The 57125-nt window shown below is 63.9% G+C and carries 50 protein-coding genes, 1 tRNA gene and 1 pseudogene (1 of these 52 running past the window's edge); 23 read left to right on the top strand and 29 right to left on the bottom strand.

From position 1 onward, the window contains the following. The 3 genes from VOM14_RS24925 to VOM14_RS24915 all read left to right on the top strand — a co-directional run. A protein-coding gene (locus tag VOM14_RS24925; protein WP_327631430.1) for a HugZ family pyridoxamine 5'-phosphate oxidase crosses the window boundary here: on the top strand, nt 1-5 show its 3' portion. The gene continues 658 nt to the left of window position 1, outside the view; the window shows 5 of its 663 coding nt (coding positions 659-663); its start codon lies off the left edge, out of view; its stop codon occupies nt 3-5. A gap of 392 nt (nt 6-397) precedes the next feature. Next, entirely contained in the window at nt 398-700 is a 303-nt protein-coding gene (locus VOM14_RS24920) for an H-NS histone family protein (protein WP_327631429.1), read from the top strand. Nucleotides 701-1018: 318 nt separating this feature from the next. Further along, a complete protein-coding gene (locus VOM14_RS24915; RefSeq protein ID WP_327631428.1) occupies nt 1019-2236 on the top strand; it encodes a cation diffusion facilitator family transporter in 1218 nt (405 codons plus the stop codon). 45 nt (nt 2237-2281) lie between these two features. Here the strand turns inward: VOM14_RS24915 and VOM14_RS24910 are convergent, their stop codons facing one another. The 3 genes from VOM14_RS24910 to VOM14_RS24900 form a co-directional block, all read right to left on the bottom strand. Next, on the bottom strand, nt 2282-2740 hold the full coding sequence (locus VOM14_RS24910) for an Lrp/AsnC family transcriptional regulator (RefSeq protein ID WP_006050474.1): 459 nt from the start codon (nt 2738-2740) through the stop codon (nt 2282-2284). A 90-nt stretch (nt 2741-2830) separates the two neighbouring features. Further along, nucleotides 2831-3460: an exonuclease gene (locus VOM14_RS24905; RefSeq protein ID WP_327631427.1), complete on the bottom strand. Its 630-nt coding sequence runs from the start codon at nt 3458-3460 to the stop codon at nt 2831-2833. Beyond that, a complete protein-coding gene (locus tag VOM14_RS24900; protein WP_327631426.1) occupies nt 3457-4101 on the bottom strand; it encodes an MBL fold metallo-hydrolase in 645 nt (214 codons plus the stop codon). The genes VOM14_RS24905 and VOM14_RS24900 overlap by 4 nt, the downstream gene beginning before the upstream one ends. Before the next feature lie 44 nt (nt 4102-4145). Here VOM14_RS24900 and VOM14_RS24895 point away from each other — a divergent pair, with 44 nt between their 5' ends. Beyond that, complete coding sequence (locus tag VOM14_RS24895) at nt 4146-4505, top strand: hypothetical protein (protein ID WP_327631425.1); 360 nt, start codon at nt 4146-4148, stop codon at nt 4503-4505. Between the two features lie 243 nt (nt 4506-4748). Continuing rightward, a complete protein-coding gene (locus VOM14_RS24890) occupies nt 4749-5351 on the top strand; it encodes a septal ring lytic transglycosylase RlpA family protein (protein ID WP_442955582.1) in 603 nt (200 codons plus the stop codon). A gap of 132 nt (nt 5352-5483) precedes the next feature. On the opposite strand, the gene rsmI is transcribed toward VOM14_RS24890, so the two are convergent. Further along, nucleotides 5484-6362 carry a 16S rRNA (cytidine(1402)-2'-O)-methyltransferase gene (rsmI, locus tag VOM14_RS24885; RefSeq protein ID WP_327631423.1) on the bottom strand — a complete coding sequence of 293 codons (879 nt, stop codon included), beginning with the start codon at nt 6360-6362 and terminating at the stop codon, nt 5484-5486. 37 nt (nt 6363-6399) lie between these two features. On the opposite strand from rsmI, the gene VOM14_RS24880 reads away from it, so the two are divergent. The 5 genes from VOM14_RS24880 (at nt 6400) to VOM14_RS24860 (ending at nt 9085) form a co-directional block, all read left to right on the top strand. Then, nucleotides 6400-6870: a YraN family protein gene (locus VOM14_RS24880; protein WP_442955584.1), complete on the top strand. Its 471-nt coding sequence runs from the start codon at nt 6400-6402 to the stop codon at nt 6868-6870. A 326-nt stretch (nt 6871-7196) separates the two neighbouring features. Further along, the gene (locus VOM14_RS24875) at nt 7197-7784 is read left to right on the top strand and encodes a phosphoheptose isomerase (RefSeq protein ID WP_327631421.1); all 588 of its coding nucleotides are present in this window, start codon (nt 7197-7199) and stop codon (nt 7782-7784) included. A gap of 25 nt (nt 7785-7809) precedes the next feature. After that, entirely contained in the window at nt 7810-8598 is a 789-nt protein-coding gene (locus VOM14_RS24870) for a BON domain-containing protein (protein WP_327631420.1), read from the top strand. After that, the gene (locus VOM14_RS24865; RefSeq protein ID WP_327631419.1) at nt 8595-8945 is read left to right on the top strand and encodes a c-type cytochrome; all 351 of its coding nucleotides are present in this window, start codon (nt 8595-8597) and stop codon (nt 8943-8945) included. The genes VOM14_RS24870 and VOM14_RS24865 overlap by 4 nt, the downstream gene beginning before the upstream one ends. A gap of 64 nt (nt 8946-9009) precedes the next feature. Next, nucleotides 9010-9085, top strand: a tRNA-Ala gene (locus VOM14_RS24860). Nucleotides 9086-9352: 267 nt separating this feature from the next. Here the strand turns inward: VOM14_RS24860 and VOM14_RS24855 are convergent. Beyond that, the gene (locus VOM14_RS24855; RefSeq protein WP_327631418.1) at nt 9353-11143 is read right to left on the bottom strand and encodes a methyl-accepting chemotaxis protein; all 1791 of its coding nucleotides are present in this window, start codon (nt 11141-11143) and stop codon (nt 9353-9355) included. Nucleotides 11144-11584: 441 nt separating this feature from the next. Here VOM14_RS24855 and VOM14_RS24850 point away from each other — a divergent pair, with 441 nt between their 5' ends. The 6 genes from VOM14_RS24850 (at nt 11585) to VOM14_RS24825 (ending at nt 19600) form a co-directional block, all read left to right on the top strand. Continuing rightward, nucleotides 11585-13114 (top strand): sensor domain-containing diguanylate cyclase, encoded by a 1530-nt coding sequence (locus VOM14_RS24850; RefSeq protein WP_327631417.1) that lies wholly within the window; start codon nt 11585-11587, stop codon nt 13112-13114. Between the two features lie 87 nt (nt 13115-13201). Further along, nucleotides 13202-13840, top strand: coding sequence for a DUF2239 family protein (locus VOM14_RS24845; RefSeq protein ID WP_327631416.1), 639 nt, complete (start codon nt 13202-13204; stop codon nt 13838-13840). A gap of 361 nt (nt 13841-14201) precedes the next feature. After that, complete coding sequence (locus VOM14_RS24840) at nt 14202-15767, top strand: methyl-accepting chemotaxis protein (protein ID WP_327631415.1); 1566 nt, start codon at nt 14202-14204, stop codon at nt 15765-15767. A 124-nt stretch (nt 15768-15891) separates the two neighbouring features. Beyond that, a complete protein-coding gene (locus VOM14_RS24835; RefSeq protein WP_327631414.1) occupies nt 15892-17199 on the top strand; it encodes a solute carrier family 23 protein in 1308 nt (435 codons plus the stop codon). A 381-nt stretch (nt 17200-17580) separates the two neighbouring features. Continuing rightward, the gene (locus VOM14_RS24830) at nt 17581-18858 is read left to right on the top strand and encodes a sensor domain-containing phosphodiesterase (RefSeq protein ID WP_327631413.1); all 1278 of its coding nucleotides are present in this window, start codon (nt 17581-17583) and stop codon (nt 18856-18858) included. 34 nt (nt 18859-18892) lie between these two features. Then, on the top strand, nt 18893-19600 hold the full coding sequence (locus VOM14_RS24825) for a copper homeostasis protein CutC (RefSeq protein ID WP_327631524.1): 708 nt from the start codon (nt 18893-18895) through the stop codon (nt 19598-19600). 118 nt (nt 19601-19718) lie between these two features. On the opposite strand, the gene VOM14_RS24820 is transcribed toward VOM14_RS24825, so the two are convergent. The 10 genes from VOM14_RS24820 to VOM14_RS24775 all read right to left on the bottom strand — a co-directional run bounded on the left by VOM14_RS24820 (nt 19719) and on the right by VOM14_RS24775 (nt 35266). After that, nucleotides 19719-23306: an indolepyruvate ferredoxin oxidoreductase family protein gene (locus VOM14_RS24820; RefSeq protein WP_327631412.1), complete on the bottom strand. Its 3588-nt coding sequence runs from the start codon at nt 23304-23306 to the stop codon at nt 19719-19721. A gap of 334 nt (nt 23307-23640) precedes the next feature. Beyond that, on the bottom strand, nt 23641-26073 hold the full coding sequence (locus tag VOM14_RS24815; RefSeq protein WP_327631411.1) for a two-partner secretion domain-containing protein: 2433 nt from the start codon (nt 26071-26073) through the stop codon (nt 23641-23643). Between the two features lie 49 nt (nt 26074-26122). Continuing rightward, complete coding sequence (locus VOM14_RS24810) at nt 26123-27838, bottom strand: ShlB/FhaC/HecB family hemolysin secretion/activation protein (RefSeq protein ID WP_327631410.1); 1716 nt, start codon at nt 27836-27838, stop codon at nt 26123-26125. Between the two features lie 234 nt (nt 27839-28072). Continuing rightward, nucleotides 28073-28318, bottom strand: a complete 246-nt coding sequence (locus VOM14_RS24805) for a hypothetical protein (RefSeq protein ID WP_327631409.1) — start codon at nt 28316-28318, stop codon at nt 28073-28075. 57 nt (nt 28319-28375) lie between these two features. Further along, the gene (locus VOM14_RS24800; protein ID WP_327631408.1) at nt 28376-28606 is read right to left on the bottom strand and encodes a hypothetical protein; all 231 of its coding nucleotides are present in this window, start codon (nt 28604-28606) and stop codon (nt 28376-28378) included. Nucleotides 28607-28738: 132 nt separating this feature from the next. Beyond that, nucleotides 28739-29656, bottom strand: coding sequence for a carbohydrate kinase family protein (locus tag VOM14_RS24795; protein WP_327631407.1), 918 nt, complete (start codon nt 29654-29656; stop codon nt 28739-28741). Continuing rightward, nucleotides 29653-30936 carry an AGE family epimerase/isomerase gene (locus VOM14_RS24790; RefSeq protein WP_327631406.1) on the bottom strand — a complete coding sequence of 428 codons (1284 nt, stop codon included), beginning with the start codon at nt 30934-30936 and terminating at the stop codon, nt 29653-29655. Before VOM14_RS24790 ends, VOM14_RS24795 begins: the two co-directional genes overlap by 4 nt. Next, nucleotides 30933-31919, bottom strand: coding sequence for a LacI family DNA-binding transcriptional regulator (locus VOM14_RS24785; protein ID WP_327631405.1), 987 nt, complete (start codon nt 31917-31919; stop codon nt 30933-30935). Before VOM14_RS24785 ends, VOM14_RS24790 begins: the two co-directional genes overlap by 4 nt. Before the next feature lie 196 nt (nt 31920-32115). Further along, nucleotides 32116-33972, bottom strand: a complete 1857-nt coding sequence (locus VOM14_RS24780) for a phosphodiesterase (RefSeq protein ID WP_327631404.1) — start codon at nt 33970-33972, stop codon at nt 32116-32118. A 271-nt stretch (nt 33973-34243) separates the two neighbouring features. After that, entirely contained in the window at nt 34244-35266 is a 1023-nt protein-coding gene (locus VOM14_RS24775) for a bile acid:sodium symporter family protein (protein WP_327631403.1), read from the bottom strand. Nucleotides 35267-35799: 533 nt separating this feature from the next. Here VOM14_RS24775 and VOM14_RS24770 point away from each other — a divergent pair. The 4 genes from VOM14_RS24770 (at nt 35800) to icmF (ending at nt 42750) form a co-directional block, all read left to right on the top strand. Beyond that, entirely contained in the window at nt 35800-36267 is a 468-nt protein-coding gene (locus tag VOM14_RS24770; protein ID WP_442955581.1) for a hypothetical protein, read from the top strand. Nucleotides 36268-36955: 688 nt separating this feature from the next. After that, the gene (locus tag VOM14_RS24765) at nt 36956-38041 is read left to right on the top strand and encodes a porin (RefSeq protein WP_327631402.1); all 1086 of its coding nucleotides are present in this window, start codon (nt 36956-36958) and stop codon (nt 38039-38041) included. Nucleotides 38042-38263: 222 nt separating this feature from the next. Further along, a complete protein-coding gene (locus VOM14_RS24760; RefSeq protein WP_327631401.1) occupies nt 38264-39205 on the top strand; it encodes a LysR family transcriptional regulator in 942 nt (313 codons plus the stop codon). Nucleotides 39206-39324: 119 nt separating this feature from the next. After that, complete coding sequence (icmF, locus tag VOM14_RS24755) at nt 39325-42750, top strand: fused isobutyryl-CoA mutase/GTPase IcmF (protein WP_327631400.1); 3426 nt, start codon at nt 39325-39327, stop codon at nt 42748-42750. Nucleotides 42751-42794: 44 nt separating this feature from the next. Here the strand turns inward: icmF and VOM14_RS24750 are convergent, their stop codons facing one another. Further along, nucleotides 42795-43754 (bottom strand): NAD(P)H-dependent flavin oxidoreductase, encoded by a 960-nt coding sequence (locus VOM14_RS24750; RefSeq protein ID WP_327631399.1) that lies wholly within the window; start codon nt 43752-43754, stop codon nt 42795-42797. 287 nt (nt 43755-44041) lie between these two features. On the opposite strand from VOM14_RS24750, the gene VOM14_RS24745 reads away from it, so the two are divergent. After that, nucleotides 44042-44929, top strand: coding sequence for an alpha/beta fold hydrolase (locus VOM14_RS24745; protein ID WP_327631398.1), 888 nt, complete (start codon nt 44042-44044; stop codon nt 44927-44929). 13 nt (nt 44930-44942) lie between these two features. On the opposite strand, the gene VOM14_RS24740 is transcribed toward VOM14_RS24745, so the two are convergent. Next, entirely contained in the window at nt 44943-45413 is a 471-nt protein-coding gene (locus VOM14_RS24740; protein ID WP_327631397.1) for an Lrp/AsnC family transcriptional regulator, read from the bottom strand. 114 nt (nt 45414-45527) lie between these two features. Between VOM14_RS24740 and VOM14_RS24735 the strand changes: the two genes are divergently transcribed. Continuing rightward, nucleotides 45528-46427, top strand: a complete 900-nt coding sequence (locus VOM14_RS24735) for a DMT family transporter (protein WP_327631396.1) — start codon at nt 45528-45530, stop codon at nt 46425-46427. 321 nt (nt 46428-46748) lie between these two features. Here the strand turns inward: VOM14_RS24735 and VOM14_RS24730 are convergent, their stop codons facing one another. The 6 genes from VOM14_RS24730 to VOM14_RS24705 form a co-directional block, all read right to left on the bottom strand. Continuing rightward, nucleotides 46749-47690: an MBL fold metallo-hydrolase gene (locus VOM14_RS24730; RefSeq protein WP_327631395.1), complete on the bottom strand. Its 942-nt coding sequence runs from the start codon at nt 47688-47690 to the stop codon at nt 46749-46751. Next, nucleotides 47687-48160 (bottom strand): MaoC family dehydratase, encoded by a 474-nt coding sequence (locus VOM14_RS24725; RefSeq protein WP_327631394.1) that lies wholly within the window; start codon nt 48158-48160, stop codon nt 47687-47689. Before VOM14_RS24725 ends, VOM14_RS24730 begins: the two co-directional genes overlap by 4 nt. Then, entirely contained in the window at nt 48157-48384 is a 228-nt protein-coding gene (locus VOM14_RS24720) for a DUF1289 domain-containing protein (RefSeq protein ID WP_442955580.1), read from the bottom strand. The genes VOM14_RS24725 and VOM14_RS24720 overlap by 4 nt, the downstream gene beginning before the upstream one ends. A 4-nt stretch (nt 48385-48388) precedes the next feature. Next, nucleotides 48389-48910 (bottom strand): YbaK/EbsC family protein, encoded by a 522-nt coding sequence (locus tag VOM14_RS24715; protein WP_327631392.1) that lies wholly within the window; start codon nt 48908-48910, stop codon nt 48389-48391. A 61-nt stretch (nt 48911-48971) separates the two neighbouring features. Further along, a complete protein-coding gene (locus tag VOM14_RS24710) occupies nt 48972-49898 on the bottom strand; it encodes a hydroxymethylglutaryl-CoA lyase (RefSeq protein ID WP_327631522.1) in 927 nt (308 codons plus the stop codon). Between the two features lie 30 nt (nt 49899-49928). Continuing rightward, nucleotides 49929-50870: a 2-hydroxyacid dehydrogenase gene (locus VOM14_RS24705; RefSeq protein WP_327631391.1), complete on the bottom strand. Its 942-nt coding sequence runs from the start codon at nt 50868-50870 to the stop codon at nt 49929-49931. Nucleotides 50871-51140: 270 nt separating this feature from the next. Here VOM14_RS24705 and VOM14_RS24700 point away from each other — a divergent pair, with 270 nt between their 5' ends. Continuing rightward, entirely contained in the window at nt 51141-51743 is a 603-nt protein-coding gene (locus tag VOM14_RS24700; RefSeq protein ID WP_327631390.1) for an RBBP9/YdeN family alpha/beta hydrolase, read from the top strand. A 14-nt stretch (nt 51744-51757) separates the two neighbouring features. Here the strand turns inward: VOM14_RS24700 and VOM14_RS24695 are convergent, their stop codons facing one another. The 6 genes and pseudogenes from VOM14_RS24695 to VOM14_RS24670 all read right to left on the bottom strand — a co-directional run. Then, nucleotides 51758-51916: a hypothetical protein gene (locus tag VOM14_RS24695; protein ID WP_327631389.1), complete on the bottom strand. Its 159-nt coding sequence runs from the start codon at nt 51914-51916 to the stop codon at nt 51758-51760. Beyond that, nucleotides 51888-53000, bottom strand: a complete 1113-nt coding sequence (bioB, locus tag VOM14_RS24690) for a biotin synthase BioB (RefSeq protein WP_327631388.1) — start codon at nt 52998-53000, stop codon at nt 51888-51890. The genes VOM14_RS24695 and bioB overlap by 29 nt, the downstream gene beginning before the upstream one ends. A 35-nt stretch (nt 53001-53035) precedes the next feature. After that, nucleotides 53036-53764 (bottom strand): dethiobiotin synthase, encoded by a 729-nt coding sequence (bioD, locus tag VOM14_RS24685; RefSeq protein WP_327631387.1) that lies wholly within the window; start codon nt 53762-53764, stop codon nt 53036-53038. Beyond that, on the bottom strand, nt 53761-54945 hold the full coding sequence (gene bioF / locus VOM14_RS24680; RefSeq protein WP_327631386.1) for an 8-amino-7-oxononanoate synthase: 1185 nt from the start codon (nt 54943-54945) through the stop codon (nt 53761-53763). Before bioF ends, bioD begins: the two co-directional genes overlap by 4 nt. After that, the gene (gene bioA, locus VOM14_RS24675; RefSeq protein ID WP_327631385.1) at nt 54945-56306 is read right to left on the bottom strand and encodes an adenosylmethionine--8-amino-7-oxononanoate transaminase; all 1362 of its coding nucleotides are present in this window, start codon (nt 56304-56306) and stop codon (nt 54945-54947) included. The genes bioF and bioA overlap by 1 nt, the downstream gene beginning before the upstream one ends. A gap of 382 nt (nt 56307-56688) precedes the next feature. Next, nucleotides 56689-57125: pseudogene (locus tag VOM14_RS24670) on the bottom strand (hypothetical protein); the annotation flags it as partial.

Here is a 57125-nt window from a genome sequence, read left to right as displayed (position 1 = left end):
AATAGGCATTTATTGCGGATCGGAAAACCACATCCGTGGGGAAAACCCATCGAAGCGGATGTGAATATCTTACGACGTTTGGATATGGAAGCTTTCATGGAATGAAATGTTTGCTTCTATTGCGCATCTTAATTTTCATCGGCTGATAATTAATCCCATATTTACCGATTGGATGCGCATGTTTTCAGCCAATGCCCAAGCAGGTAATTGAAAGGAAGGGGGCGACATGGCCTCGAAGGGAAAGTTTTTGAAACGGACGCGCATTAGTTTTATGCGGACACATTTTCAGCATTTCTAATTTGTGTTAATCTCGCGTTCAAATTCCGAGGCATGAACACCTTCAAAGGGCAAGCCGGCTTGAGACTGGCAGTCGTTAATCCAAACCACAAGGGAACCTATGTCTTCCTACAAGGAACTACTCGCTCAGCGAGAGAAGCTGGAAAAGCAGATCGAAGAAGCCAAGTCACGCGAATACGCTGAAGTGCTGAACGAAATCAAACAGAAAATGGCCGACTACGGCATTTCTCTGAACGAACTCGGCGGGGGCCGCGCGCCTAAAGGCGCCAAAGCGGCTCGTCCGCGCGCAGGTGTCGCACCTAAATATCGCGATCCGGATAGTGGCAGCACGTGGTCGGGCCGTGGCAAACCGCCGCGCTGGATTGCTGGTTTGGACCGTGAGAAGTTTCTGATTCAAAGATAATTTCTTAAGTTTTTCTTAAGTCCGGTAAATACGACGGGCATTAAAATGTAATACGAATGCCGACTCGGTCGCCTGAATGCGCTGACATCGTCGAGAAAAGCCGCGGACCGTTTGGGGCGCGGCTTTTTTTTTTGCCGACTTCATTTTCCGCATCAAACTCGCTTTGTTTCTCTGCGTCCGGGCACTTCACAGAAGTGGGATGCGAATGCTTTTCGTTTGCATAACCAACTGATTTTAAAAGAAGTTTTGCGGGTGTGCCCGCTCGCTTTCGAGCCGCGGCAGGTAGAATAGAGGGATTCAATTCCTCATTCTTCCGAGATGCCTTCCGCTGCGCTTGAGTCCACCGAGAAACACCGTGTCGCGCGCAAAAGTACGTTTGTCAGTATTGCGCTGAATACGGTATTGATGACGCTGCAAATCGTCATCGGCGTGTTTGCGCACTCGCAGGCACTGGTGGCCGACGGCGTCCATTCTCTTGCCGATCTGATTTCCGATTTTGTCGTGCTGCTGGCCAACCGGCATAGCGGCGTGAAGCCGGACGCCGACCATAATTACGGACATAGCCGTTACGAAACGGTTGCTTCGCTATTTCTGGGCGCGCTGCTGATCGCCGTTGGTGTCGGCATGTTGTGGCGCGCGGGCACGCGTCTCGCCGATCTGGGAAGCATTCCCGCGGTCCATTTGAGCGCGCTCGTCGTGGCCGTGATCGTGTTGATCTCCAAAGAGAGCCTGTTTCGCTACATGCTGCGCGAGGCGCAACGTGTGCGCTCAGCCATGCTGATTGCCAACGCGTGGCATGCGCGCTCGGACGCGGCGTCGTCGCTGGTGGTGGCGCTCGGCATTCTCGGCAGTCTCGCAGGTGTGCGGCTGCTCGATCCGATCGCGGCGGCGATCGTCGGCTTCATGGTGGCGCGCATGGGCTGGACGTTCGGCTGGGACGCGCTGCAGGATCTGTCCGACCGCGCGCTCGACGAAACCGCCACCGCCGACATGCGCGCGCTGCTGCTCTCCACGCCAGGCGTGCGCGACGTGCATGAATTGCGCACACGCAAGATGGGCGATTTCGCGCTCGTCGACGCGCATATTCTGGTCGATCCGCTGATTTCGGTGTCGGAGGGGCATTACATTGCCGAGTCGGCGCGCTTGCGCGTGCTGGGCGACAACCGCGTGCTCGACGCGCTGATTCACGTCGATCCGGAAAACGATGCGATCGCGCGTCCGCCCGTCGGGCTGCCGGCTCGCGAACGGGTTGTCGCGGAAGTCAACGCTGCGTTGGCGGCGGCCGGGCTGAAGGCCGCCGCGGTGAACATCCATTATCTGAGTACGGGGCTCGACGTCGAAGTGGTGCTGCCCGCGCTGCCTTCGCGAAGCCCCGACAGCGACGCGCGCGAACTCGCGCGCGTCAATCTCGGCGCGCTCAAGCGCCGCCTCGGCGCTCGCAAGCTCGACCTGCTGCGCGAGCTGAGCGAGCCGTCGTCGCAACCTGATGCGGGCGATGACCGTCGCCGGACCACGGCCCCGCACAGCGCCAACTGAGCATGCAGCCGCGCGCGGCCCCGAGCTTGACCAGCGTTCAGCCCGTCACAGTGGCAATTGCGTATCGAATTTGATTTCGCGCAGCACGACGCTCGTGCGCACTTGAGCGACAGCCGGAATCTTGAAAATGCGTTCGTGCAGAAAAGTGTCGTACGCCTTGATGTCGGGCGCGACGATTTTGAGGATGTAATCCGACTCCCCAGTCGTGCTGTAGCACTCGGTGACTTCCGGGCACGTAGCGATTTCCCGCTCGAACTGTTCGACACCGCCTTCCGTGTGGCGCGTGAGATGGATGTGCGCGAGCGCGCACACGTGCAGCCCCAACTTCTCGCGGTCCAGCAGCGCCGTGTAGCGCTGGATCACGCCCGATTGCTCCATGTCCTTGATGCGCCGCCAGCAAGGCGTGCTCGACAGGCCCACCTGGTCGGAAATCTCTTGCACCGAGCGGCGCGCGTCCAGCTGCAGAAGGCGCAGGATCTTTTGAGAGAACGTATCGAGTGTCAACTGCTCCTCCGTTTGCGTCGCCATATCACCGCATGGTAGAGGGCGCGAAAACGAAACGCAATGCAAAACGGCCCCGGCGAGGGATATTGCCTAATTTGCCGGTTCCGCAGCGGGATTTTGTCCTAAGTTGCCCCCATCTTGTCCGGCCGCGAGACCCGCCGCCTGAAGAATGCGCAAATCCTTCAACATGTTGCAAAAAAGTGCACCTTGTTCGATCGCGTCGTCCAGCGCGACGTGCGTGTGCGGATGATCGTCGAACCAGTGCTTCGGAAAGCGCGGCTTGATGTTCTTCCGATACGGCAGGCCGGTCATCGCGAAGGCGAGTGTCTTGATATCGAGCGCCGACCACGAGAACGGGCAGCGGCCGACAAAGCGCATCATGTACCAGAACATATAGGTGAAGTCGAAGCCGGCGGGCATCGCGACGAACACGGGCTTGCCCGGCAGCGCCTCGACCCAGTCGACATAAGCCGCCAGCGCCGCCTCGGGGCGCTGCAAGTCCGTGCGGCAGGCCGCCCAGGCTTCGGGCTGCGTCTTCCACCACGCTTCCTGCACGGGATGTGGCGCGGCGCCCTCCAGCAACTCAAGATTCGCGGAGAAGGTGGCGATGAGCCGCTTGTCCTCCGTGTACGCGGCCGAGGCGAAGCTCAGCATGGAATGTGGACCGGGAATCGGGCCGTCGGCTTCGACGTCGGTGCTCACATAGATTTCACCGCTCATGCCTCGACTCCGTCCGCAACATAGGGGTTGCTGCGACGCTCGGCGCCGAACGTCGATGTGGGACCGTGACCTGGCACGAAGGTGACGTCGTCGCCGAGCGGCCAGAGCTTCTCGCGGATCGAGCGCACGAGGTCAGCGTGATTGCCGCGCGGAAAGTCCGTGCGGCCGATCGAGCCGGCAAACAGCACGTCGCCCACCAGCGCGAGGCGATGTGCGCGGCTGAAGAACACCACGTGGCCGGGCGTGTGGCCGGGGCAGTGATAGATCTCCAGCGTTTCATCGCCGAATTGCACGGCGTCGCCGTTGTGCAGCCAGCGGTCGGGCTCGAACGCGTCGGCTGCGGGAAAGCCAAAGCGCGTGCTTTGATCCGGCAGCTTGTCGAGCCAGAAGCGTTCGTCGGGATGCGGGCCCTCGATCGGCACGCCGTAATGCGCGGCGAGCGTCTTTGCGCCGGCGCAATGGTCGATGTGGCCGTGCGTCAGGAAAACTTTCTCGACGCTCACGTTCTGACGTGCAATTTCGCCCTGAATGATGTCGAGGTCGCCGCCCGGATCGACGACGGCGGCGCGTCCGGTCGCCTCGCAAACGAGCAGCGAGCTGTTCTGCTGGAACGGCGTGACAGGAATCAAGGTGACTTTCATGGTGACGGCGCCGCGGGAAAAAGATTGATTGTACCGGCGTCTTCATGGCCTGCGCCGAGGCTAGCAGCGGGCATTCCAGCGCCTTTGCAGCGGGGTTTCGTCTGCTGATTTTTGCAGCAATGGAGAAGATTCATCAAGGTTTTCAGTCGCTTAGCGACGCAGAATTCTGTTTTGGGTATAATGCACTCCATGCACAAGGAATCGTGCTGTCACAAGGCGATGCGTCCCCATCAAAAATGGGAGCGCGGATCGCCACTCAAGTTTGGGCTGTCGCGGTTATGGACGGCCATCAGGTATCGATGCATTCGATGCACACGTCTTGCCCAGCCAGGCGCCGCGCGCCTGCTACGACTGAAACTGTCGTGACGCTGGGTGGGGCCTACGCCGCCGTTCCTGCGCGCTGAGTTTCGCGCGCGCAAGAACGTGTTTGCCACGTTCGATGGCGGCATGTGGGGTCTGGTCAGGCTGCCGGGGACAGGTTGCGCCAGACGTGAAAATTAACCGTGCGGTAGCGGCTGAATGAGCCGCATCCGGGCTTCTACGTACTGCGCACACTGGCGCGGCGCGTTGTCGTCCTTTGCCGCCGGAGTCGCAGCAACACGCAAAAGTTACGCGTGATGCGGCTCGACACTGTGATTGCACGTCTTATGAAAACTCGGTTATCCCGTAGTCTGGGGACTCTTTTTGCCTTTTTTGTGCTGGCCGGTTGCGCCACGCCGCCGGGCGCCGACAGCAGTTCCGCAAGCGCCATGCCGCTGCGCACAAACAATGCGCAGGCAGGTTCCTTCGGACCGCAAGCCTACGGTAATGCGCCGGCCTCGGACGTCGCCACCAAGGGCGGCCCGCTGGCCAATGCGAAGCCGCTCACCGATGACGGCGCGGATGTTTCGGACTTCCATCAGTCCGGCCGCGCCTCGTGGTACGGTCGGGGCTTCCACGGCCGCCGCACCGCGAATGGCGAACGTTACGACATGCACGCGTTGACCGCCGCGCATCGGACGCTGCCGCTCGGCTCGTATGTGCGCGTGACGAATCCCACCACGTCGCGCTCGGTCGTCGTGCGGATCAACGACCGCGGCCCCTATGCGCGAGGTCGCGTGATCGACCTCTCGATGGCCGCCGCCAATGTGCTCGATATGCGCCACGCCGGTACGGCGCGCGTGAAAATTGAAGGATTGACGCAGGAAGAAGCACGCGCCGCGCGTGATGAAACGCTGGCATCCAACTCGACTTCGACTGCTCAGAAGTAATTCAGGCGCGGCGCGCATAGCGCCGCTCGGCGTGAGGAGACCACACGCTGTCACCAAGGGGAAAAAGGGCCGCTCATCGGCATGAGCGGCCCTTTTGTTTTGTGCGGCTTCGCGCATGACGTGCCGCTTTCGTCAGTCCTCTTCTTTCTTGAGCGCCAGCGCCCGCGTGTACAGCGCGTTGCGCGACGCGCCGGTAATCGCCGCCGCGACCTTGGCGGCGCTGCTCACCGTCAACTCGTCCAGCAGGATCTGAAGCAGCGCGTCGTGATCTTCCTCGCCGGCGGTTTCCTGCTGCGCGCCCTCGACCACCAGCACGAATTCGCCGCGTTGCCGGTTGGGATCGGCGGCGAGCCACGTTGGCCCTTCGGCCAGGGTGCCGTGATGCAATGCTTCGTGTAACTTTGTCAGCTCGCGGGCGATCAGCAGCTTGCGTTCGCCGCCCAGCGTGTCGGCCAGCGCTTGCACGGTCTCGACGATCCGGTGCGGCGCTTCGTAGAAAACCATTGCGTGTGGATGCTTCGCCAGTGCTTGCAACGCGGCGGCGCGGGCTTTCGCTTTCGGCGGAAGAAAGCCGAGAAACGAGAAGGTCGCGACCCAGTCGCCGGCCGCGCTCAGCGCTGTGGCGAGCGCGCTCGCGCCTGGCAGCGGAATGACGGCAAGGCCCGCTTCGCGAACCGCATCGACGAGCTTCGCGCCCGGATCTGAGATGCCGGGCGTGCCCGCGTCCGACACGTAGGCCACGCGTTCGCCCGCTTGCAGATGTTCGACGATGCGTTGCGCGGCGGCCCGCTCGTTGTGTTGATGAACCGCGACCAACGGTTTCGAGATGCCATAGCGCGCCAGCAACTGACCGGTATTGCGCGTGTCTTCTGCGGCGATGCGATCCACGAGTCCGAGCACGTGCAGCGCGCGCAGCGTGATGTCGGCGACGTTGCCGATCGGCGTGGCCACCACATACAGCGCGGCGGCGGGGTACTGCTGCCCTTGCGCGAGTTCGGAAAGAGGAGTCATGAGGCAGAAAACGCAAACAGACGAAATGAGGCCGTCATTGTGCCACGCAGCGCCATGCGCTCCGGCCCGCGCGCCGAGTGGGAACACGCTTCGCGCGAGATCGAAGCCGGATGCTGCCACGTCCGACAACTTTTCCGGGCAAGCCGGGTCCAAACTCGTCGGCGCGGCGTTCGAGTTGCGTGCGCAAGAGTTTTTGCAGCGCCAGCGCTTGCGGTTCGTCGCGCGCAACTTCGCGTGTCGCGGCGGCGAGATCGACCTCGTCATGCGCGAGCGCGACGGCGCGCTGGTGTTCGTCGAGGTTCGCGCGCGCGGGCAGCGCAAATACGGCGGCGCTGCGGCGAGCATCGGGTGGCGAAAGCGTCAGCGAATCGTGCGCGCCGCGCAGCACTACCTCGCAAGCCAGAGTTCATCTGCACGCGCGCAGCCCGCGTGCCGTTTCGACGTTATTGCGTTCGAGGCAGGGCGCCTCGTTTGGTTGCGCGATGCTTTCCGGGCCGACGAACTCTGAGGCAACGCGCGGCGAACGCGTGTTAGTGCGATAAACTTGCGCTCGCGTGAAAGCTAGGGCGCGAAACACCAGGCGAAACGTTAGGCGAAACGTTAGGCAAAACAGCAGGCGAAACGTTAGGCAAAACAGCAGGCGAATCGTCGGGCGAGCGGCGCCGAAAAGCGCGCATGGTCATCGCGCGGATTTCGCGAGGTTCATGCGCTCGCGCTTTGCGTTGCTCTCAAAGCCGGATGAATGCAACGGCACGGCTCGCAGCAAATTCATTAACACGACTTCACAACACGGCCGCGCAGTGCGGCCCACTCGCGGTAGAAGATAGAGACTCGATGTCAGTCGAACGTATTCAACAACACTTCCGCGACAGCGCGGCAGTCAAACTCGAAGCCCTCGAAACCTTGTCGATGCCGATCGCCGCAGCGATCGACACGATGTTCGCCGCGCTCGCCAACGGCAATCGCATTCTCGCGTGCGGCAATGGCGGCTCGGCGGCGGACGCACAACATTTCGCCGCCGAACTGATCGGCCGCTTCGAGCGCGAGCGGCCGGGCTTGCCGGCCATTGCGCTTTCCACGGACACGTCCGTGCTTACCGCGATCGCCAATGACTATTCGTTCGACCAGATTTTTTCGAAGCAGGTGTGGGCCTTGGGCCAGCCCGGCGACGTGCTGCTTGCGATCAGCACGTCGGGCAATTCCGCTAACGTGCTCGCCGCGGTCGAAGCCGCGCACGAGCGCGAAATGATCGTCGTCGCGCTGAGCGGAAAGGGCGGCGGCCGCGTGCAGGACGTATTGAGCGATACGGACATCCACATCTGCGTGCCGTCCGATCGCACCGCGCGTATCCAGGAAGTGCATTTGCTGACCATCCATTGTCTATGCGACGGCATCGATGCCATGTTGCTGGGCGAAGACTGAGAACAATCCGAAGGAGAGCTAGTTGATGAGCGCATTCCGCGTCAAGAAGACACTGGTGAGAACCGTGCTGGTGGTTGGATTCGCGGCGGGGTTGTCCGCGACGTTGCAGGGTTGCTTCCTCGCCGTTGCGGGTGCGGCGGGCGGCGGCGCGCTGATGGCGACCGACCGGCGCACGCTCGGCGCGCAGACGGAAGACCGCGAGATTCAGGTCAAGGCGCTCTCGCAGATCAGCCAGAATCTGCCGGACTCGGCGCACGTCAACGTGACGGTGTTCAACCGCCGCGCACTGCTGACCGGCGAAGTGGCGGGAGACGCGTCGAAGCAGCGCGCGGAGACCATCGTGCGCGGCCTGAACAACGTGAACACGATCGTCAACGAACTGGCGATCATGCCGGCAAGCTCGTTCTCGTCGCGCACGAACGACACGTATCTGGAGACCCGCGTGAAGACCGCGCTGATCGCGGAGAAGGACATTTCGGCGAACGATTTCAAGGTCGTGGCCGAGCGCGGTTCGGTGTATCTGATGGGCCTCGTCACGATGGACGAAGGCAATCGCGGCGCGGACGTCGCGAGCCGTGTGCCGGGCGTGACGCAGGTCGTGAAGGTGTTCCAGTACATCCAGCCGCAGGAAGCCGCGGCAGCGGCGGCTGCAGCTGCGACGGCGCCGATTCCCGCTTCGCAGCCGGACGCGAGCGCGACGGTGGGCGCGATTCCGGATTCGTCGGTGAGTTCGCGGCCGCTCGACCAGCAGTCGCCGGCGCCGGTCACGAATTCGAACGCGGTGCATCCGGGCAACCCGAAGGCGCCGCAATGAAGGCGGGAGTTGCCGGAGTCGTCATTGCGATGATGCTGGGGGCGTCGGCGGGCTTGATTTCATCAACAGCACGTGCCGCCGATGCGCCGCGTGGTCAGCGAATCGCCAACGCGAATGCCTGCATGGGATGCCATGCGGTGGACCGCAAGCTGGTGGGTCCGTCGTTCCAGCAGATCGCCGCCAGATACAAGGGCGACGCTCAGGCGCCGGCGAAGTTGACGCGCAAGGTGAAGGACGGCGGCTCCGGCGTGTGGGGCATGATTCCGATGCCCGCGCACCAATCGATGAGCGATGCGGACATCCGCACGGTGGTACATTGGGTGCTCGCTGGCGCGCCCTCGAAGTGAGGTTTTGCCGCGCCTGGCGGCTTGGCAAAACGAAAAATGCTTGTGCTAGAATTGGTTGAATGTTGGGGGGGTAGCTCAGCTGGGAGAGCGTCGCGTTCGCAATGCGAAGGTCGGGAGTTCGATCCTCCTCCTCTCCACCACCGACATTCCAAAAAGCTCCGCAATATCCCTGAAACCCGCGGCCACCAAGGTCCGCGGGTTTTTTATTTCGGTTCGCGGACTATCAATTCCATTGCCAACCAGCCACACCCAGCGCTCCCCGCGCCGTATCGTGGCAATTCGCTTTCACCTGCCGCGCCGCTCGTCATTGTCGGGATCTCTGCGACGCTCTTTCATCGAAAACCCGGACAGCAGCGCCGCCGGGGTTTTCCATTAACGGCTTCGCAGCGCGCGCCGGAAGGCCGCGATCAGAACTGGGCCCACTCATCGTCGCCGCCGGCAGTGACAGCCGGTAGCGCTTTGGCCTTCACTGTCGAGCGCGCCGGCGCAGCTTCACGAGCAGGTGTACTCACGGCCACTGCACGAATCGCTGCTGCCAGCGGTTTCGCACGAACCACCGGCGACGTCACTCCACGCACACCGCCCGCGCCCACACCACCCGCGCCCACACCACCCGTACGCCCATCGCCCCCCCAACCATCCACAATCTGAAAAAACGCCACCGCCTCGCTCAGCTGCTGTCCCTGATCTTCCATCGATCGCGACGCCGCTGCCGCCTCTTCGACCAGCGCTGCGTTCTGCTGGGTGACGTTGTCCATCTGCGTGATCGCGAGGTTGATCTGTTCGATGCCGCGGCTCTGTTCGCTCGACGCCGCCGCGATTTCCGACATGATGTCCGTCACGCGCGCGACCGCTTGCGTGACTTCGCTCATCGTCTTGCCCGCTTCCCCCGCGAGCGACGACCCGTCGCGGATCTTGGCCACCGAGTCGGCGATCAGATCCTTGATCTCCTTCGCCGCGCTCGACGACCGCTGCGCCAGGCTTCGAACTTCGCTCGCGACCACCGCGAAGCCGCGTCCTTCTTCGCCCGCGCGCGCCGCTTCCACAGCGGCATTGAGCGCCAGAATGTTGGTCTGGAAGGCGATGCCCTCGATCATGCCCGTAATGTCCGCGATCTTCGCCGAGCTGGCGCTGATGTCCTGCATTGTGCTCACCACCTGATTGACCACCGCGCTGCCTTGTTTCGCAACCGACGATGCGTTCGCGGCCAGCATGCTGCCTTGCTGTGCGCTATCGGCGTTGTGCTTCACCGTCGATGTGAGTTGCTCCATGCTCGACGTCGTTTCCTGCAGCGACGCCGCCTGCTGCTCGGTGCGCTGGCTCAGATCCAGATTGCCCGCGGCGATCTGCCGTGCCGCGCCCGCAATGCTCGTGCTCGCGTCGCGCACGCGTCCGACAATCGTGGTCAGACGCCCGTTCATCTCGCGCAGCGCGCCGAGCAGTTTGCTGGTTTCGTCCTTTCCGTCGACGGCGATGCGCGTGCGCAAATCGCCTTCCGACACCGTCCGCGCGACGTCGATTGCAAGACGCAGCGGTCCGCTCACCGCGCGCGTCAGCACCATGCATGCGCCGACCGCCAGCGCGAGCGCGAGTAGCGCGATCGCGATCAACAGATTGCGCTGGTCCTCGTAATGCGCGGCATGTTCGCTGATCAGATCTTCCTCGCGCGTGTGCGCGTAGTCCGCATAGGCGTCGGTCGCGTGGATGAGCTGCGCGAGCAACGGCCGGCAGTGATCGTCCATTTCGATGGTGGCCTCGTCGCGTTTGCCCGCGAGCGCGAGGTTCACGATGTTGGTCGCGACCGGCCCATACAACGCTTCCACGCGATTGATGTCCGCCACGAGGCTGCGCGCTTTGTCGCTCGCGTCGACGCCCGTCACCATCTCGTTGAGTTTCTTGAGGTCCGCCTGGACGTCTTCGTGCGCGCGCGTCACCGCCGCTTTTTCGATGTCGAGATCCTCGGGCTTCGTCACGAGCACGAGGTTGCGCGCGGCAATCGCGCGGCGGTCGACGGCGGTTCGCACCTGAACGGCCATGTCGGCGCGCGCGTTGATGCCGCGCACGAAGAGGGAAAAGCCATCGGTCGAATCGCTCAGAGATTTCAGCGAAATGCCCGCCACGGCTACGACGATAAGAGAGAGTGTGCCGAAGCCGGCAATCAGCTTCGCTTTGATGGTGAGTCGGTTCAGCGCCGTCATATGGTTTTTTTCCTTGAACGAAACGCGGGCGTTTCGCAATGGACTCTCAGGTCCGGGCATGGAAAGCGTCTATCCGGTCGCCAAACGTTTGCTCGACCGCGCGCCGTGTTGTCGTTCTGTGCCGCCACAAAAGCGGCATCCCCGATGACCTGTTATCGGATCGCGCATGAGCGGACTTGAGGAGAATCGTCTGTCTTCCTCTGTGCTGTTATCCAGTTCGCATAGAGCGCTGAAGAAGCGCGGAAAAGGCATAAAAATACGCGGAGACGCGCCGCGCGGACGCGCCATCACGAGCGGTCCAAAGCAAGTTGTCAACGTCGTGTAAGGTGGTAAAGACCCGTCTTTTCGGGGGTTCGAACAGCGGCGACCTCTGTTACCCTACCGGTTCGCCAAGCGCGCCTCAGTGGACGCGTCCACCTTTTTAGCGCGCCAAGCCCGCGTATGCCCGAACCGAAGACAATGGTCACCCGTCGTCCGAACTTCATCATTGCAATCAGCGTCGTGCTGGCCGGCGCGATTCTGGCCATTGCATTGTGGGTGCTCGCGCAAATGCACGACGACGCGTTGCGGCGCGCGCAAGACTCGGTCTTCAACGTCTCGCTGCTGATCGAGCGTGACGTTTCGCGCAATCTGGAAATCTACGATCTGTCGATCCGCTCGGTGATCGAAGGCCTCAAGCAGCCGGGCGTGCAGCAACTGGATCCCAAGCTGCGGCAACTGGTGCTGTTCGACGGTTCGGCGTCGGCCAAAGATCTGGGCTCGATCCTCGTGATCGACGAAAACGGCTATATCAAGTTCGATTCGCAAGCTGTGCCGCCGCGCCACGTCTATCTCGGCGACCGCGACTATTTCAAGGTTCATCGCGATTCGCCGGACGTCGGCTTGTACGTCAGTCATCCGTTCATGCCGCGCACATCGGCCTCGGACATGAGCATCGGCTTGAGCCGGCGCATCTCGCGGCCGGACGGCAGCTTCGGCGGCGTGGTGGTCGGCACGATGCGGCTCAGATACTTTCGCAGCCTGTTTCAGGGCATGAACCTCGGCGCCGGCGGATCGATCGCGCTGATGCTGACCGACGGCACGATGCTGATGCGCCGTCCGTACGACCTGAAAACTATCGGCATCGATCTGACCGACACTGCTAACTATTCGCGCTTCACCGAGCAGCCGAGCGGCGATTTCTTCGGCACGGCGGCGATCGACGGCGTGGAGCGCTGGTATGCGTTCCGCCATATCGACATGTATCCGCTGATTCTCGACGTCGCGCTGTCCACGCAGGACATCTACGTGGGCTGGCGGCGGCGCGCATGGATCATCGGCTCGTTGATCGCCGCGCTCGACCTGACGTTGATCGCGCTGGCCGTGCTGTTCGCGCAGCAGATGCGCGGGCGCCTCGCCGCCGAAGAGGAATTGCGCATACTCGCGCGCACCGACGGTCTGACCGGCCTCGACAACCGCCGCGCGTTCGAGGAATCCGCGGAAACAGCATGGCGCCGCGCGCAACGCAGCGGCGCGCCGCTGTCGCTGCTGCTGATCGACGTCGACAGTTTCAAGGGCTTCAACGACCTCTACGGCCATTCCGCCGGCGACGAAGCGCTCGTTACCGTCGCGCGTTGCATTGCGCAGAACGCGCGGCGTCCGGGCGACACGGCGGCGCGCTACGGCGGCGAGGAATTCGCCGCGCTCCTTCCCGACACCGACGAGGCCGGCGCCCTGCGCATTGCCGAGCAGATTCGCTCAGCCGTCCACGCGGTCGCGCTGGGTCACGTGGCGAGCTCGCATCACGTACTGACGGTCAGCATTGGTGTCGCGACCACGGAGGGCGTGGCGTTCGCGACCTACCGCGAGCTTGTCAACGCGGCCGACCAGGCGCTTTACGGCGCCAAGGACGCCGGCCGAAACCGCATCCTTCCTTATCGCGCGATGGCTGGCGCGGCGGGCAACCCGATCGTTGTTGTTCCAGGACACTGAGGCGCGCCTCTAATATTTGCCCGGGTAATATTGCGCTTTAATTAACCCGGATATAATTCGACAAATTCTCTTGAACTGGAGTTTGTCGTGACCAGCCATTCCACCACCTGTACTGCCTTCGAAGGACATCGCCGCATCGCTTCGGGCGCGCGGCCCGCCGTCGCGCTCGCCGTGAAAGACGTGCTCGCACGCGGCGAACAGGCGCCCGTTCTCGTTTTCGACGATGCCACCGCGAGCCCGGTCGAGTTCGATTTGCGCGGCAGCGCGGAAGAAATCGTCGCGCGCTTGAGCGACGCCGACGCAGGCGCCGATGCAGGCGCGGAATCCGCCGGCGATCCCAACCACGCCGCCGCCGCCGCCGAAGCCAACGCGCCGCGTGGCCGCGGGCGGCCGAAGCTTGGCGTCGTCGCGAGGGAAGTGACGTTGTTGCCGCGTCATTGGGACTGGCTGAACGCTCGGCCGGGCGGCGCGTCGGTCGCGCTGCGCAAACTCGTTGAGGCCGCGCGCGCGGCCGGCGAGCATCACGATCGCCAGCGTGCGGCGCAGGAAGCGGTGTATCGCTTCATGACGGCATTGGCCGGCAACCTGCCAGATTACGAGGACGCCACCCGCGCGCTTTACGCGGGCGATCAGCCGCGCTTCGAGGAGAAAATCGCGCGCTGGCCCGACGACGTGCGCGCCTACACGCTGCGGCTCGCGGGCAACGCGTTCGCAACGCAAGCGTGAATCCGCAACAACCGGACGCATCGCGATCGTATCGAACAGGCGAAAAAAAACCGCTCACACCAGTGAGTTTGAGCGGCGAAGTCGGAGAGTTACAACAACATCGCTTGCGTTCATGATCAACGCAGCCGGCGAAGTTTAGGAGACGAGTGTGCGCTCTCCTATCGGACAAGTCCCAAACGCGTTCTCACGCAGTGCCCGTGCGCGGCATTCTCTGCATCATCCGGTCCTGCTTATTCCCACCATTTATCGCTTCAGGCCCGCGCGGCCGCGCCGTAAAAGCGGTGTGAGCGCCGCTGCGTTCCGGCGATGCCGCCCGGACGCGGCGGCGCGCGTTCCGCCATGACTTGTGAAGGATGTCCAGATGAAGTGGTTTGACCGCATGACCGTGTTCAGGAAGCTGCTGTTGGCATTTGCCGTGGTGATCGGTTTTTGCGTCGTGATCGGCGGCATGTCGTTGCGCACGCTGTCGTCGATGCATGACATTACCGATGTCATCTGCAACAAACATATGAACGGCCTTTACTGGCTCGAAGAAGCGAACCGTCACAAGATCGATGCCGATCTGGCCGCGGCGAATCTCGGCTTCGCCTCCGACGACGCCGGTCGTCAGAAGCTGAAGGACAACATCGCGGCGTCGCTCAAGCAGATGCACGAGGGCTACGACCAGTATCACGCGACCATCGCGACCCGCCACGGCCAGCAAATGTTCGACGAAGTGCTGAAAAAGTCGGTCGCGTGGGAAAGCATCGTGCATCAGCAGATCGGTCTCGAACCGATTCCCGCGGGCATCGACAACAACGAACTGGTGCGCCGCGCGATCGCGGCCAGCGAGGCGTTGCGCGACAGCATTACCGCGCTGATCGACTATCGCCGTCAGCAGGCGAACGAAGCGCAGTCGCAAGCCGGCAGCGACTATCAGCACATGCGCGTCGTGATGCTCGCGCTGATACTGGCCGCGCTCGTCGCGGGCGGCGTGCTTGCCGCGATCATCGCGCGGCGGCTGTCGCGCCAGCTCGGCGGCGAGCCGGATTACGCGATGCAGATCGCCAACCGTATCGCCGACGGCGACCTGAGCGTGCGCGTGCAGACGCGCTCCGGCGATACGCAGAGCATGCTGTTCGCACTGCGCAACATGCGCGAGCGGCTCGCGGGCATCGTGTCGGGTATCAGCGAATCGAGCGAATCGATTCTGATGGCGTCGGGCGAAATCGCGCAGGGCAACACGGACCTGTCGCAGCGCACCGAGGAGCAGGCGGCGGCCTTGCAGGAAACCGCGTCGAGCATGCAGCAACTCACGTCGACGGTGAAGCAGAACGCCGAAAACGCGCAGCAGGCGGGCGGCGTCGCGCACGGCGCGCAGGAAGTGGCGGCGCGCGGCAGCAACCTCGTCGACGACGTCGTGGAAACCATGCGCGAACTCGCGGCCGGCTCGAAGCGCATGACCGACATCATCGCGGTGATCGAAGGCATCGCGTTCCAGACCAACATTCTGGCGCTCAATGCAGCGGTCGAGGCGGCGCGCGCGGGCGAAGAGGGACGCGGCTTCGCGGTCGTCGCGGGTGAAGTGCGCTCGCTCGCGCAACGCAGCGCGGTGTCGGCGAAAGAGATCAAGGAGCTGATCGAAAGCTCGACGGCGCGCGTGGGCAGCGGTGCGGAACTCGCCGAGCGCGCCGGACAGACCATGGCCGAAGTCACGCACGCGGTCAGGCGCATGACGGAGCTGATGGGTGAAATTTCGTCGGCGTCGCACGAACAAAGCACGGGCATCGAAGGCGTGAACCGCGCCGTCGCGCAAATGGACGACGTGACCCAGCAGAATGCCGCGCTCGTCGAGCAGGCCGCGGCGGCGGCTTCATCCATGGCGGATCAGGCAAGGCAGTTGCAGGCGGCCGTCAGCGTGTTCTCGCTCGACGCAAAGCGCGGCTAGAACCGCCGTGTTGTTCGCGCTTGCCACGCCCCATGGCACTCCGTACACTCGCGCGTAATTCCCCGGACGGCGCTTCGTTGCGCGCCGTCGTCCAGACATCCCGCCGAAGAGGAGAACCCCCGCGATGGCCGATTCCTATTTTCCCCGCTGGCGTCAGCAGCCGGCCGCCGTCGAAGGGCGCATCGTCGGCACGGACGAACGCCTCGCGTGGCCGCAAATGCTCGCGATGGGCGTTCAGCACGTCGTCGCCATGTTCGGCTCCACGGTGCTCGCGCCGTTGCTGATGGGCTTCGATCCGAATCTCTGCATTTTCATGTCGGGAATCGGCACGCTGTTGTTCTTCGTGCTGGTCGGCGGCCGCGTGCCGAGCTATCTGGGATCGAGCTTCGCGTTCATCGGCCTCGTGATCGCGGTCACGGGCTACGGTGGCCACGGTCCGAATATGAACATTCCGGTCGCGCTCGGCGGCATTATTGCGTGCGGCGTGGTGTACGCGATCATCGGGCTGATCGTGTCGGCGGTCGGCACGCGCTGGATCGAATCGCTGATGCCGCCTGTCGTGACCGGCGCGATTGTCTGCGTGATCGGTTTGAATCTCGCGCCGATCGCGGTGCACGGCGTGAGCGGCAGCAACTTCGATTCGTGGATGGCGCTCGTCACCGTGCTGTGCGTCGGCGCGGTCGCGGTGTTCGCGCACGGCATGCTGCAACGCCTGCTGATTCTGGTCGGTCTGCTGATGGCGTATGCGATCTACGCGATCGTGACGAACGGCCTCGGCATGGGCAAACCGATCGACTTCTCGATCGTGGCGAACGCGGCCTGGTTCGGCATGCCGCACTTCATGGCGCCGGTGTTCAACGCGCAGGCCATGACGCTGCTCGCGCCGATCGCGGTGATTCTCGTCGCTGAAAACCTCGGCCACATCAAGGCCGTGAGCGCGATGACCGGGCAGAACCTCGACCGCTACATCGGCCGCGCATTTCTCGGCGACGGCCTCGCCACCATCGTCTCGGGCTTCGCGGGCGGCACCGGTGTGACGACCTACGCGGAGAACATCGGCGTGATGGCCGTGACGAAAATCTACTCGACGCTCGTGTTCGTCATTGCCGCCCTGATCGCGCTCCTGCTCGGTTTTTCGCCGAAGTTCGGCGCGGTGATCCAGACGATTCCGGGCCCGGTGCTGGGCGGCGTCTCGATTGTCGTGTTCGGCTTGATCGCGGTGACGGGCGCGCGCATCTGGGTCGTCAACAAGGTCGATTTCTCCGACAACCGCAATCTGATCGTGGCCGCCGTCACGCTCGTGCTCGGCGCGGGTGACTTCTCGCTGAAGCTCGGCGGTTTCGGGCTCGGCGGCATCGGCACCGCGACTTTCGGCGCGATCATTCTTTACGCGCTGCTCGGCAGCCGACGGGCGCGAGGCCCGGTGGCCTGACTCTTTGACGGCTGACGGCGGGGCAAAGAAGGCCAGCGCGATTTCCCGCGGTTCTTGGCGGCGCGGATAACGGTGACGCTTTTGACGCGCCGAATCTGGCGCCATCAAGCGCAGCGCTTCAGCAAGGCCTGCCAGACCGCCGCCGCGTTCGCCTGCCTCCTCATGCACATCCAAGGTGCGCGTGCCGCACTCGCATGGCGCACGCGCCGTGTCGCCGGTGCAATCCCTCACGCGAGCGACATCCGCCCATGCGCGCCATGTGCGCGAGCGTGCGCATGGAGCTTGCTTAAGCGATACCGACAGCGCACATTTTGAAGTCATGGCGCCGTGGCCGTTCGCATCCGCGTTCGGACCGGCCCGGCTCGCGCGCGAGAGGATTGCATGACGATTGCGCAACAGGAAAGGACGGCCGCCGCGCCGCACGGCTTCGACGTCGAAGTGACGTCGGGCCTCGAACGTTTCTCGGTGCAACATGGCGAGTTGACGCTGACGAGCGTGTTTCAACCCATCTTCAGCCTGTCGCATATGCGCGCCGTGGGCTACGAGGGTTTGCTGCGCGCCCACGACATGCTCGACCGGCCGGTTTCGCCGCTCGACGTATTCGGCGAGGCCGCGCGCGTCGGCGACGCATTGCAGCTCGACCGGCTCGCGCAGACGCTGCATCTTGAAAACTTCAAGGTGCTCGGCGCGGAGCGCGAGTGGCTGTTTCTGAACGTGCATCCCGGCGCGCTCACCGATCCGTATCTGTCTGCCGCCTTGCTCGCCACGCTGAAGCGGCTGGATTTGCCGCCGCGGCGCATCGTGCTCGAAGTGCTCGAACAGCGCGCGGACGATCTCGAACGCCTCGCGGACGCCGTGCGCCAATTCCGCGAGCGCGGCTTTCTGATTGCGCTCGACGACTTCGGCGCGGGGCATTCCAACGTCGAGCGGATCTGGCAGTTGAATCCCGACATCGTGAAGCTCGACCGCATCATGCTGTCGCACGCCGCGCATCGCGCCGACATGGCGACGATCCTGCCCGGCCTCGTCGCGATGCTGCACGAAGCGGGCAAGCTCGTGCTGATCGAAGGCGTGGAAACGGAGCACGAAGCGCAAATGGCGCTTGCCTGCAACGCCGACTTCGTACAAGGCTTTTTCTTCGGACGGCCGAATCCGGGCGCGGCGGACGCGACTCACGCGGCGGCATGCATCGGCGAATTGACCGAGCGCTATCGCGACCAGGCCGAAGCGCGCGAGCGCCGCAACGCGAGCCGCCTCGCGCGCTATCTGCGCGCGTTCGAGCGCGCGGCCGAACGGCTGGTGGCCGGCGAGCCGCTCGAAGAAGTGTGCTGGAATTTTCTCGCGCTCGATCACGCCGCGCGCTGCTTCCTGCTCGACGCGAAAGGCCGCCAGGCGGGCCGCAACGTCGTGCTGCGCGCGGACCGCGCGGCGCATGAAACGCGCTTCTTGCCGCTCGCCGATGCGCAAGGCGCGAACTGGCTGCGTCGTCCGTATTTTCGCGACGCGATCAACTCGCCCGAGCGCGTGCATGTGACGCGCCCCTATCTGTCCATCAACGAAGCGCTGCCGTGCGTGACGTTGTCGGTGGCGACGCGCGTGGGCAACGAGACGTGCGTGCTGTGCGGCGACATCGACTGGATAGAGGACGAGCGCTTCTGAGATCATGTCGTTTTCCACGACACTTATTGCGCTCATGTCCGTTCTGCTCGAAGTCATTGCCACTACGGTTGCCGACGCGCGGCTCGCCGCGCATGCGGGCGCCGATCGTCTCGAACTCGTCACCGCGATGGGCGAGGGCGGACTGACGCCGAGCATCGGTTTGATCGAAGCCGTGGTCGAGGCTGTCAGTATTCCTGCCAATGTGATCGTGCGGCCGCACAGCCGCTCTTTCGTCTATCACGCCGACGACTTCGCCGTCATGCTGCGCGACGTGCGCGCGGTGAAAGCGGCGGGCGCGAACGGCGTGGTGATCGGCATGCTGAACGACGCGGGCGAGATCGAGCGCGACCAACTCGCGCGCGCCATCGACGCGGCGGAAGGCCTCGACATCACCTTCCATCGCGCGTTCGACGAAACTCTCGATCAGCAAAAAGCGCTAGACGTGCTGCTCGGTTTCGATGCGGTGACGAATGTGCTGACGTCGGGCGCCAAGGCGTCGGTGCTCGACGCGGAGCCGAGAATTCGCGAGCTTGTGCGGCAAGCGTCGGGCTCGCGTTGCACGGTGCTGGCGGGCGCGGGTTTGACGGTTGATGCCGTGGCCGGCCTCGTGAGCAGAACGCAAGTCGAGGCGGTGCATTTCGGTTCCGGCGTGCGCGTGGACGGCAACGGGCTCGCATCCGTCGATGCGGAAAAGGTCGCGCGAGTGAAGGCATGGCTGAACGGCGTCACGCCGCGTGACTGAAACTGAAAGGCCAAAAAAAAAAGCCGCTTCGCGATTCACTCACGAAGCGGCTTTTTCATTCACGCTTGTTACTCGCGCATCGAAGTGCATCCGATGCGCATTCGCCGCGTGCTACCCGTTACTTCGCGACCACCACCGGAATCCCGCGCAACTGTCCCGCGCCTTTCATGTCCTCCAGCGATTTTCTCACCGACGCACCCGTCACCGCTTCGATCTGCAAGCGAGCCGCGAGATCGCGCTCGCCGCGCTTCACGCCCGCCAGATTCGCGAGCTTCACATGACCGTAGCCGCGCACACGCGCATGCAGATCGGCGAGCTTCGCGACGTCTTCGAGATTGCTTGCGTTGAGTTTCGCGAGTGCGCGCATCAACGTGGCGTCGTAGTCGTCCGCGAGTTCGCGTTCCATCTTGCGTTCGAGCGTGCGGCCAAACGGATCGAGCATCGTGCCGCGCAAGCTGCGCACTTTCGCCAATACGCCGAGCACCGGCCACATCCATTGACCGAAGGTTTTCTTCTTCGGATTCATGCCGCCTTGCGCATGCGTGAGCGTAGGCGGCGCGAGGTTGAACTTGATGCCGAAGTCCTTGCCCGCCACGCCTTCGAATTGCGCTTCGAGTGCTTCGCGGAACGCGGCATCGGTATGAAGACGCGCAACTTCGTATTCGTCCTTCACCGCGAGCAGACGATAGAACGTGGTGGCCACGGCGCGCGTCACGCGTTCGCTCGTTGCATCGACCGATGTTTCCGCGCGGCGCGCCGCATCGACGAGCGCGCGATAGCGCTTCACATAACTCGCGCCGCCGTAGATGTGCAGACGGCCTTCGCGATGCGCGATCAGGTCGTCGAGCGTATCGACGCGCACCGTTTGCTTCACCGCATGCCGCGCCTGCCACAACGATTCGAGCGAAGCCGGATCTTCCGCCGCGAGGCGGCCGATGGAAAACGCGAGCTGGTTCATCTGCACGGCGACATTGTTCAGTTCGATCGCGCGCATCAACGCGCCGAACGAGACGGGCACGAGGCCCAATTGCCAGGCATAACCGAGCATCAGAATATTCGCGCCAATCGTATCGCCGAGAAACCGCGTGGCGAGCGCCTGAGCGTCGCACGTGGACAGGCGCTCGGCGCCTGCCGCGTGACGCATCTTGTCGATCAGGGCGTCGGCGTGCAGCGTCGCGTCCGGATTCGTGACGAAGGTCGCGTTCGGAATGGCGTGCGTATTCACGACGATGCGCGTGCGGCCATGACGCACCGTTTGCAAGGCATCCGCGCTTGCGCCGACCACCATGTCGCACGCGAGCAGCACATCGGCCTGTTGTGTGTCGATGCGAACCTGGTTGAGCCACTCGTCGCGTGCGGCGAAGCGCACGAACGACAGCACCGAGCCGCCCTTTTGCGCGAAGCCCATGAAGTCGAGCACCGACGCGCTCTTGCCTTCCAGATGCGCGGCCATGCTGATCAATGCGCCGACCGTCACGACGCCCGTGCCGCCGACGCCCGTCACCAGAATGTCGTACGGCGCGGCGTCGAGATGCGTGGCGGGAAGCCGCAACGCGTTGACGCGCTCAGCCAGCGCTTGCGGATCGAAGGCGACGCCCGCGGCTTTCTTCAGCTTGCCGCCTTCGACGGTCACGAAGCTCGGGCAGAAGCCGTTCACGCACGAGTAGTCCTTGTTGCACGACGATTGATCGATGCGGCGCTTGCGTCCCAAGGCCGTTTCCACCGGTTCCACGGATAGGCAATTCGACTGCACGCCGCAATCGCCGCAGCCTTCGCAGACTTCTTCGTTGATAAAGAGGCGCTTGTCGGGATCGGGAAATTCGCCCTTCTTGCGGCGACGCCGCTTTTCGGCGGCGCAGGTCTGGTCGTAGATCAGCACGGTCACGCCGTCGGTGTCGCGCAATTCGCGCTGCACAGTGTCCAGTTCGCTGCGGTGATGAAATGTCGTGCCCTTCGGAAACTGATCGTGATGGCCGTCATATTTCTCGGGTTCGTCGCTGACCACGACGAAGCGCGACACGCCTTCGGCTTCCACCTGGCGCGCGATCTGCGGCACGGAGATGCTGCCGTCCACCGGCTGGCCGCCCGTCATCGCGACTGCATCGTTATAGAGAATCTTGTACGTGATGGTGGCTTTCGCCGCGACCGCCTGGCGAATCGCGAGAATGCCGGAGTGAAAGTAGGTGCCGTCGCCGAGATTCTGGAACACGTGACGCGTTTTCGTGAACATCGAATGCGAGGCCCAGTCCACGCCTTCGCCGCCCATCTGGATCAAGCCGGTCGTGTCGCGCTCCATCCACGAAGCCATGAAGTGACAGCCGATGCCCGCTTGCGCGATCGAGCCTTCAGGCACTTTCGTCGATGTGTTGTGCGGACAGCCGGAGCAGAAATACGGCGTGCGCTTTACGCTGTCCGCCGCATTCGAGAGAATCTGCGGCGCGACGAGATCGACCACGCGTTCGCGCCGATCGAGCGCGGGCTTGTGCTTCGCGAGCCAGTTCGCGAACACCGGCAGAATGCGCGAGGGCCGTAATTCGCCGAGCGACGACAGCAGCAGCGTGCCGTCTTCGGCGTGCTTGCCGATCACCTTGGGACGCGCGCCTTGCGTGCGGTTGTAGAGATAGTCCTTGATCTGCTGTTCGATGACCGGGCCTTTCTCCTCGATCACCAGCACTTCGGAGAGACCGGAAACGAAGGCGTCGATACGCGTCATTTCGAGCGGAAACGACAGGCCGACTTTGTAGATCCGCACGCCTGCGGCTTCGAGATCGGCGACCGTCAGATCGAGTCGGCGCAGCGTTTCCATCAAGTCCAGATGCGCCTTGCCGCATGTCACGATACCCACGTTCGCATGCGGACTCGGCGCGATCCATTTGTCGATGCTGTTCACGCGCGCGAAGTGGCGCACGGCGTCGAGCTTCGCGTGCATGCGCGATTCGATCGTGAGGCTCGGCAGATCGGGCCAGCGGTTATGCAAGCCGCCCGCCGGGGTTTCGAAATCCTGCGGCACGGTCCATTCGGTTCGCAGCGCGTCGAGATCGACGGTCGAGCCCGACTCGACTGTTTCGGAGATCGCCTTGTAGCCGACCCACGCGCCCGAGAAGCGCGAGAGCGCCCAGCCGTACAAGCCGAATTCGAGCATGTCCGCAATGTTCGACGGATTCACGACCGGCATGTGCCAGGCCATCATCGCGAAGTCGCTTTGATGCGGCATCGACGACGACACGCAGCCATGATCGTCACCCGCGACCACCAGCACGCCGCCGTGCGCCGACGAGCCGTACGCGTTGCCGTGCTTGAGCGCATCGCCGGCGCGGTCCACGCCGGGGCCTTTGCCGTACCACATCGCGAACACGCCTTCGACGGTGCGCTCCGGGTCCGCTTCCACGCGCTGCGTGCCGAGCACGGCGGTGCCGCCGAGTTCTTCGTTGATCGCGGGCAGGAAGCGAATATCGCTCGCGGCGAGCAGTTTCTTCGCCTTCCACAATTGCTGATCGACCATGCCGAGCGGTGAGCCGCGATAGCCGCTGATGAAACCCGCCGTGTTCATGCCGCGCGCTTTATCCAACGCGCGCTGCATCAGCGAAAGACGCACGAGCGCCTGCGTGCCGGTCAGGAAGATCCGGCCGCGCGTGGCGGTGAGATTGTCCGATAGCTTGTAGTCGGCGAGAGCGGGCGTGCCGTCGATGGGCAGGCGAGCAGTCATGGGCGAGTCTCCGTGGAGGATGTCTGTTATTGCATCCGCGCGCGTGGTGGGGACCACAAAGGTGCCGCAGCGAAAGAGCCTCTATTTTTTAGCGCCGAACAGAGTGAAATTTTTTTACTTCGTGGGCGAGTGCGCGAAGGTGCGAGAGGAGCGGCGCGTTTTCCGGCGCTTTTGAGGAGGATATGCCACGCGAAGCGCGTGTTCGGGTATGCCCTGGGGCAATTGAGGGGGTTAGAGACAGAGGCGCCGACATGCGGGTTGCATGCCGGCGCCGTGACCGCTATGCGGTGTCATACGCTGTCGGCTTTTTTAGAAAGCGGACAGGGACATCGCATTAGACGGGATTGTTGAGGTTCGCGTAGAAGTAGCCATCGGGGCCGTAGAAGCCGTAGTACTTGCGCACGTCCTCCGAGTAAGGCGCAATGGCGACGTATCCCGGCGGCGGCTGGAAGCCCGACGGTTGCGGCTGCGGCTGCGGTTGCGGCTGAGGCTGAGGCTGCGGCTGCGGCTGGGGTTGCGGGTCCACCGGCGGCACGTAGCCGCCGTTGTTGCCGCCACCATTGCCCGCAACGCGGATCTCGGCCGAGACGGGCGCGGAAATCGTGCCGCCGACGTTCGAGAGCGAACCGGCCGTGCCCGACACCATCGACTTCGACGTGATCGCGCCGTTGTCGTTCGTCAACTTCCCGCTGACGTTGAAAAGCGCTTCGCGTTGTGCGTCGATCGTGCCGTGCGAATTGTCGAGCGAGGCAGAGTGAACGTTGATCGCGCCCGCCGACTTCATGCGGCCGTCTGCGTTCAGCACGTTTTGCGCGCCGATGTCGAGCATCTGGCCGGCGTTGATGGCCGCGCCCTGATTGTTCAGCGTGCCGCCGCCGAGGTTCAGCGTGTTCTGCGCGCTCAGCGTGCCGTTAACGTTCGAAAGCGTGTCCATGGCGTTGATGCGCGCGTCGCCGCCGGAACTCAGCGTGCCGGAATTATCGACGCGATTCGCGTTGATATTCAGCAACCGCTCCGCGCTGACAGTCACGCCCTGGTTGACGATGTCGCCGCCTTGCAGCGTAACGGTGCCGCCCTTTACGCTGCCGCCGGACAGAACGACTCGATTGCTGGCCAGAGCCGCTTCCATTGCCGCGCTGACGGTGCCGGTGTTGGTCAGCGACTGGTCCGCGGACAGGCTTACCCCGTTGCCGGCAATCTTGCCGCTGTTCGAGAATGTGCCGCGCGTCGTCACGCCGATGCGGTCCGCGTTAAGCGAGCCCTGATTGCCGAGCGTCAGCCCCGCGCCTGCGTCAATGCTGTTCGTCGCCGTAATCGAGCCCAGGTTCGCGACATTGCCGCCGCCAACCTGCACAGACTGGCCGGTCATTTTGCCGCTCGCCTGGTTAAGGAGCGTGCTGGACCCGCTGACGTTCACCGTGCCGTTGGACGCGAACGTGCCCTTGTTGTCGACGCGGCTTGCGTTGACGCTAAGCAACCGGTCGGCGTTCACCGTCACGCCCTGGTTAGTTACCGTGCCGCCTTGCAGCGTCACGGTGCTGCCGTTCAGCGTGCCGCCTGACAGCGTTAGTTGCTCGCTGGCCAGCGTTGCATCGGCTTTGGCTTCCATGCGGCCGGTATTCACCAACGACTGGTCGCCGCCGAGGCGCACGCCGGTCCCGCTCACGTCGCCGCTGTTAGACAGCGCGCCGCGCGCGGTTGCGATGATGGCGTCAGCTGTCAGCGTGCCGCGGTTGGTCAGCGCTTGTGTTGCCGATACGTTCAGCGTGCGGGTGCCTGCGATGGCGCCGTCGTTGGTCACGCTTGCGCCGTTGATGCCAACGTCTGCGCCGTTCATGCGGCCGGGTGCGCTCACGGTCACGTCGCCGTTCGCCGAGACGTTCAGGCTGCCGGTCAGCGAGTTCAGCACGCCGTTGTCCCGTACGCCGACGCCTGCTTCGGTGCCGACCAGACGCACTGCGCCGTCGCCGTACATGCTGCCGAGCGACTGCACGTCGATGGCGACCTGCGGCGCGTTGCCGATACCTGCCTGAGCTGCAGCGGACTTCGACGTATAGTCGACGCGGTTTGCGCCCGCAATTGCGTCGATCGTCTTGCCTTGCACCTTGCCGTTGATGGTGATCGCACGGGCGATCAGATCGACTGCGCTTGTCGAGCCGTTCAGGCCGCTGCCGTCGACGGCGATCACGCCCTGCTTCACGTCGATCGTGTCCAGCGAGCCGTCGGTCTTCAGCGTCGGCGTGCCGGTCGCGAGCGTGACGCGCGGCGCGTTCAGGAAACCGCAGCCCGAGCACGTGATGCCGGCCGGATTGGCGACCACGAGATTCGCGCCCTTGCCGGCGACTTCGGTGGTGCCGAGCAGTTGCGTCGGCGACGCCGACGTGACCTGCATGAGGATCACGCTCGCGTTTTTCTGCCCGAGAGCCGCGTTGGCCTGTACGGCGCCGCCAATTTGCGTCTGCACTGCCTGCGTGGCGTTGTTGATAACGACGCCAGCGGTGCCGACGTTATATTGCGTGAAGCGGTTGCTCGATACGCCCGCCGAATTCGGCGCGACGATGTTGATGACCTGAGTGCCGTTTCCCGACGCGCCGATTGTGGGGCGCGAGGTGGCGCTGGTGTCGACCGCGATGGGCAAGGTGGCTTGCGCGCTCGCAACGATCGGCTGCATGCCGAATGCACACAGTGCGGCGAAGGCGCTTGCTCGCGCGGCGAACCATAGGGGCCGGTTGTTGCCGTCAACGGCGTGAGGGTGTTTGTTCTGCATTGATTTACCTCTGTTCAACAAAGTACAACTAACGAATGATGAGATGCGTTCAGATCAATGTGCTGATCTGAACGAGCAAAGTGGGTGAGCGGCTCGGAAATGCCTTCGGCTTATAGAGCGGCCAGCCGACCGACACGTCGTAATTGACGGCGGCCGACACGCTGTTCTTGGCAATCAGGCTGCCCCTTGCGCCCGCCACCATTCCCACGAGGGTGTTGCCCGCCAGGTAGCGCGCCGTCGGCCCATGTACGCGTCCGGCGTCGAGCCCCGCGTATAAGGCTTGCACGCCGTAGGACGTCGGCGCGTACCAGTCGAGTTCATTGGATACGGTCCAGCCGCTTTCCGCTGCGAGCGTCGCTTCCTGGTCGAAGCCGCGCACGGCGTAGCGTGTACCGATCGTAAAGTAGTCGGGCGCGGTCACTCGCGTGCGGGCGTTCTGGCTGTACCAGGCAAACTGGTACGAGAAGTTGCGCTCGCCGATGCGCAACGGCGACAGTACGGTGAGTGACGTGCTCACGAGTTGCTCGCGACCGTTGAATGCGCTGTCCCCGAGTGCATAGCCCGGCTGGCGCGAAATGCCCGGCAGCGTATCGCGCCAGCCGAGCGACGCGTCCACCTGCACGCGCCCGAAATAGCGGCGGTGCGACGCGCCGAGTTCGTAGCCGTACACGTCGCGATCCTGCACGTCGATCCACGTGTTGTTCACGTAATGATGATTCAGCGCGCGATAGAAGCGCGCGCGCAGCTCGGTGCGCGATTTCGCGTCCCGCTGCACGACGCCTGACAGCTTGATCCCAGCGCCCTTTTGCTCGCCAGTGAACTGCGCAGTGCCGGACGTTAATGCCTGCGTCTGCAGGTAGCTCGCGCGGTACGCGTCGAGTGTCAGCATTGCATAGCCGAAGGGGACGCTGTACGAAGCCGACGCCTGATTAGCGCCTTTCCCCGGCGCGGCGTAGTTCGCGTTGGTCAGGCCGGACACCTGCAACTGGTCGTACTGGAAAAAGGGCGAGTCGAAGGCCAGCGCGCCGAAGAGTTCGTTCTTGCCGGTCGCACGCTGGCCGGCGTTGTCGTAGCCGGCCATCGCACGCCAGCGTTTTCCGGTGCCGGCGTACAGCACGAGATCGGACTCGCCCGTCACGGCGCCCGGTGCGATGTCAAAGCGGGCGTCGGCCTGCGAGGGCAGTCTGCGAATGTTTTCGAGCGCCTGATCGACCGCGCGCTGACTCAATACCGCGCCTTCCGCGGATGGCAACGCGCGCGCGAGATCGCCGATCGCCTCACCTTGGGTGCGAATCGCGCCAATGCGGCCAGGCACGACGTCTAGCTCCAGCGTGCCGGACGCAAGCGACTGTTCCGGCACGGTGACACGCGTCGTCACATAGCCAGCGTTGATCAGCGCATTCGCAACGCTGTCCTGCACGATTTTGAGCGCCTCCGTACCGGCGCACTGACCGACGACGGGCTCGACCAGCCGATCCACCGCGCGAAACGGGTTGTTGTTGATGTGTACCTTGCGGATTTCGAAGCACGGCGACTGGGCCGGCAGATGCGCGAGATCTCCGCTTACCGCGCGCGGCGCGTCGTGGTCGAGCGCATCTCCGAGCGCGCCGTTCGTGAAATTCGCGTCGATGCGCTGCTGCTGCGCGCGTTGCGTGTCGTTGCCAGGCAGGACGTTGATGAGCGACGCGTTGCTCTGTGCGAGCGACGGCAGACTGTACAACGCAAAAGAAGCGGCGGCGAGGGCGGTCTTGCTGTGGTGCTGCATGGCGTCAAAATCAGGCAACGAAGCGACGCAGCATAGACAGTAGGGATATAGAAATCTAGTGGAAGGATTTCGAAATATTCAAGTAGGCCTAAGATTTTTCGACTCTTCACAGAAGCGCTATTTTTCTCGTCAGGATTCGCGCCGGGGCACGCGCTAGCTGAGCGCGTCGCCGATAAAAAGCAGAGCTCGGCAGTGTCGTGCCGGTACGGGTCAATGACCCGCAACCGACGCACTTCACGGAAACGCGCGCGGCTTCGGAATGCCCGCGCCGTGCTCGATGTCGTCGACGGCTTGCAGGTGTGCGGCGGCAATGGCCTCTGCTTCATCGGCATAACCGTTGTCTCCACCGACGGTGGTCCACGCCTTGACCGCTTTCTCGCGATGCCGGATTTCGTATTCCGCGTCCCAGCGCGCGCCGCTGAGTTCGATCGAGCGGACGTGAATCGAATACACGCCGAAGAGGAAGAGCTGTTCATCCATGATCGCCTCCGACCATTGCGTTCAGATGGCGCGACGCGAGGGCGGCGCGCGGGCTGCCTAAAGTTCGATTTCCCCGAGTATGCGATGTGCGAGCGCTTTCGCTTCCTCCAGCGCTTCCTCTGGTGTCGGCGACGTGGCTTCGACTTCGTACACGGAGGTTTCCTGGTCTTCGGTGGCTTCGCCTTCGTCGCGCGCGAGCGTGACCACGCCTTGCCACTTGTCGTGTCCGAGTTCTCTTACCGACGCGGTGGCCGTGTAGATGCCTTTGGTATAGATGAGGTCCTCCATGGCGTCGCTCCTTGTTTCAAAGGTTGCGGTCTTTTCATCCTAGCACGGTGTTCGCGCTGCGTCTGAAGGCCGGCGGCGCGGCCGGTTCGTGACCCTGCGCGCGCCCACGACGCCAACGATAAAGCCGGGGTATTACAGCAGCGCGACGACTTCATCCAGCGCAGGCGCATGCGCGCCCGCATGACGGCATGCCGCCGCGCCCGCCGCGAGCGCGAACGCCAGATGCTCGGGCCACGCGCGCTGCGAAGCGGTCATCAGGCTGAACAGAAACCCGCCGATGGACGCGTCGCCCGCGCCGACCGTATCCACGACTTCGACGCGCGGCGGCCGCGCCTCGAAGGTCATCGCGCCGTCGATCAGCAACGCCGTTTCCGGTCCGCGCGTGACAAGCACGGTGGCGGCCGGATTCATGTCGCGCAACTGGGCGAGCGCGCGCGCCTCGTCGTCGGTTTTGAAGAGCAGGCGCAGATCCTCGTCGGATACCTTGATCAGGTTGGCGAGCGCGGCCATCTTGCGCAGCGTCGGTTCGTAGCCGTGTTCCATCAGGTTCCGGTAATTCGGATCGAAGCTGATCTTCACGCCATGCGAACGCAGTTCGGCGGCCAGCGCGGCGAGCGTGTCGCCGATCGGTTGCCGTACGAGGCTGATGCAGCCGAAATGCGCCCACTTCACGTGCTCCATCCAGACAGGCGGCAGACGGGCGGGATCGAAGGCGAGATCGGCGCTGTTCTCGCCCATGAAAAAGTAGGCGGGCGGATGCGTGCGATGCACGATTGCCAGTAAAGGCGGCCGCTCGACGCGCTGCATGAAGCGCATGTCGAGCCCGGCGGCGACGCTCGCGTCCCACAGTTCGTCGGAGAAATTATCGACGCCGAGCGAGCCCGCGCACGCAGTCGGCAAGCCGAGGCGCGCCACGCAGCGCGCCACGTTCCAGCCCGCGCCGCCGGGCCGCGACAGCCATTGCGAGGCGCCCGTGCGCACCAGATCGGTGAGGATGTCGCCCGCCGAAACGAACACGGGCAGTTCAGGATTCGCGAGAATGTTGCTCATTTTGTTTGCTCCGCGGAGACGGCCGCGGCGGTCGCGCCGTCGGACAGCGCGTGTGCGAGTACTTCGTAGCACGCGCCCATCGTGTGATAGTCGGTCTTGCCGGCCGGGCTTTTTTCGTCGCTGTACTTGCGGTTGTCGCACGTGAGTATGCGATACCACGCGCCGTGTTTATGGTCGACGAAATGCGCCCAGCTATAGCGCCAGATCTCGTCGTACCAGTCCCAGAAGCGTTCGTTACCGGTGCGCTTGCCGAGCAGCGCGGCGCTCGCGAGCGTCTCGGCCTGGACCCAGAAATATTTGTCGTGGTCGCACACGGTGCCGTCCGGGCCGAAACCGTAATAGAGGCCGCCGTGGTCTTCGTCCCATGCGTGCGTCATGGCTGAGTCGAACAGTTCGACGGCGCGCGGCAACAGCCACGGCAACGGGCGATAGCGTTCGAGGATCAGCAGCAGCTTCGCCCATTCCGTTTGATGCCCCGGCTGAAAACCCCACGGACGGAAAATGTTCGAGCTGTCTTCCTCGTTGTAATGCCAGTCCACTGACCAGTCGGCGTGAAAGTGCTCCCACACGAGCCCTTGCGACAGTTTCGCCTGGCGCAGCGTGACATTCGACGCCACGCGTTCCGCGCGATCCAGGTACACGAGGTGGCCGGTCGCTTCGTGGGCGGCGAGCAGCGCCTCGGTGGCGTGCATGTTCGCGTTCTGCCCGCGATACGAACTCACGTGCCATTCGGCCGACGCCTCGTCGGCGTAAAGACCGGCGGCGGCGTCCCAGAAGCGGTGTTCCATCAGCTCGAAGGTCGCGCCGATCATCGGCTTCGCTTCTTCGATGCCGGCCATCGCCGCATGCGCGTACGCGAGCAGCACGAAGGCGAGACCGTAGCAGTGGCGCGTGTCGTCGAGCGTGCGCTTTTTGCCGTCGCGCCATTCTATTTCCCAGTCGTAGCCTTCATGGTGCGCGTCCCAATGCGCGTCATGCAGAAAGCGCAAACCGTGGCGCGCGTACTCCAGATGCCGCGGCTCGCCGAACTGGCGATACGCCATCGCGTAATTGAAGACATAGCGGCAACTGCTGACCAGATGCCGCGTGGTTTTGTCGTAGACCGAACCGTCGTCGCGGAAAAAGTGGAAGAAGCCGCCGCTCGGATCGAGCACGTTCGGCGCGTAAAAGCGCAACGTGTCCTCGACGTGCGCGAGCAGAAACTCGCGGCTGCGGAAACTCGCGACGGGCGGCACGGCAGGCGCGCCGTTGGCGGAGTGGGGCGTGGCGGATTGCGTCATGGCGTTTTCACCAAAGTACTGGCACGGGCAATGAGATGAACGGGCAGCCGGACTTCCATTTCTGCAGGCGCGTCTTCGAGCAGCAGTTCGACACCGCGCCGCCCGAGCGTTTCCTTGTCGACGGCAATGGTCGACAGCGGCGGCGTGGCGTGGGCGGCGGCGGGAATGTCGTCGAAGCCGATAACCGCGATGTCCTCGGGCACGCGCACGCCGCGCGCGAAGCAGGCGCGCAGCGCCGCGAGCGCGGCGGCGTCGTTATAGGCAAACACGGCGTCGGGGCGCGGACCCGGCGCGTCGAGCAATTGCTGCATCGCGCGCGCGGCGGCGGTGTCGGGATCGAGCCCGGCGTCTATCGTCACTTCCAGCGACGGATCGAACAGCAGTCCCGCTTCGAAAAACGCGCGCCGGTAGCCGAGCGCGCGCTGCGCGATGCTGAAATGCGCGAGCGATCCGCCAATGAACGCGACCCGCTTGCGCCCCTGCTCGAACAGATGCCGCATGGCGAGCGTAGCTCCCGCAGCATTGTCCAGATTCACCGAGCGCAGGCCGGGCGCCCACAGGTCGATCAGCACGAGCGGGCGCTGCATCGCGACGAGCGTGGCGAGCGTCTCGGGTTCGACGAAACCGGCGATCGCCACGGCGTCAGGCGCATGCAGACGCATCTGCTGGATCACGTCTTCCGTGGGACCGGCGGTCAGCACCGACGGCACGATGCCGCGCTCGCGGCACGCGTCTTCCACGCCATGCAGCACATGCGAGAAAAACGGGCTCACCGCGAAATTGTTGTGCTGACGGTGCAGCAGGAACGTGAGACGCCGGATGCGCGGACGCAACTGGGCGGCGTCATAGCCGAGCTTGCGCGCGGCTTCGACCACGCGCACGCGCGTGGCCTCGGACAGGCCGGGCTGATTTTTCAGGGCACGCGAAACGGTGCCGATCGACACGCTCGCCGCGCGCGCGACGTCGCGAATGGTGGTGGGCATCGAAACAAGCGGCCGTGACAGGGCGGCCGCACGCTGTTTGGGTCCGGGCGATTGTATAGTAAAACGGACTTCAAACAGCTTTGGAAAGCCGTGGCCTGCACCCGTAAATACCCGTATGTACGGACTATTTGCGGGTTTTACATGTTTAGTAAAAACGACTAAACACGCGCTGACGCCGCCCTTTGACGGCGCTTTTTCAGTTGGCGGGCGGCGTCGTGGTTTCCGACTGTCCGCGCAGCAGCGCCACGCTTTCTTCCGCGTCGATCACGACAAAGCCGCTTGGCTCCAGCTTCGCGCGGCGTTTGGCGAGCGCGGCGACCGTGGCGATTTCCTCGCTGTTGTAGAGCGCCGGGCCACTGGCCGGCCGCGGCGCGACGTGCACGCAGCCGATCGCCATCGTCACGAAACCGAAGAAGGTCGGATTGCCGCGCCGGTCTTCGCCGTGAATGCCGCCGGCGAGCCGGTCGATCGGCGCGTAGTAGCGCTGCGCGCCCTCGTTGAACACGTGGATCGCGCGCAGCGCGCGCTCGCGCCAGTCGTCGCTCTGGAACAGGATCAGGAAGTCGTCGCCGCCCACGTGGCCGAGGAAGTCGCGCGTCGGATCGCACACGTCGGCGAGCACGGCGGCGGCGAATTTCAGCACCTCGTCGCCTTGCCAGTAACCGTATTGATCGTTGAAGGGCTTGAAGTGATTCAGGTCGACGTAGCACGCATAGAAACCCGCGTGAGCGCCGACGAGGCGCGCAATGTGCGAACTGATCGGAATGTTCCCCGGCAGGAAAGTCAGCGGATTCGCGTAGCGCGCCGCTTCGATGCGCACCTCGGTCACCGCGCGCACCAGGTTTTCGCCGGTGCCGAGGCCCGCATATTTGCCGTCTTCGGTGATCACGAAGCCGTCGGCGAGATAGCGCTGGTCGTCGCTCGCGAGCAGCTTGGCCATCTGCTCGACGGTCATGGATTTCTCGATCACCACCGGCGACGCGTTGGCGAACAGCAGACACGGCCGTTTGCCGAACAGCTCGCGGTGATACGGCAGCGCGTACCGGTCCATGAAGCTGCGACGGTTGATCAGCGCGACCGGCTCGTCGTGTTCGACCACCGCGACCGCGTGCAGATCGGGCAGGCGATTGAAGAGTTCGAGGACGTCGTTGTTGGTCGCCTGGCGCGGCAGCGCGGGCGCGTGCACGAGCATCTTCTCCGACGCCATGCCGCCCGAAGGCGACGCGCCGCCGAGCGTGCGCGTGGCCTCCGGAAACACGGCGATGTGGCCGGAGCGCAGCGCGTCGCGGGCGTCGTCGGTGACGACGCGTGCCGGCTGCGCGTTCGGACGGCCGAAGAAATAGCCTTGCCCGCAGCCAATGCCCATGTCGCGCACGACGATCAGATCCGCCTCGTTTTCAATGCCTTCGGCCACGAGACGCGCGCCACTCGCGCTCGCGAAGTGCTGCATCGCGCGGACGGCTTCGAACTTGAGCGGGTCGCTAGCAATGTCGTGAATGAAGAAGCGGTCGATTTTCACGACGTCCGGTTGCAGGCGAACCCACAGATTCATGCTCGCGTTCGCGGTGCCGTAGTCGTCGAGCGCGAACTGCGCGCCCGCCGTGCGCAGCGCCGTGATCACGGGCAAAAAGCTGCCGATGTCGGGAATCGTGCTTTGCTCCGTCAACTCGATCACGATGCGCTGCGGGTCGACGCCTTGATGGCGCAGCAACGCGAGCGTGTCGTCCGGCCTTTCGGTGAGGCGGCGCAGCGCGCCGGCACTGAAGTTGAGGAACAGCTTGCTGTCGTAGCCGAGCCGCGCGAAGGCTTCGATGCAGGCGCGCGCGGCGGCCTGTTCGAGTTCGATCGTGCAGCCTTCCGCAAGCGCTTGTGAAAAGAGCGCGAAGGGCGCCTCCAGCGACGAACCGGCCGGCCCGCGAATCAGGCCTTCGTAGCCGAGAATCGCGCCGTCTTCAAAGTCGATGATCGGCTGAAAGACGGCCGACAGGTCGCGCCGGGCAATCAGTTCGTCGATGCGCGGCGCGGCGGATCGGGAAATCGAGCGAGGGTGCATGGCAAAGAGGCGTAGCGATGGACCTTCGGCTTAACGACCTGCCGCGCAAAGAATTAAATGAAGTTTTGGTGAAGCGTTGCACGGACTTGGTGCATCTGCCGCAGAGGGGAAGCGGCGCCTGGAAAACTTGGGAATCGGCCTATGCCATCAGGCCGAGGCGACAACAGCCGCGTTTGCGCGTGAAATAACAAAAAGCCGCGCAAGGCGGCTTTTTCGAAAACGACGCTCAGGGAGGGCGCTTATGAATGTCCTATTTGCATTGCGCGCGTATTCAACGGCGGACGGCGGCGGCAGTCCGGTCGCGCGAGGCGGCACGGGTCTCGGCGCTGATGTCGCGAGCGCCCCAGCGCTGCGCGAGCGCGGCGCACACCATGAGCTGAATCTGGTGAAACAGCATCAGCGGGAGAACGACGGCGCCGACCGCGTGCGAGGCGAAGATGACCTTGGCCATCGGCACGCCGGCGGCCAGACTTTTCTTCGAACCGCAGAAAATGATCGTGATCTGGTCCGCGCGGTTGAAGCCGAGCCGCTTGCTCGTGAAGATCGTGAGGCCCAGCGCGAGCGCGAGCAGCACGACGCTGATCAGCACCACGCCACCCAGCGCGGAGAGCGGAATCTGATGCCACAGGCCTTCGTTCACGGACTCGCTGAATGCGCCGTACACCACCAGCAGGATCGAGCCCTGGTCCACGAACTTCAACACGCCGCGATGCCGCTCGATCCACTTGCCGATCAGCGGGCGCAGCAGTTGTCCGGCCACGAACGGCACCAGCAGTTGCAGCACGATGTTGCCCACGGTGTGCCACGGGGAGCTACCGCCGGCCGCCTGATTCGTGACGAGGACGCTGACGAGAGCGGGCGTGACGAAGATGCCGAGCAGGCTGGAGGCCGACGCGCTGCATACGGCGGCCGGCACGTTTCCCTTGGCAATGGACGTGAACGCAATAGAGGACTGAACCGTCGACGGCAAAGTGCAGAGGAAGAGAATTCCGGCATAGAGCGCCGGCGTAACGAGTGGCGAAAGGAGCGGTTTAAGCGCGAGGCCGAGCAGCGGAAACAACGCGAACGTGCTGAGCAGCACGACTATATGCAAGCGCCAGTGCGTCGCGCCCGCAATAATCGCTTCCCGCGAAAGCTTCGCGCCGTGTAGGAAGAACAGCAGGCCGACCGCCACGTTCGTCACCCAGTCGAATCCCACGGCGGCTTGTCCGCGAACTGGCAGCAAGCTGGCGAGTATCACGGTGCCGACGAGGCTCAAGGTGAAGTTGTCGGGAAGCAGTTTCGGGCGGGCCATATGGAATCTCGAAATCGGTGATGCGGAGCAACACGCAAGGCGCGTGCGCGAAGCGCAGCGTGGTTCGGGCTTAATGGAAAACCACTATTGTCCTTCTAAAGCGATTAAAAACGCAAATTCATTTGCCGAATCGATTGATGAACTGAGTGCATTCGAGTTGCGATCGCGTTGGGCTTCGACGCCTTGCAAAATTTACCGGGGGTGAGGCTCCCGTATTTAATCCTGGTCTCTGCGGCGAGATTTGCCAATCGCCCGGAAAACCCCGCCGGCATGGCCTTTCGGGTACGCCTTTCGCGAACCCCTGACGCCGTGGCGCGCGAGAGGTTTCAGGCTGTTTGTGCAATGGTTATGTCGTAGAGAAACGTCGCGGTAACAAGGTGTTACAACAGCGGCCGAGACCTAACACTTTTTGGCTCGACACCCTTTGCCGACGACCATAAATTACCGTTCAAAGGCCGTCGGGATCATCCGCGCCGCGACATGTCCGCAGCGCTGTGGCAGTCTCCCCCAACAAGTCCGTCGCAGCTCGAACGGTGGACTTCAGGCAAGTCTTCGGGCAAGTGAGTCACTGGGTGGACGGGTTGTCGAGAACGAAGCACTGGGCGTGGGGCGCGCTGATCGTCGCGCTGTGCTCGTTCGCGTATGCGAAAGGGCCGGGGCTGCCGTACGGCTCGCAATTTGCCGCGCACGGGTTTGCTCACCGCTACTACGCGAGTCGCGAGGTCAATCGTGACGGCATGCCGAATTCCGGCATACGCCGCGTTGCTGGCCCGGGCGCCTATCCTGGCGAGGGCCGGGGCGGCGTGCCGTATGTGGGCGCCATCACGCCGGTTAGCGCCGAGTCCCGCCCGGGACAGCGGCCGCAGTCCAATGCGCCGGTTCGCTCGGGTTCCATTCGGGCCGACGTCGCCCGTTATAACGAAGAACGCGGCTCGATGCGCGGGCTTCAACGGCAGGCCGAGGACGGACGGCCGCCAGAAGGCTCGCCTTATCGAAATTAAGCCCGCTCGTCATCTGGCTCGATGAGTGTGGCGCTTCGTTGCATCTGATATTGGGCGACGCCTGTTGCTGGTTTAGTTCTTCTGCAGTTCCTTGCTTTCCCCGCTTTCCCCGCTTTCCCCGCTTTCCCCGCTTTCCCGCTTTCCCGCTTCCCCGCTTCCCGCTTCCCGCTTCCCGCTTTCCGCTTTCCGCTTTCCGCTTTCCGCTTTCCGCTTTCCGCTTTCCGCTTTCCCGGCTTTCAATCCGCTTGACTTCCACACACCGTCCCACCGCGCTTTAAAAGCCCTCCCGCAATCTGACGTTTCGACGCCACACTTTTTTGAAAACACTCGGCAATGAACCGCTTGTCGTCGTCAAATCGGGGCCATTATGCGGCGGCGCGTCATCGGTATGTCATTTGAAGCGTTATTGAGCGGCTGGCGCAACGCGAGCGCCCGTTTCACGCGGAGCCCGCGCATTTGCGGCGGCACCGCGAACCGGCGCGCGCGGGGGGCTTTCACAGGCCCGTCGACGACAAAACTAACCAGACCGATATACCGGCAATAACCCACGATATTTTTGTTTATAAAAATGGTCCGCAAAGATGGTCTCGCCCAGATTGGCTCGATGATCGAACGGACAACAACAATGGTTCGCGCGAGCTTCCCCTTTCGCACAGCCACACCCCTTTTGACAAAGATTGGAGAACCCATGAAAACAAGCATCAGCCGTGCGCTGAAGACCACTCTCAAGGCAACCGCGTGCGCCGCTTTGCTGGCCAGCGCCTCGTCTGTTTTTGCGCAATCGAGCGTGCAACTTTATGGTCAGGTCGACGAATGGGTCGGCGCGCAGAAATTCCCGGGCGGCAAGAACGCGGTGCAAGTGTCCGGCGGCGGCATGTCCACGTCGTACTGGGGTTTGAAAGGGGCTGAAGACCTGGGCAACGGCTACAAGGCGATCTTCACGCTGGAAGGCTTCTTCCGCGCGCAGAACGGCCAGTACGGCCGCTTCGCCGGCGACACGACGTTCTCGCGTAACGCTTATGTCGGCATCGAATCGCCGTACGGCACGGTCACGGCCGGCCGTCTGACCACCGAACTCTTCGTGTCGACGATCCTGTTCAATCCGTTCATCGATTCGTATGTGTTTTCGCCGATGGTCTATCACGTGTACCTCGGGCTCGGCACGTTCCCGACGTATTCGACGGATCAAGGCGTGACCGGCGACTCCGGCTGGAACAACGCGGTGCAGTATCAGTCGCCGAACTTCAACGGTCTGTCGGCGAGCGCGATGTACGCGCTTGGCAACACGACCCAGAACGGCGCGAAGAAGTGGAGCGGCCAGGTGCTGTATTTCCACGGCCCGTTCGCGGCGACCGCCGTCTATCAGTATGTGAACTTCAACAACACGCCGGGCGACCTGGGCAGCTTCGATTCATCGGGCGTGCCGGGTCTGAAGGCGCAAAGCGTCGCGCAGGTCGGCGTGTCGTACGACCTCAAGTACGTCAAGCTGTTCGGCCAGTACATGTACACCCACAACGACCAGACGCTGACGAGCTGGCACGTGAACACGGCGCAGGGTGGCGTCTCGGTGCCGGCGGGTCCGGGCACGGTGATGGCGTCGTACGCGTATTCGCGCGACGGCGGCGGCTTCGATCAGACGCGTCAGACCGCGGCGGTCGGCTACGACTATCCGCTGTCCAAGCGCACGGACGTCTACGCGGCGTACATGTACGACCACATCAGCAAGCAGTCTAGCGGCAACACGTACGGCGTCGGTTTGCGCGCGAAGTTCTAGGCGACGCTGAGCCTCACCTCGCGGCGGCTCGCTTCGCGGCAGCCGCCGCTGGCGCGATCCACAGCGCATTGCGCCACACAACCAGAGCCCGCTTTCTCCGGAAACGCGGGCTTTGCCGTTTTTGACGCCCGCGCGCCGCCGCCCAGCCCGTCGTCGTTTGCTCACCCGCTCTTGATAAACCGTGCAAAATGACGCCGATTAATTCCTTGAGCGAGCGATTCGATGGATACCCTCGTCAGCATGAAAGTGTTCCGGCAAGTGGTCGAAGTGGGCAGCTTCGTCGGCGCGGCTGAGCGAATGGAAATGTCGGCGGCGATGGCGAGCAAGCACGTGATGCACCTCGAACAGCAACTCGGCGCCCGCTTGCTGAACCGCACCACGCGCCGCGTCGCGCCGACCGAGGCGGGCCGCGAATACTACGAGCGCCTGAGCCAGGTGCTCACCGAACTCGAGGAAGCCGAGCAGGTGGTCGGCGCGGCGAGCGTGGTGCCGCAAGGGCGCTTGCGCGTGTCGTCGCTGTCGGCGTTCGGCCTCAGTCACGTGATGGCCGCCGTCGCCGACTACGCCGCGCAGTATCCGCAAGTCACCGTCGACATTACCTTGTCGGACCGCGTGGTCGAGTTGATCGACGAGGGTTTCGACGTCGCGATCCGCGCTTCGCCGAGCGGCTTGAAGTCGTCGTCGCTGATCGCGCGGCCGATCGCGATGGCGCATCTGCTGCTGTGCGCGTCGCCGGATTATCTGCGCCGGCGCGGCACGCCGAAAACATCTGCCGATCTCGCGCGCCACAACTTTATCCAGTACGCGGGCGTGTCGGCGCTCGACGTCCTGCACAACACCGGCGAAGCCGCGCGCGTGCGTCTGTCGGGCAACCTGATCGTGAATCATCTCGAAGCGCAACGCGTGATGGTGCTGCACGGCGCGGGCATCGCGCTGCTCGGCACCGAAGTGATCGGCGATGATCTGGCCGAGGGGCGCCTCGTGCCGCTGCTCGTCGACGAAGTGCCGCCGCGCGAGTTGCCGATTCATGTCGTCTACGCGAGCCGCCGCCATCTGTCGGCGAAGGTGCGTTCGTTCGTGGACTTTCTGGCCGACCGGTTCGCGAATGAATCGCTGTGGCCGTCGCTCGAACAGATCCAGTCGATGGCGGTTCGTCAAGCCTGAGCGCGGCGAGAGCGCCAACCACGCCAACCACGCCAACCACGCCCAAGCCGCCCTGACCCGTTTCGCTATACTGTTTCCAGCACCCATCCACGCAAACAGCGTCCCGATCTGGGGGAGACATGACCGATCTGTCCACGCCGCAACGCGCCGCCAGCCACAAGCTGAGCGCCGGCCGGCGCCTGCGTTTCGTCACCGCCGCAGCCCTGTTCGACGGCCACGATGCGTCGATCAACATCATGCGGCGCATCCTGCAAGCAAGCGGCGTCGAGGTCATTCATCTGGGCCACAACCGTTCCGTCGATGAAGTCGCGACCGCCGCGCTGCAGGAAGACGCCGACGGCGTCGCCGTGTCGAGTTATCAGGGCGGCCACAACGAATACTTCCGCTATCTGGTCGACTTGCTGCGAGCGCGCGGCGGCGAGCGCATCAAGGTGTTCGGCGGCGGCGGCGGCGTGATCGTCCCGGAAGAAATCGCCGGGCTGGAACGATACGGCGTCGAGAAAATCTATTCGCCGCACGACGGCCAGCGGCTCGGTCTGCAAGGCATGATCGACGACATGATCGAGCGCGCTGCGTCGGCCGCGCGCGCGAGTGCTGCAGTATTAAATGACGCGCCCGGCGAATGGATCGCCGGTTTGACGGCGCAACGGTTGTCGGGCAAGCGGCTGGCCGCGCGCGACAGCGGCATTCACGGCGCGGACTCGCCCGACGCGACCTCGCTCGCATTCCGCCGGCTAGCGCAGCTGATCAGCGCATTCGAGGCGGGCGGCGTCGCGTCAAGCGAACGCGATCAACTCGCCGCGCTGTCCAAAGCCGCCGATGTCCCCGTGCTCGGCATCACCGGCACGGGCGGCGCGGGCAAATCCTCGCTGACCGACGAGCTGGTCCGCCGCTTTCGGCTCGACTACGGCGACGCGCTCAGCATCGCTGTGCTCGCCATTGACCCCTCGCGGCGCAAGTCCGGCGGCGCGCTGCTCGGCGACCGCATCCGCATGAACGCGATCGGCGATTGGGGTGGCGGCGCGCGCGTCTATATGCGCTCGATGGCGACGCGCGACGCGTCGAGCGAAATCTCCGACGCGCTGCCCGACGCGCTGATGGTGTGCAAGGCGGCGGGCTTCGATCTGATTGTCGTGGAAACGTCCGGCATCGGTCAGGGCGACGCGGCGATCGTGCCGTTCGTCGACGAGTCGCTCTATGTGATGACGCCTGAGTTCGGCGCCGCGAGCCAGTTGGAGAAAATCGACATGCTCGATTTCGCCGACTTCGTCGCGATCAACAAGTTCGACCGCAAGGGCGCCGCCGACGCACTGCGCGACGTCGCGAAGCAGGTGCAGCGCAACCGCGGCGACTTCGGCAAGTCGCCCGACACGATGCCGGTGCTCGGCACGATCGCTTCGCGCTTTAACGATGACGGCGTCACCGCGCTCTACCGGCATCTCGCGCAAGCGCTCGGCAAGCATGGCCTGCGCGCGGGCGGCGGCCGTCTGTCCGTGTCCGGCGACGTGCGTTTTTCGAGCGGCCGCCACGCGATCGTGCCGCCCGCGCGCGTGCGCTATCTGGCGGAGATCGCGCAGACCATCCACGGCTATCGCGAACGGGCCGACGCGCAGGCGCAAATCGCGCGCGAGCGCTGGCAACTGGCGCAAGCGCGCCGCATGCTGAGCGAAGCGAGCGCCGCCGAAAACAAGGAAGCCGCCGACGCGCACACGACGTCCCCCGCGATTTCCCCCACGTCGCAACTCGACACGTTGATCGAGCAACGCACCGCGGCGCTCGGCGAACGCGAGCGCAAATTGCTCGACGCGTGGCCGCAAACCGTGGCCGCCTATTCCGGCGACGAACATGTCGTGCGGATTCGCGACCGCGAAATTCGCACCGCGCTCACGGTTACGAGCTTGTCCGGCTCCGAGGTGCGCAAGGTCGCGCTGCCGAAATTCGTCGATCACGGCGAGATTCTGCGCTGGCTGATGCTCGACAATCTGCCTGGCTATTTTCCGTTCACCGCGGGCGTGTTCCCGTTTCGCCGCGAGAACGAAGACCCGACGCGGATGTTCGCGGGCGAAGGCGATCCGTCGCGCACCAACCGGCGTTTCAAACTGCTGTCCGAGGGTATGCCGGCGAAACGGCTGTCGACCGCGTTCGATTCCGTCACGCTTTACGGCGAAGAGCCGCACGAGCGGCCCGATATTTACGGCAAAGTGGGCAACTCGGGCGTCTCCGTCGCGACGCTCGACGACATGCACGCGCTTTACGACGGCTTCGACTTGTGCGCGCCCGAAACATCCGTGTCGATGACGATCAACGGACCCGCGCCCACCATTCTCGCCATGTTCTTCAACGTCGCCATCGATCAGCAGATTGCGCGCGAGGCGCGGCAACTCGGCCGCGCGCTGAGTGAAGACGAACGCGCCGCCACGCGCCGCCTCGCCCTGGAAAACGTGCGCGGCACCGTGCAGGCCGACATCCTGAAGGAAGACCAGGGCCAGAATACGTGCATCTTTTCGACCGAGTTCAGCCTGAAAGTAATGGGCGACATTCAGGCGTACTTTGTCGAACACGGCGTGCGCAATTTCTATTCGGTGTCGATTTCGGGCTATCACATCGCCGAAGCGGGCGCGAATCCGATCTCGCAACTCGCCTATACGCTCGCGAACGGCTTCACCTATGTCGAGGCGTATCTGGCGCGCGGCATGTCCATCGACGACTTCGCGCCGAATCTGTCGTTCTTCTTTTCAAACGGCATGGACCCGGAGTACACCGTGCTCGGCCGCGTGGCGCGGCGCATCTGGGCCATCGCGATGCGCGAGCGCTATGGCGCGAACGAGCGCAGCCAGAAGCTGAAGTATCACGTGCAGACTTCGGGCCGCAGCCTGCACGCGCAGGAGATCGACTTCAACGATATTCGCACCACGCTGCAAGCGCTGATCGCGATCTACGACAACTGCAATTCGCTGCACACCAATGCTTTCGACGAAGCGATCACCACGCCCACCGAGGAATCCGTGCGTCGCGCGGTGGCGATCCAGTTGATCATCAACCGCGAATGGGGACTCGCGAAGAACCAGAATCCGAATCAGGGCAGCTTCGTGATCGAGGAACTGACCGATCTCGTGGAAGAGGCGGTGCTCGCCGAGTTCGACCGGCTCACCGAGCGCGGCGGCGTGCTCGGCGCGATGGAAACCGGCTATCAGCGCGGACGCATTCAGGACGAGTCGATGTTGTATGAGCATCGCAAGCACGACGGCTCGTATCCGATTGTCGGCGTGAACACGTTTCTGAGCGCGCATCCGCATGAAGCGCCGCCGCCCATCGTGCTCGCCCGTTCCACCGAGGAAGAAAAACAAAGCCAGTTGAGCCGTCTGCGCGATTTTCAGACGCGGCATCGCGAGGCCGCGCCTGCCGCGCTCGAACGGCTGCAACGCGCGGTGATCGACGATCAGAACGTGTTTGCCGTGCTGATGGATGTGGTGCGCGTGTGTTCGCTCGGACAGATCACGCACGCGCTGTTTGAAGTGGGCGGGCAGTATCGGCGGAATATGTAGGAAGGCGAGCTTATGCCCGCCGCGTGCTCGCCTGTTGCCGGCCCTCAGCGCGCGATGCCGAGGCGCGCCTTCGTGTCGTCGTATTCCCTCGCGAGACGCTTGACCAGTTCGCTCACGCTTGGCACGTCGTCCATCAGGCCGACGGCCTGGCCCGCGCCCCAGATGTCTTTCCACGCCTTCGCCTTGTCGCTGGCGAAGTTCATCTTGGTCTTGTCGGATTCCGGCAGCGCGTCCGGATCGAGGCCCGCGTTGACGATGCTCTCGCGAATGTAATTGCCGTGCACGCCCGTAAAGAGGTTCGTGTAGATGATGTCCGACGCGCTCGAATTGACGATGGCCTGCTTGTAGCTCTCCACCGCATGCGCCTCTTTGGTCGCGATGAAGCGCGTGCCCATGTACGCGAGATCCGCGCCCATGGCTTGCGCGGCGAGAATCGAGCCGCCATTCGCAATGGCGCCCGACAATACGATCGGGCCGTCGAAAATGCGCCGCACCTCGCCGACCAGCGCGAACGGCGAAGTCGTGCCGGCATGGCCGCCCGCGCCCGACGCGACGAGAATCAAGCCGTCCACGCCGGCTTCGAGCGCCTTTTGCGCGTGACGCAGATTGATCACGTCGTGCAGCACGATGCCGCCGTAGCTGTGCACTGCGTCGACAATCTCGCGCGCTGGCGCGCGCAGGCTCGTGATGAAGATCGGCACCTTGTGCTCGACGCACACGCGCACGTCGTGTTCGAGCCGCGTATTCGACTGATGAACGATCTGATTGACGGCAATCGGCCCGATGACCGCGGCGGGATTCGCCGCCTTGTGTTCGGCGAGCTGCGCCTGAATCTGCGTGAGCCATTCGTCGAGCAGTTCGGCGGGCCGCGCATTCAGCGCGGGAAACGAACCGACAATGCCGGCTTTGCATTGCGCCAGCACAAGCTCGGGATAGCTGACGATGAACATCGGCGAGGCGACGATGGGCAGCGCCAGATTTTGCAGAACGGCGGGCAATGCCATAGTGCGAGTCTCCTGATTGACAGACCGGTGCAGCGCAAGCCGCCCGGTCAATGATGAGTGTAGCGGCATGCGCTTTGCGCCGCGTGGAAGCGGGCAGCCGCCTGGGCCGTTCGAACGTTTAAGAACGATCGTTCGATTATAGGCGAAGCGCCTCGCACGGGTTCGCCGGTTCGTTTAGAACCGTTGGAAGGAGTGTTCAGGTTCTATGCTTGCGTGGGTTATCCCACCTGGTCTGGACACATTGGCCTCTTACAATGCATTGACTCCAAATGACACGAGACGCTGCCATGTCTTTCGAGAATTTCACGCCCTTTCGCGTTGCCGTGGGCGACGTGGATATCTTCGGAGTGAAGGGCGGCGCGGGGCCGCCGCTGTTGCTGCTGCACGGCCATCCGCAATCGCATCTGATCTGGGCGCGCTGCGCAGCGCAGTTGGCGCAGCACTTCACCGTCATCGCCACGGATTTGCGAGGCTACGGCGCTTCCGGCAAACCGCCGGGCGACGCCACGCACATGGCGTATTCGAAGCGCACCATGGCCGCCGACCAGGTCGCCGTGATGCGCCACTTCGGCTTCGAGCGTTTTCTGGTGTGCGCGCACGATCGCGGCGCGCGGGTCGCGCACCGCATGACGCTCGATCATCCGGACGCCGTCGAGCGTGTGATGCTGCTCGACATCGCGCCGACGCTCGCCATGTACGAAGCCACCGACCGCGCGTTCGCCACGCACTATTTCCACTGGTTCTTCCTGATCCAGCCCGAGCCGCTGCCGGAAACGCTGATTGGCGCGAACCCGGCCGCTTACGTCGATGCGGTGATGGGCGGCCGTCACGCGGGTCTTGCGCCGTTCGACCCGGCCGCGCTCGACGCATATCGCTCGGCGCTCGCCCAGCCTGGCGCGGTGCATGCAATGTGCGAGGATTATCGCGCGTCGGCGAGTATCGACCTGGAACACGATCGCGCGGACATCGAGCGCGGGCACAAGCTGGCTTGCCCGCTGCGCGTGTTGTGGGGCGACAAGGGCGTGATCGAAAAGTGCTTCGACGCGCTCGCCGAATGGCGTCGCGTGGCGCGCGACGTGAGCGGCCGCTCGCTGTCTTGCGGCCACTACATCCCCGAGGAAGCGCCGGACGAACTCGTCGCCGAAATGCTGGATTTCTTCGAGGCCGTCGAATAAGCGCTACGCGTGTTCAGCCGAGCGGCGGCAAGCGTCGCGCGACGGGCGTCGATTTGACAATCGCCGTGCTGGTCTCGGCGCGCTCGGTCACTTTCGACAGAATCTCGTCGAGCTGCTCGATCGAATGCAGATAGAGGCGGCAGATGAAGCAATCGTCGCCCGTCACCTTGTCGCATTCGACAAACTCCGGAATTCGCCGGATCACGTCTTCCACCAGATGCAACTGCCCCGGCAACGGCTTCACGCGGACAATCGCCTGGAGCGTAAAGCCCAGCGCGCGCGGATCGACCTGCACGGTGAAGCGCTCGATCACGCCTTGCGCTTCGAGCCTTCGGATGCGTTCGGCCGTGCTCGGCGCGGACAGTTCGACCAGACGCGCCAGTTCGCTGACCGGGCGGCGCGCGTCTTCGGCGAGCGCGGCGAGCAGCGCACGGTCGGTTTCATCGAGCGAAGCGGGCGCTGAGGGTGCAAGGCGTTTCGTCATTACAGCCTTCGATAATGAGGTTGAATCGCGGTAAGGCTTCATTCTAGTTATGTTTTCGGGACGCCGGATTGCTTACACTGCTTGCCATGCAGGAATCAATTCGAGGATCGGATCATGGCGTCAAACGAAATCCGGCGCGGCGCGGCGGAGATGAGCATGGCGATGCTGATGTCGGGCACCATCGGCTGGCTGGTGGTGTCGTCGCAGCAGAGCCCGTTCAATGTGGTGTTTTTCCGCTGCATTTTCGGCGGCGCGACGCTCGCGCTCGTCTGCGCGGTGTTGGGTCTTTTCAGGCGCAAGCTGTTTTCGTGGAAAATGCTCGGGCTCGCGCTGCTCGGCGGCGCGGCGATTGTCGTCAACTGGGTGCTGCTGTTCGCGGCCTATTCGCGCGCCTCCATCTCAATGGCCACGGCGGTCTACAACACGCAGCCCTTCATGCTCGTCGCGCTAGGCGCGCTGGTGTTTCGCGAGCGCATCAGCGCATCCACGATTGTCTGGCTGCTCGTCGCTTTCGTGGGGCTCATGTTCGTCGTGAAGGTCGAACCGGCCGTGCTGGCAAGGCCGGGTCACTATCTGACCGGTGTCGCGTATGCGGTCGGCGCGGCGGCGATGTATGCGGTGTCGTCCATTATCACGAAGCGATTGAAGGGCACGCCGCCGCATCTGATCGCGTTGATTCAGGTTCTGCTCGGCGTGGTGATGCTCGCGCCGCTCGTGCGTTTCGACGCGCTGCCCGCAACCGGCGCGCAATGGCTGGAGCTGGCCGTGCTGGGCGTCGTCAATACCGGGCTCATGTACGTGTTGTTGTACGGCGCGATCCAGAAGCTGCCCACGTCGATGACCGGCGCGCTGTCGTTCATCTATCCGGTGGTGGCGATCATCGTCGATCGGGTCGCGTTCGGGCAGACGCTCGCGTGGATTCAGGTGCTGGGCGCAATGCTGATTCTGCTTGCCGCCGCCGGCGTCAATCTCGGCTGGCGCATCGTGCCGCAACGGCGTGTGCCGTCGCTATGAGCGCCGCGCTTTGCAGCATGGTTTTGCCGCGTGGTTTGGCCGCGTTGTTTTGCCGCACGTAACTCGTCATTGCTACGGATTGCAAACGAATACACGTGTGTGTCTGTGCGTCTCTGCCCATTGACGCGCGGTAAGACCGGCCCCTTCCGCGCGGCAAGCTCGCGTAGCCGCGTCAAAAGGCGCCGTCAAGCATTTGTAGGGAAATCACCGATGCGGTGAAAAATCACGCGCGCGTATTATTCAGATAGACGCTGATCACGTCCGACAGAATTTCCGCCGCTCGCCTTGCCAGGTCGAGCGGCTTTCTTTTTGTGGCGGCGCTCAGGCGCGCTGTGTCGCGTCCCGCGCGACGATCCGGGCGCCGTCCTCGCCTTCCACCGATAGCGGCCCGTTCCCGGCGGCCAGTTCCTCGACAATCTCTTTCAGCAGCGCGGGCCACGCTTCGCGCGGCTTGAGCATGGACGCCGCCGCGCGCATCACCGTGGCTTCGTCGAGCATGTGCAGGAGCGTGGCGAAGTTCATCGCGCGAACTTCGAGCAGTTTGAAGACAATCAGCACCTTGAGCGCATTTTTTGCATTGCGGCTCGGGTCGGCGCGCAGCCACGCGACGCGCGAAAAAGCCCGCTCCAGCGCCTGTCCGACGTTCGTGAAGGGCGCGCCATGGCCCGGAATCACGACGCGCACGTCGAGTGCGGCGATGGCTTCCAGCACCGCCTGTTCTTCCGCGAAACCGCTTTCGTCTTCCAACTCCGGAAATATCACGCCGAAGCCGTTTTCCCACAACGCGTCCGCGCTGATCAGCACGCGCTCCTCTGGGCAATAGAGCATCAGCGAATGCGGATCGTGACCGGGCGCGCCGAGCACCTGCCAGTCGAGCGCGCCCATGCGCAGCGTCGCGCCCGGCGCTATCGTGCCGGTCAAGCCGAAGCGCTCGCACGTTTGGCCCGTCGCGCGAAATGTCAGACGCGCTTCGTCCCAGTCGCGCACGGCGGCGGCTTCCGATGCGGGAATCAGCGTGCGGCACGGCCACGCCGACTGCAACAACGCATTGCCGCCGCAATGGTCCGAATGCAGATGCGTGTTCACGATCAGATCGAGCGGTCTTGCGCCGAGCGCTTGCCGCACGAGCGCGAGCGTTTGAGTCGCATGCGTCGCGTAACCGGTATCGACGATCGCCGCGCTTTGGTCGTCGACCAGCAGCACATTGTTCGACGAAAGCCAGCCGCGCTCGAAGACACGAATCGATTCGGGCAGCGCCGTCATGGCGCGCTCCTGCTCGCATCGACATTGACGGCCGCCTCGGGCTTGGGCATCACGAGAATGGTCGACGTGCCGATCACCGCAACGTCGCCTCGCTGATTCACAACCGAGCCTTCGAGATGCGTCAGATCGCCGTTCAGGCTCGCCTTCCAGTGGGCGTCGCGCACGCGCCAGGTGCAGAGTAGCCTGTCGCCGGCGTGCACGGCCTTCTTCAGCTTGATGTCGAACTCGAGTCCGAGCGGCTGCGCATAGGTGGAAAAATGCGCGGCGAGCAGCGCCATGAAATGCGCGGTGGGCTGCGTGCCGGACGCGATGAGTCCGCCGAAACGGCTTTGCGCGGCATACGCTTCGTCGTGATGCAGCGGGTTGGTGTCGTTGACCAGCGTGGCGAACGACTTCACCGAGTCCGCCGAAAACGTGATCGTCGAAGTGAACGTCTCGCCGAGGGTGACCACACGAGGCGGCGCGTTCATCGCCGCACCTTGGCGTGTCTGGCGATCCACTCGGCGTGACGCGTTTCCAGCGCGTCCCAGACGGCGCGCTTCCTGTCGTCGTCGTAGAGCGACCAGCCCGCGATTTCCTCAAGGGTGCGCAGGCACCCTTCGCACCATCCCGTGGAAGCATCCATCCGGCACACGCTGATGCACGGCGACGGCACGCCGCCGCCTTCCGTGGCTCGATCCATTCCTGCTGTCATCGCGTCAGGCCGTCTCGCGCTGCGCGACATCGACCACCGGCGCGCCCGTCAACGCAATCAACTCCTGCGCGGTCAGATTGAACACCGCGTGCGGATGACCTGCGGCGGCCCACAGGCTGTCGAGCGCGAGCAGATCCTGATCGATCAGCGTCAGCGGTTCGACCGCGTGTCCGACCGGACACACGCCGCCAATTGCATAGCCAGTTTTCTCGCGCACGAACTTCGCGTCCGCGCGGCCAATTTCTCCGACCTGCGCTGCGACCTTCTTTTCGTCCACGCGATTCGCGCCGCTCGCGACAACGAGCACCGGCGCATCGTCCTCACGCCGGCGAAACAGAATCGACTTGGCAATCTGCGCGACCGAGCAGCCGAGTCCGGCGGCGGCTTCGGCGGAAGTCTTGCCGGTTTCCGGCAGCATCACGATGCGCCCCGCGTGACCGCGTTCGCGCAACAATAGCGCGACGCGGCGCGCGGAGTCGGGCAGCGCGGTGAGATCGTCCGATTCGAGGGAAACTGGGTCCGTCATTGTTGAGCGTCCTGGTTGAATGCGATTCTGGGTGCGATCCGGCGAATGCGCGGGCGGCAGCTCACACGCAATTGCCCGCTTCGCTGCGCGCTTTGGCGAGCAGCGCCTTGCCGGCGCGCGAGACATTCGGCCTGCCGATGGCCGTCGAAATGAAATTGCCGATCTCCACGACTTGCGCGAGATCGACGCCGGTCTCGATGCCGAGGCCGTTCATCAGATACAGCACGTCTTCGGTCGCGACATTGCCTGTCGCGCCCTTCGCATACGGACAGCCGCCGAGCCCCGCCACCGACGCGTGATAGATCTCGATGCCTTCCTGCAGCGCCGCGTAAATGTTCGCGAGCGCCTGGCCGTAGGTGTCGTGAAAGTGGCCCGACAGATGCTCGCGCGGAAACACGTTGGTCACGGCTTCGAACACTTCGCGCGTGCGCTTCGGCGTGCCGACGCCGATCGTGTCGGCAATGTCGATCTCGTCGCAGCCGAGCGCGGCGAAGCGCTGCACCACATCCACTACCGACGCAACCGGCACCTCGCCTTGATACGGACAGCCGAGCGCGCACGACACGCTGCCGCGAATGCGCAGTCCCTGTTGCCTGGCCGCCTGCGCGACCGGCGCGAATCGCTCTATGCTTTCCGCGATGCTGCAATTGATGTTCTTCTGCGAGAACGCTTCGCTCGCGGCGCCGAAAATCACGATCTCGTCCGCGCGCGCGGCGACGGCGCCTTCGAAGCCGCGCAGGTTCGGCGTGAGCACCGAGTAGATCGTGCCGGGGCGGCGCTCGATGGCGGTCATCACGTCGGCGCCGTCGGCCATTTGCGGAACCCATTTGGGCGAGACGAACGACGCCGCTTCGACGTTGCGCAAACCCGCCGCGGAGAGCCGGTTGATCAACTCGACCTTGACCGCCGTGGCGACGAATTCCTTCTCGTTCTGCAAACCGTCACGCGGACCGACTTCAACGATTTTGACTTGCTGGGGCAAATTCATCATGTGTCTCCTTCAATGCGATTGTTCGAGTCAGTAGCCACGCTCGATATTCACCACGCCGCCGACGGCTTCACCGCGTTCGAGCGCGAGCATTTTTTGCGCGACCTGCGCGACGCTTTCTTCGCGCAGCGTCAGCGCGGACGTGTGCGGCGTGATCGTCATGCGCGGCTCCCGCCAGAACGGATGATCCGGCGGCAACGGTTCCTCGCGAAAGACGTCGAGCGTGGCCGCGGCGATCTGGCCGCTCGCGAGCGCGGCCAGCAGATCGGCTTCCACGAGATGCGCGCCGCGCGCGACGTTGATCAGATAGGCGCCGCGCACGAGCTTCGACAGCGTGCGGGCGTTCAGCACATTGGCGGTATCCGGCGTATGCGGCAGCAGGTTCACGAGCACTTTCACGCCGTCGAGAAACGCATCGAACTGCGCTTCGCCGGCGAAGGTGGTGACGCCTTCCACCTGCCGCGCGCCACGGCTATAACCGCGCACGGGCAGGCCGAATGCCGCGAGCGTTTGCGCGACGTGCGCGCCGAGCACGCCGAGTCCCAGCACGCCGACCGTGAATGTTTCGCGCGGATGCGGATCGAGCGGTTGCCAGCGGCGCTCGCGCTGCAAAGTTTGATATTCGTCGAAGCGACGCAGATAGCGCAGCACTGCGTGCGTCACATACTCGGCCATTTGCGGCGCCATGCCGGTGTCTTCGAGGCGGATCAATTGCGCGTTGCGCGGCAATGTGCCGGGTTGCTCGCGTTCGAGTGCCAGAATCGCGTCGACGCCCGCGCCGAGATTGAAGATCGCGCGCAGATCGGCGCGGCCGGCCAGCATCTCGCGGGGCGGACGCCAGACCACGGCGAAATCGGCGGATTGCGTGTCGCCCGGCTGCCATTCGCGCAGCTCGGCTTCGGGCAGCGCGTGGGCAAACTCGCGCAGCCACGCGGCGGCCTCGGTATCGGGCATGTAGAACAGGATTTTCATGCGGCCCCGCCAATCGAGGCGCGAGCCCGACGAACATGGCAGGGCAGCTGCGGCGCGGCGCACGACGCTGACGACATGAGGCCTCCGGCTTTTATGGGCAGGCTTCATTCTACTTTTTCGCCAGCCATTTCGCGCGATTGCGCACGACCGTGCGCGTTCGTGCACATGAACCGCCGCTTTGATCACATAAGCAAAGCACAAAAACTTGGTTCGCCCACGCGACGTGCGGCGGGACAATGGTCACCCGGTTTCCCGTCGCGAGGGACAGACATGCTTTCATGCACCAGATCGCCCTGGCCGCCACGGCTCGTGACGGTTCCCGGCCTGCACGGCAGCGAGGACGCACATTGGCAAACGTGGCTGGAGCGCCAGTTCGCGCGCTCGTTGCGCGTCGAGCAGGCCGACTGGGACGCGCCCGACCTCGCGCGTTGGGCGAACTCGCTGCGCGAGTTGCTGGCGCGCGAAGGCGGGCCGTTCGTGCTGGCGGCGCACAGCTTCGGTTGCCTCGCGGCCGCGCACGCGTTGCAGCAGGCATCGTATGCGAACGAGGTGGCCGGCGTGCTGTTCGTCGCGCCCGCGAGCCCGCACAAGTTCGCATTCGCGGGACCGTTCGAAGCGCGGCGCCTCGGCGTGCCGTCCATTCTGATCGGCAGCGAAACCGATCCGTGGATGCCGCTCGCCGGTTCGCGCGAACTCGCGCAGCGTTTCGGCAGCGCATTCGTGAATCTCGGCGACGCGGGGCATATCAATACCGCAGCCGGATTTGGCCCATGGCCGCGAGCGAAGTATTTCATCGACACGCTCGTGCACTGCGCGGCGCCGCTGCGCTTTCATGACGAAGACTTCGAGATCGCGCAGCACGCGTGGGTTTGACGTGCGGATTCGACTCATCGTTGACAGAAAATAATATCGGCGCTTAAAAAAGTAAAAGGCCGCTTCGGTTTCGAAGCGGCCTTTTTCATGGCGCGCTTTTTATGGCGCGCTTTGTTTGCGCTTTGTTTGCCTTTTTGCTTGCGCTCAGTTCGGCGCGGCGTGATCGCAGCCATGTTCGCAGCCGCTCTTTTCGACCGGCATCTGCTGCGCGGCTTCAGCGCGAATGCCGAGCCGTTCGAGCAGCTTGCGGTCCGCTTCCGCTTGCGGGTTGCTCGTGGTGAGCAACTGGTCGCCGTAGAAAATCGAGTTCGCGCCCGCGAGGAAGCACATGGCCTGCAACGCTTCGTCCATCTGCTCGCGGCCCGCCGACAGGCGCACCATCGCGCGCGGCATGGTGATGCGCGCAATCGCGATGGTCCGCACGAACTCGAACGGATCGATCGATTCCGTGCCGGTCAGCGGCGTGCCTTCCACCTGCACCAGATTGTTGATGGGCACCGATTCCGGATACGGGTCCATGTTCGCCAGTTGCGCGATGAGGCCCGCGCGCTCGCGACGCGATTCGCCCAGTCCGACAATGCCGCCGCAGCACACGTTGATGCCCGCGTCGCGTACGCGTTCGAGCGTGTCGAGACGGTCCTGATACGTGCGCGTCGAAATGATCTGGCCGTAGAACTCCGGCGACGTGTCGAGGTTGTGGTTGTAGTAGTCGAGGCCCGCTTCGCGCAGTTGTTGCGCCTGATGCGTCTCCAGCATGCCGAGCGTCACGCAGGTTTCGAGGCCCATCGCCTTCACGCCGCGAATCATGTCCTTGATCGGTTCGAGGTGGCGGTCTTTCGGATTGCGCCACGCGGCGCCCATGCAGAAGCGCGTCGCGCCGTTGTCCTTCGCGACCCGGGCGGCGGCGAGCACTTCGTCGACGGGCATCAGCTTGTCCGCTTGCAGACCGGTGTCGTGATGCACCGACTGCGGACAGTACGCGCAATCCTCTTCGCAACCGCCGGTCTTGATCGACAGCAGCGTGGACAGTTGCACGGTGTTCGCATCGAAATGCTCGCGATGCGTTTGCTGCGCACGGAACATCAGGTCGTTGAACGGCAGTTCATACAGCGCGACGATATCGGCGACGCGCCAGCGCGCGACCGGCTTGCCTTGTGCAGCGACGTTGGTATCGGCGTTGTTGGTGATATTGGCGTTATTGGTGTTACGGGCAGCGGCGCTGTCGGCAGCCGACGAAGCGATGTTCAGTTGCGTCATGTGGTCGATCCTCATGAATGGACGTGATGGTTGATTCAGCGCTGCGCGTGGCGCAGCGTCTGCAAAAGCCGGTTGATGTCGAGTTGCGCGGCCGCGAGTTCCGGCGCTAGCGGATTCAGATGCGGCACGACGCCGAGCAAAGGCGCGTCGTATTCGCGCGCGAGATGCGCGCGGATCGACGCGATGTTTTCGTCGGGGAACGTCATGTCCGGATCGACGCGATTCGCGACCCAGCCGGCGAGCGTGAGTCCGCGCGCGGCGATGGCTTCGGCGGTCAGCAGCGCATGGCTGATGCAGCCGAGGCGCATACCGACCACGAGCACGACCGGCAGCTTCAACGCGACGGCGAGATCGGCAGTATCCTGCGTGGCGGTGAGCGGCACGCGAAAGCCGCCCACGCCTTCCACCACGACGATATCCGCGCGGTTCAGTGCTTCCCGATGACAAGCGACGATGTGGTCGATGTCGAACGTGACATTTTCCAATGCGGCCGCGATATGCGGCGCGGCCGGTTCCTTCAGCAGATACGGCGTGCGCATGGCGGGCGGCAGCAGGACGCTCGACGCGGCGTCGAGTTGATCGGCGTCTTCGTTATGCAGTTCGCCGTTCAGCTCGAACGCGCCCGCCGCGATCGGTTTCATCGCAGCCGCTTGCAGGCCTTCGCGAACGAAACCGCGCAACAGTGCCGACGAAACGAAGGTCTTGCCGATTTCCGTATCCGTGCCCGTGACGAAGAGCGAGAGTGCGGCGTCTTGCGTGCTCATGCGGCTTCTCCTCCTGCCTGTTGCAGGCCCGCTTCGAGCCGGTCGAGATCCGCTTGCGAATGCGCGGCGGACAGCGAAATGCGCAAGCGCGACGTGCCGGTGGGCACGGTCGGCGGACGAATGGCGGGCACCCATAAGCCGGCACGATCGAGCGACGCCGCGATGTCGAGCGTGGCTTCGTTCGCGCCGATCACGAGCGGCTGCACGGCGGTGTGCGAATCGGCCGGCATCCATGGCGTGCGCTTGAGCATGGCGCGCGTGCGTTCGATCAGCAGCCGAAGATGCGCGCGACGCGCATCGCCTTCTTCGCCGCCGATAATGCGCAGACTCGCCGACACCGCATGCGCGGCGGCGGGCACGGAAGCCGTGGTGAAAATATACGGACGCGCGCGCTGCACGAGCCATTCGATCACCGTGGCGTGCGCCGTGACGAACGCGCCCGACACGCCGGCCGCCTTGCCGAGCGTGCCGATCGAAATCAGATTCGGCGAGCGCAACGCGGCTTCGGCAATCGCGCCGCGCCCTTGCGGACCGAGCACGCCGAAGCCGTGCGCGTCGTCGAGAATCAGCCATGCGCCGTGCCGTTCCGCGAGTTCGGCGAGACGCGCGAGCGGCGCGATGTCGCCGTCCATGCTGAAAACCGTGTCGGAGACGATTACCTTCACGTCCGCGTCCGACGCGTCGAGCATCGCGCTCAATGCATCCGTGTCGCAGTGCGGATAGATCTGCACGTCGGCTCGCGACAGACGCGCGCCGTCGATCAGCGATGCGTGATTCAGCGCGTCGGAGAAGAGTGTGGTGCCGCGTCCCGCGAGGGCTGTGAGCGTCGCGAGATTCGCCATGTAGCCGGTGCTGAAGTAGAGCGCGCGCGGCGCGTCGACGAATCCGCCGGCAAATTCAGCGAGGTCTTCTTCGAGTTGCGCATGCGCTCGCGAGTGGCCGCCGAGCAAATGCGAGCCGCCACTGCCTGCGCCGTAGCGTTGCGCGCCTTCGACGATGGCGGCGATCAGTTGCGGATGCGCAGCGAGGCCGAGATAGTCGTTGCTCGCGAAGCCGACGATCTCGCGGCCGTCGACCGTCATGTGCGCGGCGCATGGCGTGTCAGCCGTGCGGCGGCGACGGCGCAGGCCGCGTTCGTCGATTTCCTTCAGCCCTTGAGCGAGTGTGTCGAGGAGATGCATCAGCGGAACTCCGCGAGCGTTGCTTCGAATGTTTCGCGCGTGCGCGTGGCGAGCAACGCGAGTTCTTCGTCGTCGAGAATGTACGGAGGCATCAGATACACCGTGGTCGAAATGGGGCGCAACAGCAACTCCCGCTGCAAGGCGTTTTCGAAGAAGCGGCGCGAAAATGCTTTGGCATGCTGAGCATTGTCGATCACTGCGTCGAAGGCGAATATCGTTCCGCATTGGCGCAGATTGCGCACGTTCGAGTGTTCCGCGAGCGGCGCGAGTGCGGACTTCAGCGCGGCTGACTTCGTGACGTTGACCGCGAGGACGCGCTCGCTCGCGAACAGCTCGAGCGTGGCGAGCGCCGCGCGGCACGCGAGCGGATTGCCGGTGTACGAATGCGAGTGCAGGAAGCCGCGAGCGGTGTCGTCGTGATAAAAGGCGTCGAAGATTTCATCGCGCGAGAGCACGATGGACAGCGGCAGATAGCCGCCGCTAATGCCTTTTGACAGACACAGGAAATCCGGCCAGATGCCGGCCTGTTCGCACGCGAAGAATGTGCCGGTGCGTCCGCAGCCGACGGCGATTTCGTCGGCGATCAGATGCACGCCGTGCTGATCGCACAGCGCGCGCAAACCTGCGATATACGACGCGTCGTGCATGGCCATGCCGGCCGCGCATTGCACGAGCGGCTCGACGATCAGCGCGGCGATTTTCGTGCCGCGTGCTTCGAAGAGCAAGCGCACGTGATCGAGCGCGCGACGGGCGACGTCCGCGGCGGTTTCGCCGGGCTGGGCGAGACGCGCGTCGGGCGATGCGACGACGTGCGCGTTGCGGATCAGCGGATCGTAGGCGTCCTTGAACAGCGCGACGTCGGTCACGCCGAGTGCGCCGATGGTCTCGCCGTGATAGCTGTTGGCGACGCAGACGAATTCCTGCTTGTCGGCGAAGCCCCGATTGCGCCATGAGTGGAAGCTCATTTTCAGCGCGATTTCGACGGCGGATGCGCCATCCGAAGCGAAGAACGCGTGACCCAGCGTGTGGTGCGTGAGCGCGCCGAGGCGTTCCGCGAGTTCGATGGCGGGTTCGTGCGTGCAGCCGGCGAGCATCGCGTGCTCGAGCGTATCGAGTTGCTCCTTGAGCGCCGCGTTGATGCGCGGGTTCGCGTGACCAAAGAGGTTGACCCACCACGAACTGATTGCATCCAGATAACGATGACCGGCGCGATCGTAGAGCCACGCGCCTTGACCGCGCGCGACGGGCACGAGCGGCAGACGCTCGTGGTGCTTCATCTGCGTGCAGGGATGCCAGACCGCGCGCAGGCTGCGGGCGATCCAGTCTTCGGTCGATGTCGGTGATGTTGCTGAGTTTTCCAAGGGGTACTCCGGTGGTGCTTTTTTGCCGCTTTCTTGCGCTTTCTTGCCGCTGCGGGTTGTTTTTTTGTCGGATTTTTTGGGTGCGGCGCGGGGCGCTTTTTGCGCTGCGCGCGGCGCGAAGGCTAGCGTGCGGGGTCGAGATTAGCGGTTTATTTGCGGCTTTGCACTAGAGGTTTGGAAGCGCAGTTTGCTTGTGGGGCGGGGGTTTGAGGCTGTTCGGAACAGCTGCGCCGTGTTCTTGAGCGAAGGGCGCGGATGAGGGGAGTTGGCGACGAGAAAGTATTGGGCAGTGGTGGGTGGGGAATGGGGTGTTTGGTGGGTGGGGTGGCTGGAAGGTTGAATTTGGGGGTGGGGCGTTGTGGCTGGGTGTTTGCGGTGTTTTTTATGCGTTGGTGGCGTCTTTTGACTCTGCGTGAGCGGAATTGAGCTGAACATTGGATCGTAGTTGTGGCCGGCACATGCTGTGCATCTGCCCGTTTTCATGAGCATGGTGATGATAGAGGGGCGTCTGTCGGCGCGCGACGCGCTCCTCTGTGCGGCTCGTGGTCTTGCCGGTGCGTCGGCCGAGCGCGTCGTACGCGTAGCGGGCGCTGTGGAAGCCGCTTCTGCTCTGGCCCGAGGCGCGAACCATGCGCCCTTCATCGTCGTAGACGAAGTCCTGCGCCATGCCGTCCCGCGTCTTGCGGCAGAGCTGGTCGAAGCCGTCGTAGGTGTAGCCGGTGTCGCGAAAGCGGGTCAGCAGATCGCTCAGAACCTTGCTCGCGGTGGCGTCCCGGGTCGCGTCGATCAGATTGTCGGCGGCATCGTAGGCGTACCGTT

Origin of the sequence: Paraburkholderia sp. MPAMCS5 (assembly GCF_036016995.1) — a bacterium.
Lineage (GTDB): Bacteria > Pseudomonadota > Gammaproteobacteria > Burkholderiales > Burkholderiaceae > Paraburkholderia.
The sequence above is the reverse complement of the archived record's forward strand: the minus strand, read 5'-3'. Positions and strand labels throughout refer to the sequence as shown.

Excerpts from the sequence above, each read along its gene's own strand:
- VOM14_RS24700 (WP_327631390.1), top strand. The coding sequence starts at position 51,141 with ATGCTTTCATGCACCAGATCGCCCTGGCCGCCACGGCTCGTGACGGTT.
- VOM14_RS24735 (WP_327631396.1), top strand. The coding sequence starts at position 45,528 with ATGGCGTCAAACGAAATCCGGCGCGGCGCGGCGGAGATGAGCATGGCG.
- bioB (WP_327631388.1), bottom strand. The coding sequence starts at position 53,000 with ATGACGCAACTGAACATCGCTTCGTCGGCTGCCGACAGCGCCGCTGCC.
- VOM14_RS24720 (WP_442955580.1), bottom strand. The coding sequence starts at position 48,384 with ATGACAGCAGGAATGGATCGAGCCACGGAAGGCGGCGGCGTGCCGTCG.
- VOM14_RS24855 (WP_327631418.1), bottom strand. The coding sequence starts at position 11,143 with ATGACGGCGCTGAACCGACTCACCATCAAAGCGAAGCTGATTGCCGGC.
- VOM14_RS24725 (WP_327631394.1), bottom strand. The coding sequence starts at position 48,160 with ATGAACGCGCCGCCTCGTGTGGTCACCCTCGGCGAGACGTTCACTTCG.
- VOM14_RS24905 (WP_327631427.1), bottom strand. The coding sequence starts at position 3,460 with ATGAGCGGTGAAATCTATGTGAGCACCGACGTCGAAGCCGACGGCCCG.
- VOM14_RS24865 (WP_327631419.1), top strand. The coding sequence starts at position 8,595 with ATGAAGGCGGGAGTTGCCGGAGTCGTCATTGCGATGATGCTGGGGGCG.
- VOM14_RS24830 (WP_327631413.1), top strand. The coding sequence starts at position 17,581 with ATGACGATTGCGCAACAGGAAAGGACGGCCGCCGCGCCGCACGGCTTC.
- VOM14_RS24805 (WP_327631409.1), bottom strand. The coding sequence starts at position 28,318 with ATGGATGAACAGCTCTTCCTCTTCGGCGTGTATTCGATTCACGTCCGC.
- VOM14_RS24695 (WP_327631389.1), bottom strand. The coding sequence starts at position 51,916 with ATGGCTGCGATCACGCCGCGCCGAACTGAGCGCAAGCAAAAAGGCAAA.
- VOM14_RS24710 (WP_327631522.1), bottom strand. The coding sequence starts at position 49,898 with ATGAATTTGCCCCAGCAAGTCAAAATCGTTGAAGTCGGTCCGCGTGAC.
- VOM14_RS24895 (WP_327631425.1), top strand. The coding sequence starts at position 4,146 with ATGGCCTGCGCCGAGGCTAGCAGCGGGCATTCCAGCGCCTTTGCAGCG.
- VOM14_RS24820 (WP_327631412.1), bottom strand. The coding sequence starts at position 23,306 with ATGACTGCTCGCCTGCCCATCGACGGCACGCCCGCTCTCGCCGACTAC.
- VOM14_RS24890 (WP_442955582.1), top strand. The coding sequence starts at position 4,749 with ATGAAAACTCGGTTATCCCGTAGTCTGGGGACTCTTTTTGCCTTTTTT.
- VOM14_RS24790 (WP_327631406.1), bottom strand. The coding sequence starts at position 30,936 with ATGACGCAATCCGCCACGCCCCACTCCGCCAACGGCGCGCCTGCCGTG.
- VOM14_RS24810 (WP_327631410.1), bottom strand. The coding sequence starts at position 27,838 with ATGCAGCACCACAGCAAGACCGCCCTCGCCGCCGCTTCTTTTGCGTTG.
- icmF (WP_327631400.1), top strand. The coding sequence starts at position 39,325 with ATGACCGATCTGTCCACGCCGCAACGCGCCGCCAGCCACAAGCTGAGC.
- VOM14_RS24850 (WP_327631417.1), top strand. The coding sequence starts at position 11,585 with ATGCCCGAACCGAAGACAATGGTCACCCGTCGTCCGAACTTCATCATT.
- VOM14_RS24835 (WP_327631414.1), top strand. The coding sequence starts at position 15,892 with ATGGCCGATTCCTATTTTCCCCGCTGGCGTCAGCAGCCGGCCGCCGTC.
- VOM14_RS24875 (WP_327631421.1), top strand. The coding sequence starts at position 7,197 with ATGTCAGTCGAACGTATTCAACAACACTTCCGCGACAGCGCGGCAGTC.
- VOM14_RS24740 (WP_327631397.1), bottom strand. The coding sequence starts at position 45,413 with ATGACGAAACGCCTTGCACCCTCAGCGCCCGCTTCGCTCGATGAAACC.
- VOM14_RS24785 (WP_327631405.1), bottom strand. The coding sequence starts at position 31,919 with ATGCCCACCACCATTCGCGACGTCGCGCGCGCGGCGAGCGTGTCGATC.
- VOM14_RS24745 (WP_327631398.1), top strand. The coding sequence starts at position 44,042 with ATGTCTTTCGAGAATTTCACGCCCTTTCGCGTTGCCGTGGGCGACGTG.
- VOM14_RS24840 (WP_327631415.1), top strand. The coding sequence starts at position 14,202 with ATGAAGTGGTTTGACCGCATGACCGTGTTCAGGAAGCTGCTGTTGGCA.
- VOM14_RS24705 (WP_327631391.1), bottom strand. The coding sequence starts at position 50,870 with ATGAAAATCCTGTTCTACATGCCCGATACCGAGGCCGCCGCGTGGCTG.
- VOM14_RS24765 (WP_327631402.1), top strand. The coding sequence starts at position 36,956 with ATGAAAACAAGCATCAGCCGTGCGCTGAAGACCACTCTCAAGGCAACC.
- VOM14_RS24920 (WP_327631429.1), top strand. The coding sequence starts at position 398 with ATGTCTTCCTACAAGGAACTACTCGCTCAGCGAGAGAAGCTGGAAAAG.
- VOM14_RS24800 (WP_327631408.1), bottom strand. The coding sequence starts at position 28,606 with ATGGAGGACCTCATCTATACCAAAGGCATCTACACGGCCACCGCGTCG.
- VOM14_RS24780 (WP_327631404.1), bottom strand. The coding sequence starts at position 33,972 with ATGCACCCTCGCTCGATTTCCCGATCCGCCGCGCCGCGCATCGACGAA.
- VOM14_RS24715 (WP_327631392.1), bottom strand. The coding sequence starts at position 48,910 with ATGACGGACCCAGTTTCCCTCGAATCGGACGATCTCACCGCGCTGCCC.
- VOM14_RS24730 (WP_327631395.1), bottom strand. The coding sequence starts at position 47,690 with ATGACGGCGCTGCCCGAATCGATTCGTGTCTTCGAGCGCGGCTGGCTT.
- VOM14_RS24900 (WP_327631426.1), bottom strand. The coding sequence starts at position 4,101 with ATGAAAGTCACCTTGATTCCTGTCACGCCGTTCCAGCAGAACAGCTCG.
- VOM14_RS24795 (WP_327631407.1), bottom strand. The coding sequence starts at position 29,656 with ATGAGCAACATTCTCGCGAATCCTGAACTGCCCGTGTTCGTTTCGGCG.
- VOM14_RS24825 (WP_327631524.1), top strand. The coding sequence starts at position 18,893 with ATGTCCGTTCTGCTCGAAGTCATTGCCACTACGGTTGCCGACGCGCGG.
- bioF (WP_327631386.1), bottom strand. The coding sequence starts at position 54,945 with ATGCATCTCCTCGACACACTCGCTCAAGGGCTGAAGGAAATCGACGAA.
- VOM14_RS24870 (WP_327631420.1), top strand. The coding sequence starts at position 7,810 with ATGAGCGCATTCCGCGTCAAGAAGACACTGGTGAGAACCGTGCTGGTG.
- VOM14_RS24915 (WP_327631428.1), top strand. The coding sequence starts at position 1,019 with ATGCCTTCCGCTGCGCTTGAGTCCACCGAGAAACACCGTGTCGCGCGC.
- VOM14_RS24815 (WP_327631411.1), bottom strand. The coding sequence starts at position 26,073 with ATGCAGAACAAACACCCTCACGCCGTTGACGGCAACAACCGGCCCCTA.
- VOM14_RS24775 (WP_327631403.1), bottom strand. The coding sequence starts at position 35,266 with ATGGCCCGCCCGAAACTGCTTCCCGACAACTTCACCTTGAGCCTCGTC.
- rsmI (WP_327631423.1), bottom strand. The coding sequence starts at position 6,362 with ATGACTCCTCTTTCCGAACTCGCGCAAGGGCAGCAGTACCCCGCCGCC.
- VOM14_RS24750 (WP_327631399.1), bottom strand. The coding sequence starts at position 43,754 with ATGGCATTGCCCGCCGTTCTGCAAAATCTGGCGCTGCCCATCGTCGCC.
- bioD (WP_327631387.1), bottom strand. The coding sequence starts at position 53,764 with ATGAGCACGCAAGACGCCGCACTCTCGCTCTTCGTCACGGGCACGGAT.
- VOM14_RS24760 (WP_327631401.1), top strand. The coding sequence starts at position 38,264 with ATGGATACCCTCGTCAGCATGAAAGTGTTCCGGCAAGTGGTCGAAGTG.